This is a genomic window from Paenibacillus sp. VMFN-D1 (assembly GCF_003386155.1).
Classification (GTDB): domain Bacteria; phylum Bacillota; class Bacilli; order Paenibacillales; family Paenibacillaceae; genus Paenibacillus_AQ; species Paenibacillus_AQ favisporus.
In genome coordinates this window covers 914431-970979 of record NZ_QRDU01000002.1, presented here as the reverse complement: position 1 = coordinate 970979, position 56549 = coordinate 914431, and the positions used below count along the sequence as shown (strand labels likewise).

At 54.3% G+C, this 56549-nt stretch carries 58 protein-coding genes, 1 tRNA gene and 1 other RNA gene (2 of these 60 only partly in view); 24 read left to right on the top strand and 36 right to left on the bottom strand.

Going from position 1 to position 56549, the window contains the following annotated elements; all coding sequences use genetic code 11:
- Positions 1–653, top strand: the 3' portion of a protein-coding gene (locus C7820_RS20005) for a YqhG family protein (protein WP_116232479.1). The gene continues 289 nt to the left of window position 1, outside the view; the window shows 653 of its 942 coding nt (coding positions 290–942); its start codon lies beyond the left edge, outside the window; it ends in the stop codon at positions 651–653.
- A gap of 138 nt (positions 654–791) precedes the next feature.
- On the top strand, positions 792–1781 hold the full coding sequence (locus C7820_RS20000) for a hypothetical protein (protein ID WP_116232478.1): 990 nt from the start codon (positions 792–794) through the stop codon (positions 1779–1781).
- 99 nt (positions 1782–1880) lie between these two features.
- Here C7820_RS20000 and C7820_RS19995 read toward each other — a convergent pair whose 3' ends face one another.
- On the bottom strand, positions 1881–2099 hold the full coding sequence (locus tag C7820_RS19995) for a YqzE family protein (RefSeq protein WP_116232477.1): 219 nt from the start codon (positions 2097–2099) through the stop codon (positions 1881–1883).
- Positions 2100–2275: 176 nt separating this feature from the next.
- Between C7820_RS19995 and C7820_RS19990 the strand changes: the two genes are divergently transcribed.
- Positions 2276–2986, top strand: coding sequence for an N-acetylmuramoyl-L-alanine amidase (locus tag C7820_RS19990; protein WP_116232476.1), 711 nt, complete (start codon positions 2276–2278; stop codon positions 2984–2986).
- Here the strand turns inward: C7820_RS19990 and C7820_RS19985 are convergent.
- Both C7820_RS19985 and C7820_RS19980 read right to left on the bottom strand, forming a co-directional pair.
- Positions 2961–3869 carry a divergent polysaccharide deacetylase family protein gene (locus C7820_RS19985; RefSeq protein ID WP_258875306.1) on the bottom strand — a complete coding sequence of 303 codons (909 nt, stop codon included), beginning with the start codon at positions 3867–3869 and terminating at the stop codon, positions 2961–2963. The two genes, C7820_RS19990 and C7820_RS19985, sit on opposite strands and share 26 nt — an antisense overlap.
- 176 nt (positions 3870–4045) lie before the next feature.
- Positions 4046–4130, bottom strand: a tRNA-Leu gene (locus C7820_RS19980).
- A 203-nt stretch (positions 4131–4333) separates the two neighbouring features.
- Between C7820_RS19980 and C7820_RS19975 the strand changes: the two genes are divergently transcribed.
- On the top strand, positions 4334–4795 hold the full coding sequence (locus C7820_RS19975; protein ID WP_076170211.1) for a YhjD family protein: 462 nt from the start codon (positions 4334–4336) through the stop codon (positions 4793–4795).
- 58 nt (positions 4796–4853) lie between these two features.
- Here C7820_RS19975 and C7820_RS19970 read toward each other — a convergent pair whose 3' ends face one another.
- The 4 genes from C7820_RS19970 to C7820_RS19955 form a co-directional block, all read right to left on the bottom strand.
- Positions 4854–5069, bottom strand: a complete 216-nt coding sequence (locus C7820_RS19970; protein ID WP_116232475.1) for a hypothetical protein — start codon at positions 5067–5069, stop codon at positions 4854–4856.
- A gap of 372 nt (positions 5070–5441) precedes the next feature.
- Positions 5442–5771: a hypothetical protein gene (locus C7820_RS19965; protein WP_076170213.1), complete on the bottom strand. Its 330-nt coding sequence runs from the start codon at positions 5769–5771 to the stop codon at positions 5442–5444.
- A 118-nt stretch (positions 5772–5889) separates the two neighbouring features.
- Positions 5890–6462 carry a xanthine phosphoribosyltransferase gene (locus C7820_RS19960; RefSeq protein ID WP_076170214.1) on the bottom strand — a complete coding sequence of 191 codons (573 nt, stop codon included), beginning with the start codon at positions 6460–6462 and terminating at the stop codon, positions 5890–5892.
- A 91-nt stretch (positions 6463–6553) separates the two neighbouring features.
- Positions 6554–7144 carry a DedA family protein gene (locus C7820_RS19955; RefSeq protein WP_116232474.1) on the bottom strand — a complete coding sequence of 197 codons (591 nt, stop codon included), beginning with the start codon at positions 7142–7144 and terminating at the stop codon, positions 6554–6556.
- A 185-nt stretch (positions 7145–7329) separates the two neighbouring features.
- Between C7820_RS19955 and C7820_RS19950 the strand changes: the two genes are divergently transcribed.
- Positions 7330–8358 (top strand): YkvI family membrane protein, encoded by a 1029-nt coding sequence (locus C7820_RS19950; protein WP_116232473.1) that lies wholly within the window; start codon positions 7330–7332, stop codon positions 8356–8358.
- A 75-nt stretch (positions 8359–8433) separates the two neighbouring features.
- On the opposite strand, the gene C7820_RS19945 is transcribed toward C7820_RS19950, so the two are convergent.
- On the bottom strand, positions 8434–9561 hold the full coding sequence (locus tag C7820_RS19945) for a glycosyltransferase family 4 protein (RefSeq protein WP_116232472.1): 1128 nt from the start codon (positions 9559–9561) through the stop codon (positions 8434–8436).
- A 134-nt stretch (positions 9562–9695) separates the two neighbouring features.
- Between C7820_RS19945 and C7820_RS19940 the strand changes: the two genes are divergently transcribed.
- Positions 9696–10862: a GGDEF domain-containing protein gene (locus C7820_RS19940; RefSeq protein WP_116232471.1), complete on the top strand. Its 1167-nt coding sequence runs from the start codon at positions 9696–9698 to the stop codon at positions 10860–10862.
- Between the two features lie 43 nt (positions 10863–10905).
- A complete protein-coding gene (locus tag C7820_RS19935; protein WP_116232470.1) occupies positions 10906–12303 on the top strand; it encodes an RsmB/NOP family class I SAM-dependent RNA methyltransferase in 1398 nt (465 codons plus the stop codon).
- 86 nt (positions 12304–12389) lie between these two features.
- On the opposite strand, the gene C7820_RS19930 is transcribed toward C7820_RS19935, so the two are convergent.
- From C7820_RS19930 to C7820_RS19910, 5 genes are all read right to left on the bottom strand, one after another.
- Positions 12390–13190 carry a Cof-type HAD-IIB family hydrolase gene (locus tag C7820_RS19930; protein ID WP_105441560.1) on the bottom strand — a complete coding sequence of 267 codons (801 nt, stop codon included), beginning with the start codon at positions 13188–13190 and terminating at the stop codon, positions 12390–12392.
- Positions 13191–13274: 84 nt separating this feature from the next.
- Entirely contained in the window at positions 13275–14036 is a 762-nt protein-coding gene (locus tag C7820_RS19925) for a pseudouridine synthase (protein ID WP_116232469.1), read from the bottom strand.
- Positions 14033–15595, bottom strand: a complete 1563-nt coding sequence (locus C7820_RS19920) for an RsmB/NOP family class I SAM-dependent RNA methyltransferase (protein ID WP_116232468.1) — start codon at positions 15593–15595, stop codon at positions 14033–14035. Before C7820_RS19920 ends, C7820_RS19925 begins: the two co-directional genes overlap by 4 nt.
- 205 nt (positions 15596–15800) lie before the next feature.
- Complete coding sequence (gene yjbM, locus C7820_RS19915) at positions 15801–16649, bottom strand: GTP diphosphokinase (RefSeq protein ID WP_116232467.1); 849 nt, start codon at positions 16647–16649, stop codon at positions 15801–15803.
- A gap of 24 nt (positions 16650–16673) precedes the next feature.
- Positions 16674–17768 (bottom strand): quinone-dependent dihydroorotate dehydrogenase, encoded by a 1095-nt coding sequence (locus C7820_RS19910; protein WP_116232689.1) that lies wholly within the window; start codon positions 17766–17768, stop codon positions 16674–16676.
- Between the two features lie 188 nt (positions 17769–17956).
- Between C7820_RS19910 and C7820_RS33895 the strand changes: the two genes are divergently transcribed.
- Complete coding sequence (locus C7820_RS33895; protein WP_258167940.1) at positions 17957–18091, top strand: hypothetical protein; 135 nt, start codon at positions 17957–17959, stop codon at positions 18089–18091.
- 61 nt (positions 18092–18152) lie between these two features.
- On the opposite strand, the gene C7820_RS19905 is transcribed toward C7820_RS33895, so the two are convergent.
- From C7820_RS19905 to C7820_RS19895, 3 genes are all read right to left on the bottom strand, one after another.
- Positions 18153–19604, bottom strand: a complete 1452-nt coding sequence (locus C7820_RS19905) for a L,D-transpeptidase (protein ID WP_181909123.1) — start codon at positions 19602–19604, stop codon at positions 18153–18155.
- A gap of 127 nt (positions 19605–19731) precedes the next feature.
- A complete protein-coding gene (locus C7820_RS19900) occupies positions 19732–19974 on the bottom strand; it encodes a ferredoxin (protein WP_116232465.1) in 243 nt (80 codons plus the stop codon).
- 165 nt (positions 19975–20139) lie between these two features.
- Positions 20140–21462, bottom strand: coding sequence for a DNA polymerase IV (locus tag C7820_RS19895; protein ID WP_258875305.1), 1323 nt, complete (start codon positions 21460–21462; stop codon positions 20140–20142).
- 155 nt (positions 21463–21617) lie between these two features.
- Between C7820_RS19895 and cimA the strand changes: the two genes are divergently transcribed.
- A complete protein-coding gene (cimA, locus tag C7820_RS19890; protein ID WP_076170226.1) occupies positions 21618–23237 on the top strand; it encodes a citramalate synthase in 1620 nt (539 codons plus the stop codon).
- Between the two features lie 126 nt (positions 23238–23363).
- Here cimA and C7820_RS19885 read toward each other — a convergent pair whose 3' ends face one another.
- Positions 23364–23915, bottom strand: a complete 552-nt coding sequence (locus tag C7820_RS19885; RefSeq protein ID WP_076170227.1) for a TlpA family protein disulfide reductase — start codon at positions 23913–23915, stop codon at positions 23364–23366.
- Between the two features lie 239 nt (positions 23916–24154).
- On the opposite strand from C7820_RS19885, the gene C7820_RS19880 reads away from it, so the two are divergent.
- On the top strand, positions 24155–24610 hold the full coding sequence (locus C7820_RS19880; protein WP_181909122.1) for a Mov34/MPN/PAD-1 family protein: 456 nt from the start codon (positions 24155–24157) through the stop codon (positions 24608–24610).
- Here the strand turns inward: C7820_RS19880 and C7820_RS19875 are convergent.
- The 3 genes from C7820_RS19875 to C7820_RS19865 are packed head-to-tail and all read right to left on the bottom strand — an operon-like array spanning position 24596 to position 27908.
- Positions 24596–25336, bottom strand: coding sequence for an exonuclease domain-containing protein (locus tag C7820_RS19875; protein ID WP_076170229.1), 741 nt, complete (start codon positions 25334–25336; stop codon positions 24596–24598). The two genes, C7820_RS19880 and C7820_RS19875, sit on opposite strands and share 15 nt — an antisense overlap.
- On the bottom strand, positions 25333–26412 hold the full coding sequence (locus C7820_RS19870) for a DUF294 nucleotidyltransferase-like domain-containing protein (protein ID WP_116232462.1): 1080 nt from the start codon (positions 26410–26412) through the stop codon (positions 25333–25335). The genes C7820_RS19875 and C7820_RS19870 overlap by 4 nt, the downstream gene beginning before the upstream one ends.
- 50 nt (positions 26413–26462) lie before the next feature.
- On the bottom strand, positions 26463–27908 hold the full coding sequence (locus C7820_RS19865) for an ammonium transporter (RefSeq protein ID WP_076170231.1): 1446 nt from the start codon (positions 27906–27908) through the stop codon (positions 26463–26465).
- A gap of 263 nt (positions 27909–28171) precedes the next feature.
- On the opposite strand from C7820_RS19865, the gene C7820_RS19860 reads away from it, so the two are divergent.
- A complete protein-coding gene (locus tag C7820_RS19860; RefSeq protein ID WP_076170232.1) occupies positions 28172–28606 on the top strand; it encodes a MerR family transcriptional regulator in 435 nt (144 codons plus the stop codon).
- Positions 28607–28637: 31 nt separating this feature from the next.
- On the top strand, positions 28638–29324 hold the full coding sequence (locus C7820_RS19855; RefSeq protein WP_076170233.1) for a zinc metallopeptidase: 687 nt from the start codon (positions 28638–28640) through the stop codon (positions 29322–29324).
- Between the two features lie 51 nt (positions 29325–29375).
- On the opposite strand, the gene gltC is transcribed toward C7820_RS19855, so the two are convergent.
- Both gltC and C7820_RS19845 read right to left on the bottom strand, forming a co-directional pair.
- Positions 29376–30293, bottom strand: coding sequence for a glutamate biosynthesis transcriptional regulator GltC (gltC, locus tag C7820_RS19850; protein ID WP_076170234.1), 918 nt, complete (start codon positions 30291–30293; stop codon positions 29376–29378).
- 48 nt (positions 30294–30341) lie between these two features.
- On the bottom strand, positions 30342–30959 hold the full coding sequence (locus C7820_RS19845; protein ID WP_116232461.1) for a rhomboid family intramembrane serine protease: 618 nt from the start codon (positions 30957–30959) through the stop codon (positions 30342–30344).
- Between the two features lie 121 nt (positions 30960–31080).
- Between C7820_RS19845 and tpx the strand changes: the two genes are divergently transcribed.
- Entirely contained in the window at positions 31081–31599 is a 519-nt protein-coding gene (gene tpx, locus C7820_RS19840; protein WP_076170236.1) for a thiol peroxidase, read from the top strand.
- 71 nt (positions 31600–31670) lie between these two features.
- Here the strand turns inward: tpx and C7820_RS19835 are convergent, their stop codons facing one another.
- The 3 genes from C7820_RS19835 to C7820_RS19825 form a co-directional block, all read right to left on the bottom strand.
- Positions 31671–32063, bottom strand: a complete 393-nt coding sequence (locus tag C7820_RS19835; RefSeq protein WP_076170237.1) for a DUF1499 domain-containing protein — start codon at positions 32061–32063, stop codon at positions 31671–31673.
- 187 nt (positions 32064–32250) lie between these two features.
- Positions 32251–32442, bottom strand: a non-coding RNA gene (ssrS, locus tag C7820_RS19830) — 6S RNA.
- A 74-nt stretch (positions 32443–32516) separates the two neighbouring features.
- A complete protein-coding gene (locus C7820_RS19825; RefSeq protein WP_116232460.1) occupies positions 32517–33350 on the bottom strand; it encodes a YesL family protein in 834 nt (277 codons plus the stop codon).
- A gap of 176 nt (positions 33351–33526) precedes the next feature.
- Here C7820_RS19825 and C7820_RS33695 point away from each other — a divergent pair, with 176 nt between their 5' ends.
- Complete coding sequence (locus C7820_RS33695; RefSeq protein ID WP_208629305.1) at positions 33527–33646, top strand: YjcZ family sporulation protein; 120 nt, start codon at positions 33527–33529, stop codon at positions 33644–33646.
- Positions 33647–33704: 58 nt separating this feature from the next.
- On the opposite strand, the gene cshA is transcribed toward C7820_RS33695, so the two are convergent.
- Positions 33705–35273: a degradosome RNA helicase CshA gene (gene cshA, locus C7820_RS19820; protein ID WP_116232459.1), complete on the bottom strand. Its 1569-nt coding sequence runs from the start codon at positions 35271–35273 to the stop codon at positions 33705–33707.
- A 323-nt stretch (positions 35274–35596) separates the two neighbouring features.
- Between cshA and C7820_RS19815 the strand changes: the two genes are divergently transcribed.
- The 4 genes from C7820_RS19815 to C7820_RS19800 all read left to right on the top strand — a co-directional run bounded on the left by C7820_RS19815 (position 35597) and on the right by C7820_RS19800 (position 39856).
- Positions 35597–36421, top strand: a complete 825-nt coding sequence (locus C7820_RS19815; RefSeq protein ID WP_397334191.1) for a YitT family protein — start codon at positions 35597–35599, stop codon at positions 36419–36421.
- Positions 36422–36608: 187 nt separating this feature from the next.
- Entirely contained in the window at positions 36609–36803 is a 195-nt protein-coding gene (locus tag C7820_RS19810) for a hypothetical protein (RefSeq protein ID WP_076170738.1), read from the top strand.
- A gap of 345 nt (positions 36804–37148) precedes the next feature.
- On the top strand, positions 37149–38321 hold the full coding sequence (locus tag C7820_RS19805; protein WP_116232457.1) for a putative glycoside hydrolase: 1173 nt from the start codon (positions 37149–37151) through the stop codon (positions 38319–38321).
- A 176-nt stretch (positions 38322–38497) separates the two neighbouring features.
- The gene (locus C7820_RS19800; protein WP_116232456.1) at positions 38498–39856 is read left to right on the top strand and encodes an MATE family efflux transporter; all 1359 of its coding nucleotides are present in this window, start codon (positions 38498–38500) and stop codon (positions 39854–39856) included.
- A gap of 139 nt (positions 39857–39995) precedes the next feature.
- On the opposite strand, the gene pfkA is transcribed toward C7820_RS19800, so the two are convergent.
- Complete coding sequence (pfkA, locus tag C7820_RS19795; protein ID WP_076170243.1) at positions 39996–40964, bottom strand: 6-phosphofructokinase; 969 nt, start codon at positions 40962–40964, stop codon at positions 39996–39998.
- A gap of 17 nt (positions 40965–40981) precedes the next feature.
- A complete protein-coding gene (locus C7820_RS19790; protein ID WP_116232455.1) occupies positions 40982–42013 on the bottom strand; it encodes a tetraprenyl-beta-curcumene synthase family protein in 1032 nt (343 codons plus the stop codon).
- A 326-nt stretch (positions 42014–42339) separates the two neighbouring features.
- On the opposite strand from C7820_RS19790, the gene C7820_RS19785 reads away from it, so the two are divergent.
- Complete coding sequence (locus C7820_RS19785) at positions 42340–43533, top strand: MFS transporter (RefSeq protein ID WP_116232688.1); 1194 nt, start codon at positions 42340–42342, stop codon at positions 43531–43533.
- 169 nt (positions 43534–43702) lie between these two features.
- On the opposite strand, the gene C7820_RS19780 is transcribed toward C7820_RS19785, so the two are convergent.
- Positions 43703–43900 (bottom strand): cold shock domain-containing protein, encoded by a 198-nt coding sequence (locus C7820_RS19780; RefSeq protein WP_068694440.1) that lies wholly within the window; start codon positions 43898–43900, stop codon positions 43703–43705.
- 278 nt (positions 43901–44178) lie between these two features.
- Between C7820_RS19780 and C7820_RS19775 the strand changes: the two genes are divergently transcribed.
- From C7820_RS19775 to C7820_RS19755, 5 genes are all read left to right on the top strand, one after another.
- On the top strand, positions 44179–44412 hold the full coding sequence (locus C7820_RS19775) for a hypothetical protein (RefSeq protein WP_076170246.1): 234 nt from the start codon (positions 44179–44181) through the stop codon (positions 44410–44412).
- A gap of 6 nt (positions 44413–44418) precedes the next feature.
- Positions 44419–44613, top strand: coding sequence for a hypothetical protein (locus C7820_RS19770; RefSeq protein WP_116232454.1), 195 nt, complete (start codon positions 44419–44421; stop codon positions 44611–44613).
- Positions 44614–44813: 200 nt separating this feature from the next.
- Positions 44814–46604, top strand: a complete 1791-nt coding sequence (gene pepF, locus C7820_RS19765) for an oligoendopeptidase F (RefSeq protein ID WP_076170248.1) — start codon at positions 44814–44816, stop codon at positions 46602–46604.
- Between the two features lie 83 nt (positions 46605–46687).
- Positions 46688–47017, top strand: coding sequence for a LapA family protein (locus C7820_RS19760; protein ID WP_116232453.1), 330 nt, complete (start codon positions 46688–46690; stop codon positions 47015–47017).
- 37 nt (positions 47018–47054) lie between these two features.
- Positions 47055–48092, top strand: coding sequence for a M42 family metallopeptidase (locus C7820_RS19755; protein WP_116232452.1), 1038 nt, complete (start codon positions 47055–47057; stop codon positions 48090–48092).
- 179 nt (positions 48093–48271) lie between these two features.
- On the opposite strand, the gene C7820_RS19750 is transcribed toward C7820_RS19755, so the two are convergent.
- The 7 genes from C7820_RS19750 to C7820_RS19720 all read right to left on the bottom strand — a co-directional run.
- Complete coding sequence (locus C7820_RS19750; protein ID WP_116232451.1) at positions 48272–50302, bottom strand: M56 family metallopeptidase; 2031 nt, start codon at positions 50300–50302, stop codon at positions 48272–48274.
- A 2-nt stretch (positions 50303–50304) separates the two neighbouring features.
- Positions 50305–50694, bottom strand: coding sequence for a BlaI/MecI/CopY family transcriptional regulator (locus C7820_RS19745; RefSeq protein WP_116232450.1), 390 nt, complete (start codon positions 50692–50694; stop codon positions 50305–50307).
- Positions 50695–50889: 195 nt separating this feature from the next.
- Positions 50890–52833 carry an ABC-F family ATP-binding cassette domain-containing protein gene (locus C7820_RS19740; RefSeq protein ID WP_116232449.1) on the bottom strand — a complete coding sequence of 648 codons (1944 nt, stop codon included), beginning with the start codon at positions 52831–52833 and terminating at the stop codon, positions 50890–50892.
- A gap of 202 nt (positions 52834–53035) precedes the next feature.
- The gene (locus tag C7820_RS19735) at positions 53036–53845 is read right to left on the bottom strand and encodes a DUF92 domain-containing protein (protein ID WP_116232448.1); all 810 of its coding nucleotides are present in this window, start codon (positions 53843–53845) and stop codon (positions 53036–53038) included.
- 6 nt (positions 53846–53851) lie between these two features.
- Positions 53852–54475: a fumarylacetoacetate hydrolase family protein gene (locus C7820_RS19730; RefSeq protein WP_105441584.1), complete on the bottom strand. Its 624-nt coding sequence runs from the start codon at positions 54473–54475 to the stop codon at positions 53852–53854.
- An 82-nt stretch (positions 54476–54557) separates the two neighbouring features.
- Positions 54558–55286: a glycerophosphodiester phosphodiesterase gene (locus tag C7820_RS19725; RefSeq protein ID WP_116232447.1), complete on the bottom strand. Its 729-nt coding sequence runs from the start codon at positions 55284–55286 to the stop codon at positions 54558–54560.
- Between the two features lie 29 nt (positions 55287–55315).
- On the bottom strand, positions 55316–56549 hold the 3' portion of the coding sequence (locus C7820_RS19720; protein ID WP_116232446.1) for a CapA family protein. It continues 236 nt past the right edge of the window; the window shows 1234 of its 1470 coding nt (coding positions 237–1470); its start codon lies off the right edge, out of view; it ends in the stop codon at positions 55316–55318.

Here is a 56549-nt window from a genome sequence, read left to right as displayed (position 1 = left end):
GGTATTTCGGGGTGAATCCGGCAGGACCGCGGATCGGCCCGGGGCGGATTCCCCGTGAAGACGTCACATACGGCAGCAGCCGGCTGCAGCAAATTTGGTCCGTTGCCCGGCAGGAGGGCTCCTGTGTGTACCTGTTCGAGCAGCCGGGCCCTTTGCAGCGGGAGACGCTGTTCTCCGCCCCCTACGAGCCGTGGCTGGGCGTCTGCTTCAAGGTCGAGATGACCTGCGACGTGAAGAAAGAAGCGCTCCACTTCATCGGCATCTCGCTGGTGACGGGGCAGATCGACCAACAGTTTGCCCGGCGTTTGGATAAGCTTCAACTCGGGCCGCGGCTGCCCGAAAATATCCATATCCAGCCGGGAAGCCTCTCGCTCGCAGGCGCGGCCAATCTGCTGGAGAAGCATATGAAGGATCAACTGGCGGGCGAGGATTACAGCTGGGCGGAAGCCGCCAGGGAGCGCCTTAGGGATGAGCTTGCGGTGATCGACATGTATTACGAAGACCTGCTGAAGGAAACCGAGGAGGAGAAGCTTACGGCCATCCGGGAGCAATACGACAACCGGCGCAGCGAAATGACATGGCAGTATGAACCCAAGGTGAACCTGTCCGCCATAACCTGCGGTCTGTTTCACTTAAGATCCATCCGTTCATGAGCATTTGACCTCCCTCGCTAAAAGAAGGCAAAAAAAGACCCGTGCCCGCGCCCCAAAGCCCGACACCTTGCAACAGCCTTTTTACGGCTTGTCCGATACAATGATGTCAATAAAGCTCTGAAATCTAGGAGGGTGAATATGGTGAGGATGGTATCTCTCGCTTTAAAAGTGACGGCGTTGACCTGTGCCGTCAGCTGCGCCTGGCCGGCCTGGGGTTCTGCGGTCCCGCAATCGGCCGCAGCGGCCGGCATCGCTGCCGCCAAGGCGGCAAGCCCAGCGCGGACGGCCTTGCTTCGGATCGCATCGGGATCGGACATGCAGGCGGTGCCCGCGCCGCTGGAGAGCTTTGCCGGCGCCGTCGTCCGCGAGCTGTCTTCGCAGTCCGAGTTTCAGCAGTGGGACGGCGCCGCCATCGACTATTACCCGCTAGGGCCCGGCACCCACAGCTGGCTTGCGATCGTTTCAAAGGACAGCAAGCAGCTGGGATATTTAATATTCACCGCCAGGGAGGAAGGCGGATATATGCTCAGCGAGTACGGCAGCGGTCCAGCCATCCCTTACAGCAGCGATGCGCTCCATGACCGGCTGGCTGAGGATGGCCTTATTCCCGCTCACCCCGGCCTCCCCGCGAACGTTCAAATCCAAGCTCAATATTCGGCCATGCTGCCGGTTTGGAAAGTGACCCTGCCGGGCAAGCCGGCCATGTACATCAATGCGCTGACCTTGGAGCTTCTGCCGGCAAATGCCGTTTCCGCCAGCACCGCCTCCGTTTCTAAGACGGCAGTCGTTACCAATCAGAACGGTCTCCGGCTCGAGGCATCTTCTCCTGCTGCGAAGATAGATGGCAACGATCCTTATGACGACCTGCTCTGGATGACCTCCCCCCGGCTGAACATCCGCCGCGGAGACGATCTGCTGAAAGCAGTCGCATCCGGCGGCAGCCTGATCTTCACCGCTCCTGGCCGTAACGCGTCCTATGGGGCGCCGTTTGCGGTAAGCGGTATTCAGACATGGTCCCCGGCTGCAAGCGCTCCTGCGGTCAGCTACGCGGCCACAGGACGTGCCGGAACCCGGTACCTCCCTGTCTCCATGCTGATGGCTGCCGGAGAATTTCATGCCCGCCCCTAGATCCGCTGCATGATTAGCTGTTCTTCTGCCCTTATCGCGTTTCATTCCCAAAAAGAAGCGGACCTCGTGTGGATACGAGGTCCGCTTCTTCATTTCTGTTCAGTCATGAAGATTCCGCATCTTGATTTTTCGCCGCTTGGGATGGCGTTTGTCAGCCGCCCGGCCTCCCCATTGGGACAATCCGAACGGGATCATACCGAACCATTTGACCGTCCACGGCTCTTTATATTTTTGCTTCCTTCGTTCTTCCTTGGGTGTTTCCATGTAGTTGACGACGCGCTCGGTAATGTATTTTACAAGTTCATCTCCACTGGCCATTTCCATTCCTCCCACATTGCCAAATTACAGCTCTGCTATGCTCTTAGTTTGCACAGAGATACGGTAATCTAAACGGAGGAATGCGGACGGTGCATTTTTTACCGTTTATTGCACATTCTAACTTCGACATCAATTTTTCGTTCAAATCCCGTTTAACGAAAGGAGGGCCATCCTTTATGCCTATCAAAAGCTTGATCGCCGCCATCCTCTTCATCCCGGCAATTTTGTGCGCAGGCAGCTCGTCCGCTTGGGGCGCTGGCCCCGGTGACCAAAGTACGAACGCCTATCCGGAGCATCCGGCTTTTCCACATGAAGTGATTATCGTGGATGCAGGACATGGCGGTGTCGACGGAGGGACTTCATTTCAGAACATTCTGGAAAAGGACATTAACCTCGCCATCGCCCAGAAGCTGTTTATGCTGCTGCGCAGCCAGGGGTACGACGCGGTCTTGAACCGGACGGCTGACTACGCCCTCAGCGACGACAATCACTGGCTCCGCAGCTCTTCCCGCCATCAACGAGATCTTGCGCAGCGCAAGGAGCTAAGCCATCAGCTGCCGACCCTGATCGTCGTGAGTCTTCACGTCAATTGGGGCCGCAATCCTTCAAAGAACGGGGCGCTTGTGCTTCACCAGAACGAAGGGCGCAGCGTCCTGCTTGCGGACAGCATCCAGCAGCAGCTTAACCCGCTGTATCAGACGAAGGGAAGCGTCCGGTTGGGAAGCCCGTTTTACCTGCTGAACCAGATCAAAGATCCTGCGGTTATCGTAGAGACCGGATTTCTCAGCAATGCCGCAGACCGGGCGATGCTGTGCAACCGGCGCGGGCAGCTCAGGATCGCGCAGGCCATCGCGAACGGAATCAACTATTATTTGACGGCAATATAGGCGCCGGCTTCCAATCCCAGATATCCCGGACGAGATCGCTGATTCCTACAAAAGATACGGAATTCTGCATACCAGTGATGCTTTGGCGAATGGCCTCCGCCGTCTTTTTCCCCTGCACGCCGACATGCCCGATCGTTACACAGTTCTGATGTTCGCTCGCCCAGGTTTCAACGGCTTTCATTTGTTTGCTGACATGGCTGACGGTGTGCCGGTCGTCCAGAAATATGTTATTGGCCACCGGAGGCATTCCCATCTGAACGGCCAGCTTGCCGACAACGGAATGGTAGTTGGTCTTGCTGTCCACGAAGAACAACCCGCGCTCGCGGCAGACCTCCAGCACGATGGACATGATCCGTTCGTCTCCGGTAATCTTCGATCCCATATGATTGTTCATACCGACCGCATACGGCACGTTGTCGATGGCCTCCTCCACCCGTTGGCGAATCTCCTCATTGCTCATATTGGAGGTAATGGCGCCGGGACCCAGCCACTTGGGATTGCCCTGCTTGGGCTCCATCGGCATATGGACAATGACGTCATGCCCCTGTTTATGGGCCAGCTCCGCGTCGGTTTTACTGGTAGGAAGAAACGGCATGATGGCCACGGTCAGCTTAATCGGCAGGGACAGCATTTCTTCGGTCCCCCCTTGCCCGTTCCCAAAGTCGTCGATGATGATCGCAACCTTTTTATCCGGCTTCATGTCACTTTGCCGCTTGTCTGCCGCGGGCTGCTCCGCTTGCTCGTTAAAGACCCGTTCCGCCGCCAGTGATCGTTCCCCATCCGCGAGGGCGGTTTGACCAGAAAGCGCAACCGTAAGCGCCAGTCCCGCTGCCGCAATATTCCGCCAGCCGTGATGCAGCTTATTGAAAGATGATGTACTCAAGCAACTTCCTCCTTTACTCGGTATCTCCACGATGTGGTTTCATTGTTTGAGGAAGTTGGAGGAATTATGTATAGCAAAAATCCCCGCTACTCCCCTCTCAGGAAAGTTACGGGAAATAACAAATAAACACAAAAAGGCGTCCCCGCTGTTCAAAACGGGAACGCCTTATGTATGTATGCGGTCGAGAGGACTCGAACCTCCACGGGGGGTTAGCCCACACGGACCTGAACCGTGCGCGTCTGCCAATTCCGCCACGACCGCAAATCGGTCGGTCACTCTTTGAAAGATTCAATCTTTCGCGGCGACAAGATAGATCATACCATGCTGGACAGGTATAGTCAACACTTTTTCATAAAAAGTTTAATCTCCTCTTCATTCTGAACAATTTCCAGTTCCTATCTATTGAATAATCCAAGCATTTGCGGGTAAAATAAGAACATAAGTTCGTAAAGGTGGTGATATGTATGGCAGCACCCGGCATGACGTCGGAAGAGGCATCGCTGATTAAGAGTTATCTGCTCCTGATTTTTATTCATAAAGTTTTCGAACGGGACATTCGGATTATGGAGGAGAGCGGCGTATTCAAGACGCCCCAGTTGTATTCGGAATTGATTGTGAACGGCGACCGGCAGGCCGGCACGCTGCTCGCTGAAGTCAAGCGGGAAATGAGAAGACGCAAGATCCGGATCCTTCGAATCTTACAAGATGATACCGGGGTCAGGGCGGAATATTCCTGCAGAGGCTACACCGACGAAATGAATATCCTCTGGCCGGCTTTTCGTAACGAGATGCTCGTCCGGATGAGAGTTTATCTCGGGCTGGATCCTTTCTCTCCCGAAGACCGTTCTCTCCTTCCCGTCTCTTCTTTTACTCACCATATGGACCACCCCGCTGCTCCCTATTTTCAGGAGGGCTCCAAACCATAAGAGCCGCCTGGAGTCCCCCGATATGAACCAATGGGAACCGAACCAGACGGCTCTGCTATTATTCCAGAGGGCTTTGACGCGGAGCGCTCGCAGGCTGGAACAAGTAGTTCCGGTCCAGCTTGACCACTTTGCGGTTGCGGCGGCGGATCAGCACCTGGCTGCCGTCCCAAGCTACAACAATCCCGGTCACATCATTGCTTTCGATGCCGTCGCGAACCACCCGGACCTGCTCTCCGGATTGGCGGTACACATCCAATTCCTCATCGCTGATCATCTCCAATCCTCCTTTGCTTCTGAAGCAATCTCTTCATGTAATAAACATGGATAAGTATATGCTTTTCCCGCATATCTTACAATGGAATCGGTGTTTACCGACCTTTATTATACACAAGACTGAGCGGGTTCAATGGCATTTTTCGTTAAAGTCATCCCCCATGATTAAGAAAACCTCTATCGAAGTATCTTCAAAGAAGACAGACCGCGTTAAAAGGTAATTTTTCTTGCAATATCAGGAAGCAATGCTCTGGCGTTTACACTTTTCTGATATTATAAGAAAGGACCAGCAGCCAATCGGCCGCTGATCCTGAATGTGTTGGTATAAAGGTGTGTATATTAATCAACTGAACCTCTAGGCGACGCTCAGCAATTAACGTTGTGCGTGTTCTTTACTGTCGTTCTTCTCGTACCAATAATCGAGCACCGTCGACGACATCACTCGTTTTTCCAGATATTCAACTTGATGAGGGGTAAACAATTCCTTCCAGGAGAAGTCTAGCTCATCACACATGCCCACGATGGTCAGCAGTTCTGACCAGGCCACGTAACGTTTATACCAAAAAAACTGAGGATGCTCTATAATATAGGGATAGAGGTCATCGAATTCGGTATGCTTGCAATCAAGCGCTCTTTCAAAGTGATCCTTTGCTTTGGCCAATTTATCAATGAAATACTGTTCGGTTACCGGTTCTTTCCCCATTGTGCTGCCTCCCCTCATGATCATCTAATACATATTATAAGCCAAAAGACGGCCGGTTGAAAGAAATTGTTTCGATTTATCCGCGGAAAATGCGGCGAAACGGGCTTTCATCCCGGGCTTAATCGGCAAAAGTGATGACGCCGCCTTCGAGCGACTGGATACGGACGAGCGGTTCAATACTTATGCCCTGCTCCCGGATGGTCCGGGCCCCTGCCTGAAAGCACTTCTCTATGACGACACCAAGGCCGACCAATTCCGCGCCGGAGCGTTCGATAATTTTGATAAGCCCCCGCGCAGCATCTCCGTTTGCGATGATGTCATCGATAAAGAGCACTTTATCCTGTTCGCTGATATAATGACGCGACAGCATAATATCCGTCACGATCCCTTTGGTAAACGAAGGAACCCGTTCGCAAAGAGCGTCCGGATCGGCCAGCAGCGTCTTCTTGCGGCGGGCGAACACCAGCGGTACGCCAAGCTCGTAAGCCGTCGCAAAGGCCACCGCAATCCCGGACGATTCCACGGTAACGACCCGGGTCACACCGGCTTCGGCAAACCGGGATGCAAACTCTTTTCCCATCTCCATCGTCAACTGCGGATCCACCTGGTGATTAAGCAGACCGTCCAAGTTCAGCACCTGATCCGAAACGATGACGCCTTCTTGTAAAATTCGTTCTTTTAACTTATCCATTTCAATAGCCCCCTACGCCGTTCCTTTGACGTAAAAGTAACATAACTTGGGCCCCCACTTCAAGGGGAAACTCCATACATAACTTCAAATGTCAGCGTTTCTTCCACCTAAGCAAACCAATGGCCGCTCCGAGTGCAAGAAGGGCAGCAAGCAGCCCGATCCGGATCGTGGTGTGCGTCATCCTCCCGGCAATTTCGTTCCAATGATATCCAACGGCATGTCCGATCAGCATAAACGTGGTGCACCACAAGGCGGCACCTGCTCCCGCATACACCACATAAGCCCTGACAGGAAGTTTCGTCGTCCCCGCGATATACGAAGATAAATGCCGGAGTCCCGGCACGAAGTAGCCGACGATAATACTTAACGATCCATAACGCCTGAACCACTTCTCCGCCCCAGCCAGCCGCTCCGGAGTCATTCTTACCCATTTTCCATACCGGTGAAGCAGGGGTTCCCCGATCAGGCGTCCAAGAGAATAGCTGATCATCATCCCGGTCATGCTTCCCAGAAAAGTAACGGCCAGCGCGCCGGCAAAGCTGAACTCGCCCCTCGCGGCCATCCCCCCGAAAGCAACAATCAGCGTTTCGTCAGGCACCGGAATACCCAGAATGCCCAGCGCCAGCAAAAAGTACATGGCGGCATACCCGAAATGGGCAATGTAAAAGGTAATCCCTGCCATACCAAAGCCTCTCTTTCCTATCGGTGTATCTATTCGTCCATTCGAACGCAGCCGCTCACGGGAAACGCCTGATGGACTGCCTTCATGAGACATGGACAGGTTCCAGTCATGTCCTACCCCTAATCATCATAACCTGTAGTACAGGCAGGACACAAACCGGACTGCCTGGAGCAGGGAGGAGAACGATGAAGAACGGGATCAGGGTGCTTCAAATTGCTTTTACATATATCGGAACCATTGTGGGTGCAGGCTTTGCGACCGGACAGGAGATCCTGCAGTTTTTTACCCAATACGGCAAATGGGCGACGCTGACGATTCTGCTGTCCACCGCCCTGTTTATTTGGCTTGGGACCAAGATCATGATCATTTCACGGCGGATATCGGCCAGATCCTATGAGGATTTCAACAAGCATTTGTTCGGGGACCGGGCCGGGGGAGTGATCAGCATCGTGATGATGTTCGTGCTCGTCTGTGTAAACAGCGTCATGTTGGCGGGAGCCGGCTCCGTTTTCGTCGAGCATTTAAACCTTCATTATCAGACAGGCCTGATCATCACTCTGGTCGGATCCTATGTCTTGCTCACCCGGGGAATGAACGCCATCGTGCAGATGAACAGCATTGTCGTCCCCTTGATGCTGACGTTGTCTTTGGCCATTATTTTCAATACGATCCGCATGCCGGGGGCAGACAGCTTCCTGCGGATTACGACCGACCATCATTTTACGGCGGTATGGACCTCTCCGCTCCTGTATACAGCCTTCAATCTCGTCATGGCCCAAGCGGTGCTGGTCCCCCTTGGAAGCAAGACGGACAGCCATACGGTAGTTAAATGGGGAGGCATTCTGGGGGGCGTCGGCGTCGGGTTCATGCTGCTGGCCGCGCATGTTGCCATGTCCGCCCACATGCCGGGCATCCGGCAGTACGAAATCCCGATGGGCAGCATCGCCAGCAACCTGGGCACCGCGATCCAGCTGATTTATGTGATGCTGATCTTTTTAGAGATTTTCAGCACCTTCGTCGCCGATATTTACGGGGTCACCCTTCAGCTGCAGCAGCATATTCCTCTGCCGCCAAAGCTTCTGATCGTCTGCGTCATGTTCATCTGCTTTCTGCTGAGCCAGATCGGATTCAGCTCCCTGCTGTCTGTGCTGTACCCGATTATCGGCGCGCTGTGCCTAATATTGGTGCTGAAGCTGATGTTCATATCCAAATGACAGAGCCATGACATAGAAAAAAGGCGGGAGCTGAATTTCTCAGCACCTGCCTCTTTGAGTTGAACGGCCAGCACGCTACACTTTTTGATAAGATAAATAAATTTTCTTCAGTTCATTCACCGCATGCGTCAGGGAATATTGGCTCTTCGCCTTATCCCAGGCCGTCCGGGCGAGATCGTAGCGGTACATCGGGTCGGTGATGACCTTCTCAAGCGCTTCGCAGAGCGCGATCGGGTCCTCCGGCGGCACGAGCAGGCCGTTCACTCCGTCTTCGATCTGCTCCGGTATTCCGCCCACGTCGGTTCCTACCAGGGCCAGGCAGCTGAGCGCCGCTTCTGCAAAGACCGAACCAAAGGCTTCCGCTCTGGAAGGGAGCACGAAAATATCAAAAAACGGCATAAACTCTTCCGGATGCAGCGTGTATCCATAGAAAATGGTTTCGTTATAGATGCCAAGCTCTTTGGCAAGGCTCTCCAGCTCCGTGCGGAACGGTCCGTCTCCGATGATGTGCAGCACGTAGTCATGACCCTTTTTCTTAAGCTCGGCGCAGGCCTTCAGCAAAATATCCAGCCCTTTGGCGGGTACCAGGCGGCAGACCGTAATCAGCTGCGGCACCTCGTTCTCATGGGGAACCGGCTTGAACCGCTTTTCGTCAAAACCGTTCGGAATGACCCCAATCTTATCCGGATAGTCCACATAGTCCGATAAATAGCCGGCGAACGACCGGGAAACCGTCAGCATGCGCTGGCTCTTCTGCTCCAGCTCGCGGTACAGCGATACGAGAAAACGGTGCTCCGGCCCCCCGCTCTTAATGCGTCCGTTCAATATTAATTCCCGTTCATAACTGGAGTGAATGGTCTGAATTAACGGCGTATCGGGAAAAACCTGCTTGGCGGCCAGCCCGGCGATGGGATGGTGCGCGTGGATCAGGTCATACGGCTTCTGGATCCGCAGACGCGTCCACCACAAGTAATCCTTGTACGTCTGAATATATTTTTGAACGACAGGGGAGTCCTTGAACTCGGTCCAATCGAAGGTGTCAAACACGACCTCCTCATGCCCCTTGTTGCGGATCCGTTTAGGAAGCCAGAACAGCTCCATATCCCATCTTGATGATTGGAATCGCTCCTGCATATACGGAATCATGGAGGATACTCCGCCCGGCTGCTCGGGTGGGAAAAAGAGGGCCTGTAACAATCTCATAATGGGAAAACCACCCCTTTCTGTAGGTCTCTTAGCTTTTCGGCATCTTGTAAATTATGATATATTAGAACATATGTTTCAGTAAAGTAAAACCGCTGATCCAAAGAATATTCAAGAGAGCAGGAGAACGATCCATGCCCTACTCTTCATTCTTATCCCCCATTGTACCGGGGATTGCTGCCGCATCAGGTTTATATATCATACTCATCATGCTGCTGATTTGTCTCACGATGTACAGCAGGCAGCGCAAAAAAGCCTATCTCTACATGGTGGCCGCCTTTTTGTTCATTATGGCATACGAAGGGGTGAACATCCATTTCGCCTTCTCCGGATCGCCTAGGCAAGGGAGTTACCCGGAAGGAGCCGATTGGCTTCAGGCCTTCTCCTTCCTCCTCCTGAACTTCGCCGTGTACCAGCTGTACCACCGGATGAACCGAAGGCTGCGGGCGCTCCTGATCGTCATGGCGCTTCTGTATGTCGTTCCGCTCCTGTCACCCGGTTTTCTGGAAGGGACCGGAAGCTGGCAGGCGGGTTATATAGACCTGTGCCAATTGGGCACTGTAATGATAGGGCTATTCGGCATGGCGCCGCGGGTCGGCCAGCGCAAGAAATATACCGCCGGTTTGGCCGTCTATTTCGTCTACATTTTGGTCCATCTGCTGAACAACCTCATCCCCCTGGAAGAGACCTGGATTCCGGCGATCTGGATCTGGCTGCCGCTCTTGTTTTACACGCTCCTCTTTTTTATTTTGTTTACGCGAATCGTGGAGCAAATGCAGTCGATCTACCGCTCCTCCATTACCGACGGCTTGACCAATTTATACAACCGCCGCTTCTTTACGAGGCAGCTGAACCGTTACGTGGATCAAGGGCTGAAGGTCTCGCTGATTTTCTGCGACATCGACAACTTCAAGAAGCTGAACGATACCGAAGGCCATGCCAGAGCGGATCAGGTGCTGAAGCAGGTGGCCGCCATTATCGAGGAGGAAGTCGACGAAGCGGGCCTTGCCGGGCGGTACGGGGGCGAAGAGCTGGTTGCCCTCATCGTCGATAAAAGGGCCAAAGTCAGCCGGATCGCCGAGCAAATCCGAGCCCGGGTCGAAGCCGAAACGATCGTGACCCTAAGCGTCGGATACAGCGTCCTTCGTGCAGGCACGAACGCCGGTACGCTCATTTCGCAAGCGGATCAGGCCATGTACCGCTCGAAGACGACAGGCAAAAATAAAGTGACCGCATACCGGTCTTCAAATCCGCCGGCAGCCGTCGGGACCTCCCCTTCGGCGGAAAGCACGAATACATAGAAACCGCATCCATGATGATGTTGAATAAAGGAGTATGTAACGAATGGGTAAACAGGAACTCCCCGCAGCTTTTGTCAGACAGATGGAACCCCTGCTGGGAAGCGATACCGAAGCATTTCTTGACAGCTACGAGCGGCCGAGAACGCATGGGCTCAGGTTCAACGGCTTAAAGCTTGCGGGCGTGCCGCAGCTGAAGGAGGCCGCCATCCGGGAGTTTGGCTTGACCCCGGTTCCTTGGTGCAGCACCGGCTATTATTACGGGGAGAACGTCCGGCCCGGCAAGCATCCGTACCACACGGCCGGTTTATATTACATCCAGGAACCGTCGGCCATGTCGGCTGTGGAGCTGCTCGATCCGCAGCCCGGCGAGACGATCCTGGACCTGGCCGCGGCGCCGGGCGGCAAGAGCACCCATATCGCCTCGAAAATGAAGGGCGAAGGGCTGCTCGTCTCGAACGAAATCCACCCGGAACGGGCGAAAATTTTGGCCGAGAACATCGAGCGTATGGGCGTTACTAACGCTGTGGTTACAAGCGCGGCGCCGAACGAGCTCTCGCGCCGTTTCCCGCAGGCTTTTGACCGGATCATGCTGGACGCCCCATGCTCTGGCGAAGGCATGTTCCGCAAGGACTCCGGGGCGATCGCGGAATGGACGCCGCAGCTGGTCGAGCTTTGCGCCGCCCGGCAATGGGATATTTTGCAGGAGGCATATGCCATGCTGAAACCCGGCGGTAGTATGGCTTATTCAACCTGCACGTTTAACCGCAGCGAAAATGAAAACATGATGGAGCGCTTTACGGCTCATTATGCCGATATGGAAATTATCGCCATGAAGCGGTTATGGCCTCATCGCGAGGCGGGTGAAGGGCATTTTGTCGCCCTCCTCCAGAAACGGAGCGAACCCAGCAGCGGCGGGCACACGCTGGAGGCCTCGCCAAGCGAGCGGCAGCGGCAGCGAAGAAAAGGCCGCAGCGGTAACGGCAAGCCGGGAACCGGCCTCCAGGACGCACAGTCTGCGCTGAAGGCGTTCCAGGCCTGGGCGGATGAGGAGCTGCCGGACTTCGCGCTGCCGGCGGGTACGCCGATTCTGTTCGGCGAATCGCTGTACCTGCTTCCAGGCGGGGAGCTGCTGCAGGAACAGCAGCTCCAGGGCCTGAAAGTGCCGCGGGCGGGCCTCCATCTGGCCCACCTCAAGAAAAACCGGATCGAGCCGGCGCATGCGCTCGCCATAGCTCTCTCCCCGCAGCAGGCGGCCAAGCGCATCACGCTGGCCGCGGAGGACCCGCAGGTCTCCGCCTACCTGCGGGGCGAGACCATTCAGGTCGATGCCTCCCTGAAGGGCTGGGTGCTCGCGGCCGTGGACGGCCTGCCGCTCGGCTGGGGCAAGGCCAGCGGCGGGCAGCTCAAGAACCACCTGCCCAAAGGCCTGCGGCAGCACTAGCCGCCTCGCAACCGGCCCTCAACAGCAAAGAGCCTTCCTACGCCAGCGTGTACCAAGCTGAAGCCGTAGGAAGGCTCTTTTTTTCATTACGACAAACAGTATTTCAGCAGCGCCGCGTGCACGCCGTCCTCATTGTTCGAAGCCGTCACCTCATTAGCTGCGGCCTTAACTTCCAGCGGCGAGTTGTCCATCGCCACGCCAAGGCCGGCGTAGGTGAGCATCGTAATGTCGTTATAATAGTTGCCGATCGCCAGAATCTCCTCCTGCCGGTAACCGCGCCGCTCGGCGAGCTGCTTGAGGGCGTTCCCTTTGGACGCTTCCGGATGCATCAGGTCGACGAAGTATTCGCCGCTCCGCAGGATGTTAAATTCCGGTGTCCACGCCGCGATGTCCTGATGGACCCGGTCCATCGTGTCCGGCTGCCCAAACGCCGTGACCTTGACGATCGGATCACTCAGGTCATGCAGCGGCGGCAGAACCGACGGCAGCATCAGATAGTTTTCATACATGCTGCGCACTTCCACAGCCAGTCCCTCAACGTCGTCGACAAACATCTGAAACGCCGTATTGACGTCAAAATGCACGCCTTCCTTCCGGAAGTAATCCAGGTAAGGCACGATCGCCTTGGCATCCATCGCGTATTGGTGAACCACTTCCCGGGTATCCACCTTCACCGTCGCTGCCCCGTTATGGCTGATGACGTAGCCGGAGAGCCCCATCTGTTCCATAAACGGAATGGAATTTTGCGGTCCTCTCCCGGTGCACAGCACGATTTCAGCGCCTTGACGCGCGGCCTCCTGAATCGTCTTCTGCGTCTGTTCGGTTACTTCATGCTCATCATTAAGCAGTGTGCCGTCGACATCCAATGCAATCAGTTTGTATTTCATGCTCCATCCATCCTTTGCCGTAATATCTCTATCTGTATCTGTTTTAAAGCGAGCCGGTCTTTGATCTATTGTAGTATGCCTATGTTATCGGGATGTTTCATCCTTCCCGAGCTGCAGCAGCTCATCCTCCGTCAGCTCACGGTAAGTCCCGATGCGCAGGCCTTCGTCCAGCTTCAGTTCCCCCATCTGTACGCGCTTGAGGTAGGTAACCTTTTTTCCGACAGCTTGAAACATCCGCTTCACCTGGTGAAATTTCCCTTCATGGATCACAAGGGAGATATGGGAGACGACCTCGTCCCCCTGCTGCTCTTTGCGCAAAATGGTGAGCTCGCCGGGCAGCGTAACATAACCGTCGTCCAGCGTGACCCCGGAGGCGAACTGCTGTACATCAGCTTCGGTCACGTCGCCGGATACGACGGCTTCGTATGTTTTGGGAACATGCCGCTTGGGCGACAGCAGCTCATGCGCCAGCTTGCCGTCGTTCGTGAGCAGCAGCAGGCCTTCCGTGTCCTTATCCAGCCGCCCGACCGGAAACGGCTCGAATGCCAAATGCTCCGGTTCCAACAGATCCAGCACGGTCCGGTCCCGTGTATCCTCGGTCGCCGATACGACGCCCGGCGGCTTGTGCAGCATGAGATAGATAAATTCCTTATACTGCACCTGTTCCCCGTCAATCCGGATGTCATCCTTATACGGATCGACATGCATGCCACTGTCCTTGGCCCGGACTCCGTTGACGGTAACCCCCGCCTGTTTGATTTTCTTCTTGATATCGCTCCGGGAGCCATATCCCATATGCGTTAACACCTTGTCCAACCGCAGTGTCGTTCTGCCCTGCTTGCTCATCCGGATGTCCACCTCCAGCCTGCCGGATATTCGTTCTTCAGCATGCCCTCCTGCCACTTACCCCATCCGGCTGAATAGCCGTCGATGCAGACCAGGGCGTAGCCCTTGGGCGAAGCTTCGCCTCCGCATTCCACGCGATCCTGGGGAATGCTCAGCGTTTCGCCCTTCAAATAACGCACGGCTTCGCCGCTCCCGGAGTCGAGCCGGATGACCCGGATGAACTCACCGGGATGCAGCGCCGTCGCCAGCGGATGGGCCGGAACGAAGCGGCCGTTCTTGGCATCGCCCATGTACCAGCCCGGGCGGACGACCTTCAGCCCGTCGAGAAGGCTTGGCGGCAGCGGCGATTGATAGATATGGGAGCCGTAGACGACCGTATGGCCTCCCGGCACGAAGCCAAGGAGATGCTCACGGATGAAAGCTTCATACGCGGCCGTTGGTGCGGCTTCGCCCTGGTTCCCCGCACCTTTTTTCGACGGGTTTCCTTTCATGGGCTTGGCGTTTCGCGTCGGCCGGTCTTTGCCCTTAGGCCGGTCAGCGGACTCCGCCGGAGCCGTCCTGCTCAGCAGCGCGCCTCTGGCCCGTTCCGCTTCGGCGGCAGACTCGGGGTCCGCCTCATGCTGCAGGACAGCCAGGAAATGCCCTTCGCCTTCAATCCGGTGCGGCCACAGCCGGGCCGTTCCCCGAACCTGCTCCCAAACCCGATCCGGAATATGCCCGAATCCAGAGGCTTGTTCCTTCAGCCAATCCGTTTCCCCTGCGGCAAAAGAACCGGTCCCTCCGACCGGAAGCACGCGGAATTCAGGATGACCTGCCACGAATTCCGCTATCATCCCCTCGTTTTCTTCCGGAGAAAACGTACAGGTGGAATACACGATCCGTCCGCCGGGTCTGAGTATGGTGGCGGCTGCCCTAAGAATGCCGCGCTGCATGTCCGCATACTTCAGCGGCGAATCCCCGTCCCATTCCTTGATCATCGCTTCGTCTTTGCGGAACATCCCCTCGCCCGAGCAAGGGGCATCGATCAGAATTTTATCGAAAAAGGCCGGGAACTTCTCCGCGATCCGGTCGGGATGCTCATTCAGCACGACCGCGTTGCGGACGCCGTACAGCTCGATATTTTTGGCCAGCGCCTTGGTTCGGTCGGCATTCAAATCATTGGAGACCAGCATGCCTGTCCCCCGCAGCTTGGCCGCGATTTGCGTCGATTTGCCTCCAGGGGCGGCGCACAGGTCCAGTACGGCCTCTCCCGGCGTTACGTCCAGCAGCTCCACCGGAGCCATTGCGCTTGGCTCCTGGATATAATAAAGGCCCGCATGGTAATACGGATGCCTGCCGGGCCGTTCACCCGCTTCGGTATAGAAGCCTGTCCCACACCAGGGGATCGGCCGCAAATCCCACGGGGCGATGGACAGCAGGTCTTCTGTGGAAATTTTCAGCGTATTGACCCGGATGCCGCTGCGCGGCACACGGTCATACGAATCCATAAAATCGGTATACTCCTCTTTCAGCAAGGAACGCATCCGTTCCTGAAAGGCAGCCGGCAGCTTAAGTGCCATGTGCTTCATCATCCTGTCTTTAATGTAAAATCGTTGGCCGGACCCCATTGTATCAGCCCTCGTCCATACAAACAACCCGCTGCACATGATCGGCAGCGGGCTGAATCCGAATGTTATGCCTCATCGGAAGGATCGTTTTCTTTAGATCATGGCTGTAAGATTTCAGGGATACTGAAACATCCCATGATCGCAAGAAAAATTTCCGCTAATCTCGGTCTGTCTCCTGTGAGAATACGTCGATAGAATTTTTCTTATAGGCCGCGATCAGTTCCCGTACCTCGTCAAGGAGCTGTCTCATGCTCTCCATGTCATGGGGCTTGCCTGGCTCGGTCTGGGACCAGATTTGATTGAACCGTTCCTGGAACGCCATCGCCTCGTTCACCAAATGATAGTAGTAGAGCTGATGGATCATCGCCAGCACCGTAGAGGTCACGTTGGAATCGTCCTCAAACTGCTTCTGCGCCTCAAGGATATCCTCACGGATGCTCGACATTTCATTATCCAGCACGGATGCCGCTTCGGCCGCGGTCTGCAGCCGCTTGCGGATGTTCTCCGGAAGGCTCTCCCGGTACTTATAGCTGAGCGAATGCTCAATCGTCGCCCAGAAATTCATCGCCAGCGTGCGGATTTGGATCTCCGCCAGCACCGGTTTTTGACCAAGCGCCGTCTGAACCGGGTACTCCACGATCATATGAAAACTGCGGTAGCCGCTTTCTTTATAATTCGTAATATAATCCTTTTCATACAGCACCGTCAGATCCTTCCGCTTGCGGATATATTCGGCCACGCGGCGGATATCCTCGACGAACTGGCACATGATCCGGATGCCGGCGATATCCTCGATCCCTTGCTCCAATTGGTCCATTGGAACGTTAAGCCGCTTCGCCTTGTCCAGAATGCTCGATATTTTCTTGACGCGTCCGGTCACGAACTCGATCGGGGCATATTCCTCTCTCTTCTTCAGTTCCGCACGCATCGTCTTGAATTTGACTTTCAGTTCCTCAACGGTTTGTTCATACGGTAGTAGAAACAATCCCCAATCTCTGCCGTCCATTCACATGCCTCCTGTCTGTCTCCCTCAGTGATGGTCTGCCCCCACAGCCTCGGAGATATGGGCAAAGCCGTCACGACGCAAAAGCTCTCTCAGCCCGGCGTTGATTTTCCGGTTGATTTCGGGTCCTTCATATATAAGGGCAGTATAAATTTCCACCAGGCTTGCACCCGCCCTGATCTTCTCATAAGCATCTTCAGCCGTAAAAATGCCGCCGGAACCGATGATCGGCAGCTTGCCGCCCGTCTGGCGGTATACCCGGGATACGACCTCCGTGGAACGAATACGCAGCGGTTTGCCGCTAAGTCCACCGGTTTCCCTGGCGTTCGGATGGCTCAGCCCTTCCCGCCCGATCGTGGTGTTCGTGGCGATAATGCCGGAGATCCCGCTCGGAGCCAGCGCGTCGACCATTTCTTCCAGTTCGCCGTCGCTCACATCAGGCGCAATTTTCACCAGAATATGCTTGGACTCCCCGTGCTTGGCGGCTTGTGCCCGCATCTCTTCCATAATATGCCGGACCAATGTCGAAAGTTCGCTGCCGTACTGCAGATTGCGCAAATCCGGCGTGTTCGGCGAGCTGATGTTAACCACAAAAAAATCCCCGTACGGATACAGGGTACGCAGGCATTCCTGATAATCCTTATAGGCTTCCTCGTTCGGAGTTACTTTATTTTTGCCGATGTTCACGGCGACCGGGATCCGGCGGTTCTTGACGGCCGCCAGCCGCTTGGCCATGGCCTCCGCTCCCTCGTTGTTGAATCCCATCCGGTTCACAAGCGCCTCATCGGGCGGAAGGCGAAACAGGCGGGGCTGCTCGTTGCCCGGCTGTCCCTTCGGCGTCACCGTGCCAACCTCCATAAAACCAAAGCCGATGGAAGAAAAACCGTCGACCGCTGCCGCATTCTTGTCCAATCCTGCTGCAAGTCCAACCGGTGTCGGAAAATGTATGCCGAACAGATCCACTGCGAGGTCTGCCGTCTCGTTCACACCGTACATGCTTCGCAGTAGGCCCGTTCCTCCCGGAAACGCGCCCGCGGAATGAAGTCCGCCGATGACCAAATGGTGAGCTTTCTCCGGATCCAATTTGAAAAATATCGGTTTTGCCAAATTTCGGTATAGCACCAGCCAATCTTCCTCTCCATGCACATTGTTGTCTCTATCCTTCAGTTTATCCTTAATCGGTATAAAAATAAAGTTTTTTGCCTGATCGAACCGGCTGGCTCTAAGCCCTTCCCCTGCTGGTATTTTACATTGAAAGCCATTACAATGAGGGTAAGATTGAATCTGATTAGGAAAGAAGGTAGAACGTCATGGCAACCAAGCGCAAACCGCCGACGCTTCAGCAGAAGAAGGACGAAGTCAACCGGAGGGCGTTGCTTTGGGTCGGGATCGGCCTGCTTTTGCTCATTCTGCTCATTTCGGTTCTGATTATTTTCAACGTGTAAATTTTTAAATTCTATAATCTAGCGCATTTGTTTGGGACAAGCCTTTCTCCAAGGCTGCGGTTCACAGCCAGTGATACGTCTGATGGGGGTTCGTCTGATCCTGCTTCGGCTTCGTAAGGAATCTTTCCTTCGGCACGAGCGGCAGATCAGGCAGAACCCCCTTGCTTATGAGTACAGGAGTACCTAACGGTACGAGATCAAAAAGCTCCTCAATGTCCGCCCTGCTCATGCGGATGCAGCCCTTGGATTCGTCCTTGCCCACGCTGTCCGGTTCGTCCGTGCCGTGAATCGCGTAATTGGTATCCGACAGCTGCATGCCCCGGCTTCCAAATTCGCCGTCATCCCGGCCGTTCGGATTCATCACCTTGATCGAAATTTTGTATTTTCCCTCCGGCGTACGCTCTCCCCCCAGCCCAACCTTATAACTGCGGATGAGCTTATCCCCGCTGACTACGGCCAAACGGTGCGCCGCTTTATCGACGATGATTTCGAGCCGCTCCTGCAAAAAGGGCTTCTGCCCCCATGTCGAAGCAAACGGAGACGACGCCGGATTGGCGCCGGATACCGTTTCACCGATCCCGCCTTCTTGTCCCTTAGAGGAACTTCCGCCGGATTGCATCCATTCGTTCATCGGGGCAAACGCCTCCTGCATGCGCGGCGTCCGCCCCGAAACCCAATTTTCCGGAAACGGCCGCGTCAGATCGTTCACGGACTTCGGCAGGGCTCCGTTCTTCTCCCGGTAGGCAGCCATGGCGCTGTACAGCAAAGCCAGCTCTTCCTGCTCCAGGGTCCATTTCGCGGCAGCAGACTGCAATGCTTCCTGATCCTGCGGTTTGCATGCGCAATCTTTGGCATTATAGGACTGATAGGTCATCTTTCCTTTCCCGCCGGAAAGCATTGTATAAGAGACTGGCAGATCGCGCGACCACAGCAGCCATTTTCCCTGCCGTTTCATCGTCAGGACCGCCAAGCGGTTCCTGGTTTCCTGCGCGCTTGACATTTCAGCCGCTAGCAGGTGCGCCTTGCCGTCCCCATCGTCCTCGCCCAGTGCGGTAAACACCGTGCCCGATGCAGGCTGTCCGTCTTCTGCCGCAGCCCCCTCGCCTTTACCCGTATCCTTTTTCTCCGGCATATCATCTGCTCCTGCAGCCGCCTGCACTTCTTCCCCGGAGTTCGTAGATTCTTCTGCCAGGCTCTGCCGCTGCGGCGATTCCACCGATGGAATCAGCACCAGAATGAGAATCATCAAGGCAACCGCCGCCCGGCGGATCCGCCGCCGCTTCCGCTCCGAATCCTCGGCCTGCTTCAGCAGCTTCTGTTCGTATTCCAACCAAATATCCGAAGGCACCCGGCTCGTTTCAAAGGCTTCATAAATTCCGCCCGACTGGTTAAAGCAGTAGTTGGCTTTCCCCTGCTGCCCGCTTTTTTCATATTCCTTCCCCAGCAAATACCATCCCATTTTATTGTCCGGATGCATCTGAACGTATTTTTTGAGATAGAGCGAATTTTTCAACGGTAACCTCCATGCGCAAATGTTCTTTCTATTTATATCGGCACGCGGAAAACAAAAAAACATCCCCCTCGAGGCCTATTCGGCCGGGGGATGCTTTCAGACAAAGGCGTACGCATGAAGCGTTGCTTCAACCTTCTTTATGAAAAGGGCAGTCCGCGATCTTGATGGAATCGGTCGGACAGCCGTCAACGGCATCCTGCAGGTCATCGTACATCTCTTCAGGAATTTCGGTGTTGCCTGTGTTGTTGTCGCCGCCGTACACGACTCCGGCCAGCCCCTCGTCGTCATAATCGTAAATATCCGGAGCGGTTGCGCCGCAGGCGCCGCACGCGATGCAGGTATCTTTCTCAACCCAAGTATATTTGGCCATGGCTCTCCTCTACCTTTCTATTTATCTATATAAATGATCTATCCAAAAAAACGAAATGTTCTCCACCATAACAGCAAAACCATATTTATATGGTAACGCAAATTTCGCCGTCTCTTCAATGACAAAAATCACATAGTTTCGTTTCGTGACTTTCGCCCTAACCGCTTACGGAAGATCCTCGTCGCGCTTATCGGCAAAATCCATCTGCAGCGACGTTCCCCGCACCCGGTGGTTGCGCAGCAGCGCCGACGGATCGTCGCCGAGCATCCCCGCGGTAACGACGGCGTTCTCCCCGAACTTGTTCCGCAGCTCGTCCATGATCTTCGTCAGGTTCTCCTTTTTCGGCTGCTTCTCGTAGCTGAACAGATCGAGCTGGATCGCCGACTCCTCCTTCGGTACCAAGTGCTGCAGCGTCACCCCGAGCAGCCTGACCGGCTTGTCCCAGCTCCAATGCTCCGCATACAGCTTGCGCGCCGCCTCGTAGATGTCCTCGGCATTTTCGGTCGGGGCAGGCAGCACGCGGGCACGCGTGATCGTCTTCATGTCCGGCGTCCGGATCGTGATCTGCACCCCGCCTGCGACCAGTTCCTTCCTTCTTAAGCGCCGGGCCACCTGATCGCTCAAATTGAGCAGCACCCGGTTGACATCTTCCTTGGCGCTGATATCGTGAGGCAGCGTCGTCGTATGCCCGACCGATTTGCTCTGCTCCCGATCCTCCACCACCGGAGAATGGTCGATACCGTTCGCCGCCTGCTTCATCCAGGCTCCCACGACCCCGAACACGCGGATCAGCGCTTCTTCGTCCGTACGCGCCAGCTGGCCGATCGTATGGATGCCGATTTTGCGCAGCTTCTCCGCCGTTTTGCCGCCGATTCCGAACAGCTCTCCGCAGGGCTTGTTCCACAGCACGTTCGGCACATCGCGGATGCGAAGAACCGAGATACCGTTCGGTTTTTTCATATCGGAGCCCATCTTGGCCAGCAGCTTGTTCGGGGCGATCCCGATAGAGCACGGCAGCCCGAGCTCCTCATAGATCCGCCGCTGGATTTCCTCGGCGATGTGCTGGGGCGTTCCGAACTGCTTCGATCCGGTAATATCGAGATAGCATTCGTCAATCGAAGTCGCCTGCATCAGCGGCGTATAGGAATAGGCGATTTTCATAAACGCCTTGGAGTATTTGCGGTATAAGTCAAAATCAGGCTTGATGACGATCAGCTCCGGGCACAGCTTCAGCGCCCGTGTGACCAGCATGCCTGTCGAAATGCCCCGTTTCCGCGCAGCATAGGAACAGGTGACGATAATCCCCTTGCGCAGCTCCATGCTTCCTGCAACCGCGGTGGGCATGCCCCGGTATTTCTCCGGCTCCTCCGCCTCATGGACGGAGCAATAAAACGCGTTCATATCGACATGCAGAATGACCCTTCCATTCTGCGGGTAATAGGCATCAACGCTTGGCTTGTCCATCTTTCTCACCCTTACCAAATTCATAAATCCAGCATACCCCTCGCCAGAAACGAGGTCAAGAACCCTGGGAACCTACTTGCACGAGGAATTCTTTGTTACATTCCCGCGTAAAAATGATATAATAATGAATTATACAAATGACGTAGTGATCATTCCAAGACTTCCAAAGGAGGACTCCCATGTCTAAGTCCATTTCCATCTTCGATACGACCCTGCGGGACGGCACCCAAGGCGAAGGTGTCAGCTTGTCCGCCGACGATAAACTGAAGATTGCCAAGAAGCTCGATGAGCTTGGCGTACAATATATTGAAGGTGGCATTCCGGGAAGCAACAGCAAGGACATCGAGTTTTTTAAAAGGGTTCAGCAGCTGGGCCTGAGCGCCAAAATTACCGCTTTCGGCAGCACGCGCCGTAAAGACAGCAAAGCTGAGCAGGACGGAAACTTAAAGCGCATTCTGGAATCCGGTGTACAGGCCGCCACGCTCGTCGGCAAATCCTGGGACTTCCATGTCCATACAGCGCTGCAAACCACGCTGGATGAGAACCTGGCCATGATTTACGACTCGATCGCCTTCTTGAAACAGCAGGGGCTTGAAGTCATTTTTGACGCCGAGCACTTCTTCGACGGCTATAAGAACAATGCAGACTATGCCGTTTCCGTGCTGAAGAAAGCCAAGGAAGCCGGTGCCGATTGGCTGGTGATGTGCGATACGAACGGTGGAACCCTCCCGCATGAAATTCACGGGATCGTCACCAGCCTGACATCGCTTATCCCTCAGGCCCAGTTCGGCATCCATACGCATAATGACTGCGAGCTCGCCGTGGCCAACACGCTCAGCGCGGTGGAAGCCGGCGCCCGCCAGGTTCAGGGAACGATCAACGGCTACGGCGAACGCTGCGGCAACGCGAATCTCTGCTCCATCATTCCAAACCTGGAGCTCAAGCTCGGTTACGAGTGCATCGGCGAAGATCGCCTGAAGCAGCTGACCAACACCGCCCGCTTCGTCAGCGAAATCGCCAACGTCAACATGCCGGTGAACCAGCCGTATGTCGGCAACGCGGCATTCGCCCACAAAGGCGGAATCCACGTCTCCGCCATCCTTCGCGATTCCCGCACGTACGAGCATATCGTGCCGGAGCTCGTCGGCAACAAGCAGCGCGTGCTGGTGTCAGAGCTGGCCGGCCAGAGCAATATCGTGTCCAAGGCGCAGGATATGGGCCTGGACTTCGACTCCACGAGCGAGCATTCGCGCAAAGTGATCGAGAAGATCAAGGATCTCGAGCACCAGGGCTATCAGTTCGAAGCGGCCGACGCTTCCCTGGAGCTGCTCCTGCGCGAAGCCGGCGGCGAAATGAAGGAGCTGTTCACCTTTGAATCCTTCAAAATGCTGGTAGAGAAAACCGCCGGCAGAGCCGTCGTTTCCGAGGCGTTCGTCAAGCTGAACGTCGCCGGCAATAACGTCTATACTGCGGCCGAGGGCAACGGTCCGGTCAATGCGCTTGACAATGCGCTGCGGAAGGCGCTTGTGCAGTACTTCCCGGCAATCAAGGAAATGCACCTGTCCGACTATAAGGTCCGCGTGCTCGATGAGAAGGATGCGACCGCGGCCAAGGTTCGCGTCCTGATCGAATCCCGCAACATCAACCAGTCCTGGAACACCGTCGGTGTGTCCGAGAACGTCATCGAGGCGAGCTGGGAGGCGCTGGTCGACAGTATGCGCTACGCCCTGCTGGGACAGATCCTTCAGACATCGGAACCTGAAGCGGCTTCACCTTCGCAAGGACTGGTCAATCACTAAATCATTCATATCAGCTTAACTGAAGCAGACCGTCCGGGAGCTATCCTGGTCGGTCTTTTATGTTCTAAATCAACACAAAAAAAGAAGACCCCCGTTCTACGCGGAGGGTCTTCCATTCACCCTAAACTAGGACTCGATCAGATGCTTGATCTTCTTCTCCAGATCCTTGGACGGCAGAATGCCCAAGATCACATCCTGCACGACGCCGTTTTTGTCGATCAGCACGTTTGTCGGGAACACGGCTCCTTTGTACTGGTCGTAGATCGTTCCTTTCAGGTCCAGCATGACCGGAAAGTTTACGTCGTATTTCTCGACGAAGCTTTTTGCGTTTTTCTTGTTGTCGTATTTGGTGACATTGATGCCGTAAATATTCAGGTCATCCTTGTATTTTTCCGCCAAGGCATGCAGCTCGGGCGCTTCCTGCTGGCACGGGTCGCACCAGGAAGCCCAGAAATTCACCAGAATCGCCTTGTCCTGCGCCCCGCCGACACGGTATTCTTTTCCGTCGAGCCCCGTGGCCGTGAAAGCCGGTGCCAGATATCCCGCTTGCGGCTTCGTTTCGGTCGGCATCGGCTTCTCCTGCTGAAAGGCAGCCTGGATTTTGTCGCCTGCACTTTGGTAAACTACAACACCCGCCAGCACCAAAAAGGCGAGCAGAATGTACAAATTACGTTTCATTGATGTCGTCCCTTTTTTTTATAAAGTGGTATCCCTTATATTTTACCCTCTTTTCACGGGAACTTACAAATGAACTGCAAAATTTTTCCCACCGCCCTATTTGGCTTGTCCCACAGTGCGATCTGATGAACACGTCCCTTGCGATTGTACAGGCATCCCGCTACACTTGACATGATATGAATGCACAAAAAAAGAGCCCCTGCCAAATGCAGAGGCCAAAGTGAGAGGGGAGAATACGGTTGACAGAGCTTCAAATACACGACGAAGAAATATGGCTGGATGCTGCTTGCGCCCACGGATTGGCGGAGCAGCTATTTCTTCATCGGCCTTATGAAGCCTGCGGTGTACTGCGGGGTAATGCTGCAGCGGGCGGCATGCGAATCGAGACGTTGATCCCGATCCGCAACGTAGCGCCTGACCCGCTGCACCGCTTCGCTCTGGATCCCCAGGCGTGGGTCCAGCAGTGTCTGAACCCTTCAGGACTGCTCGGAATCTTTCACACGCATCCACACACCGTTCCCGCTCCGTCCGAGGAGGATTTGCGTCAGCTCCCGCTTTTCGGAGATATGCTCCGTATCTACTTGATCAGCTCCCCCGACCAATCGGGATCTTCCATCCTGACCAAGGCTTACTTCATTGAACGATCAACGGCAGGCGATTTTCATCTCCGCCCGGCCCGGTTACGCATGGCTTAAATAGGCGTACAGGTCGCCCAGCGTCTCTACCTGTCTCCTGCGCGAAATGTCCCGCAGATACATAACCCACAGCTTTGCGGTCATCTTGGCATCCTCCAAAGCGTGATGCCTACCCTCGATCGGAATATTTTTCGCCATCAGCAGGTCGTCCAGCGCAAAGCTCGCGCGCTGCGGCTCCAGCCAGCGGGCAATCATCATCGTATCGATCACCCGGTGGCTGAGGTTCACCTTCGAAGTTTTCCACAGTGCCGCATTCAAAAAGGATTTGTCATGGGCGCTCGCATGGGCGACCAGCACCCTTCCCCCAACAAAATTCATAAAACCGTGCAGACCGTCCATCAGCGGCGGCGCTTCGTTGATCATCGCCTGCGTAATCCCCGTCAATCCGGTAATGTGGGACGGCACCGGGCGTTTGCATTGAACGAGGCTGTAGAACGACTCATCCTCTTTGATTTCGCCGCCTTTGACGCGAAGCGCCCCGATCGACAAAATTTCATCGCCCTGCTGAACGTTAAATCCCGTCGTCTCCAGATCAAACACGACGGTTTCCAGCTCGCTGAGCGGAGTATGCAGAACCTCCGGCCGCCGTTGTTCTCTCATCAGCGAGCGGATAAACGCCATCTGCTGTGCGGAGGATCCTCCCATCACTGAAGCAATCGCCGAGGGCATGCCCCCCTGCCGAAGCAGGCTCCAGAACCCGCTGTTCCCCCGCTCCGGCGTCTTCATGGTCTTCTCCTCTCCGCGAAACGAAGCTGACGCTGCAGCGCCCGGTGAGTCCGTCTGACGACGGTCAGGCTTTCGCGAAGCTCATACATCAGCGGCCTTTTCTTGAGCTCCTTCTGCGGAATGTAGCCGCTGCTCATGAAGATGCCCCTTTCTTCGCGGTGGGGGGCGGTCGACCTCAGCATCAAGGCGGTCAGAAAGGCGCGCTGCACATTCTCCAGCAGCATGTTGCCCCCGTCCAGCACCATCAGCCTCTCCAGCCGCTTCAGCGTGGATGATTCCTTGACTCCCTGCTGGAGCGCCATATATCGGACGCTGTTAACGATCGGGATGTACACCCCGTATTTCACGTCAAAATCTCCGGCATGTTCTCCAAACCGTTCGGTAACGACCTGGCCGAGCAGATTTAACGTTGCTTTATGTCTGACCGTATTCCGCAGAATCGCGATCGCCAGCTCCGGCGTTTCATCGAGACATTTTCCGAAAAAAGCCTTCCACGACTCAGAAAGTGTGCGATCACCAGAAATATAGCGCATATCTGTAGCGATAATCAGGTAGCGAACCGGTTCCCAGCTGAAGTCATTGCGCCAGCGGGAGAGCTGCGTTTTCCATCCCTCCAGCGTTTTGCGCCACAACGGCTCGGAGCACATGACTTTCCCCTTGCATTTTTCATAGCCCAAATATTCAAACAGGTCCGACAGCCGTTGGCCGAAGATTTGAAAGTAAGCTTCCTTATATGCGTCCGGCTCGTCGCTGATAATAAGGCCGTTATCCTGATCGCTCCACAGCGTCGACTCCCTACGGCCTGCACTGCCGAATACGACGAAGGCGTAGGAGACGGGAGGCTGGCCGTAACCGGCCTCCTCCAGTTCCCGCTCGCAGATATCGACGGCTCTGGCCGCGATCAAATCATGCATTTCATTGACGAGTGCAGACCAGGCCCCGATCGGCATGTCAGCGAACATTTCCTGAAGCTGTTCCTGGCAGTCCAACCGCCGGCTCCGAAGCTCTTCACGCGAGTTCGCATAAGCGATCGTACCGAGGTCCAGATCACATGATTCCGACTTCAGCGGTTCCATACGGTTCACCCCCTCCATGGTGAATTATATTCATTCATATTTCTTTAGACTTAGGTAAAGGACTCGTTGGTTCCCGCAGACGGCTTAGGAGCCGATGCGGAAGACGCCGATGGTCTGATCTCGGAATCAACGAGCAGCCTCATTTGCTCCGGATAGCCGTAAGTGCCGTGTTCGCTGATGTCCAGACCCATCATTTCTTCCTCTTCGGTAACGCGAATTCCCATCGTTGCTTTCATAATAGCGATGACGATAAAGGAAATCACGAGAACGAATACGAACGCCCCGAGGACACCCAGCACTTGAACGCCCAGCTGCGAGAATCCGCCGCCATAGAACAGTCCGGGTTTTCCGACGCCAGTAATCTCAACAAGCTTCGGCGTTGCAAACAACCCTGTGGAAACGGCACCCCAAATCCCGGCAATACCGTGTACGGAAAAAGCGTAAATCGGATCGTCAAGTCCCGCTCTCTCAAACCATTGAGCCGTGAAGAAGGTAATGATACCGGCAACCGCACCGATCACGATCGCTGCCCACGCATCTACGAATGCACAAGAACCTGTGATAGCAACGAGAGCGGCCAAAACGCCGTTCAGCATGCTAGGGATGTCGGCTTTGCCGAATATTGCCCAGGAAATCAGCAGGGCGGCAACAGCACCTGCGGCTACAGCCAGGTTGGTGGTCAAGGCCACATATCCGAAAAATCCGTCCATCAGCGGTGTCAGCGCACTGCCGGGGTTAAAACCGAACCAGCCGATCCACAGAATAAACACGCCAAGTACCGATAACACCTGATTGTGACCCGGAATGCTGTTAGGCTTGCCGTCCTTGTTGTATTTGCCAAGGCGCGGCTTCAGCATGTAAGTGATGACCAGGGCTGCGGTCGCACCTGTCAGATGCACGACGGTCGATCCGGCGTAGTCCTGCATACCCAATTGGCCCAACCAGCCTCCGCCCCATACCCAGTGGGCAACAACCGGATAAATCACGATCATAAAAATGGTTCCAAATACGATATATACACTTAATTTAGCGCGTTCCGCCATACCGCCGCAGGCAATGGCCAGCGATACGGCCGCAAAGGACAGCTGGAACAAAAACTTAACCGTCAGCGACGCATCCGATGCGGATAAGGAATCAAAGGACGCTGCCATGGAATCGCCGGTCAGGAAAAATCCCGTCGTTCCGAATAAACTGTTCCCATTGCCGAACCCAAGGCCAAAACCGACTGCCCAGAAAACGACGATGGCAATTCCGAGTGTCAGTACGGTCTTCCCTGCGATATGACCCGCGTTTTTCATCCGTACCGTACCGGCTTCCAAAAGCGCGAAACCCGCCTGCATAAAAAATACGAGCATAGCAGCCATAAATACGAAGAAGGTGTTCAACCCAGCCTGTAGTTGAACGTTTGTCGCCCCGTCATCGGCTGCAAAAACCGTTACGGGAAACGTCAATAATGTAAGCATTAATAACATGATTCCTAACCATTTCCTTTTCATGTACCCCATTCCCCCAATGTCATTATTTCTAACACAAAGTGAAATTCTTAATGACATTATAAGCCGATGGTCCTGAAATTGACAAGATATTTTTTGAAAATACTGAAAAAATGTTTCTGATGTAATATTAACTTACAATGTCAGCTTTACAGGAAAAGCATGACGTTTGACTGTACGGTTCGGATTCATGTATCATAATTTAAGTAATATAATATGGAAACGAGCATTCGTTAATTTCCTGCGAGGTGATATAGGATGGGGATATGATACTGTATCGGATCGGTGAATTAGCTAAGGCTGGTGGTGTCAGCGAGCGTACAATTGATTATTACACCAAGCTGGGATTGATTTTTCCAGAGAAGCGCACGCTTAAGAATTACCGTTTGTACAGCCATGAAACCTTGGTCCGGCTTAAACGTATTAATGAATTGAAACAAGAGAAATATAGTTTGGATGAGATTAAAGAGATGCTTGAGAAGTGGGATTCGGTTCCGGAAGAGAAGCAGGTGTCCGACAAGCTGTCTCACCTCGAGCTTCATATGCAGCAGCTGCAGCGCGAAGTGAAGGAGCTCGAACCGCTGATTAAGCAAATGAAGCCAAGTCATGCGCGGCTGGTGCTGCTGAATCTCCTCCCGCAAGGTGCGGCGTGCATCGAGGCTATTCGCCTCTTCCTTGAACAGCACGGCCCAACCCTCTAGTTTCCCGCAAAATAAAGCAGGAGGTATGGAAATGTATTTCGACGGAATGTATATACTTATCATTATTGCATTTCTGTTTTCACTCTGGGCACAATTTCGAGTTCAGGGTACCTTCAAGAAGTGGTCCACGGTTCAGGCGAACAGCGGCATGACCGGTTATGACGCGGCCCGGCATATGCTGGATACCCACGGGCTGCACGACGTGCCGATCGAACCGGTACGCGGAGCCCTCTCCGACCACTACGACCCGATTAACCGCGTCGTCCGCCTGTCGGAACCGGTGTATTACGAGAGCTCCATCTCGGCGATTTCCGTTGCTTGTCACGAAATCGGCCACGCCATTCAGCACAAGGAGCACTACCCGATGCTGGTACTGCGTCATCGGATTTTCCCGATCGTCAACTTTGCATCCGGACTTGCTCCGATCCTTCTGATTGCCGGTTTCCTATTCCAATGGCTTGGACTGATCGGACTCGGCATTATCTTCTTCTCCGTTGCGGTTGCTTTCCAGCTGATCACGCTGCCGGTCGAATTTAACGCAAGTAACCGGGCCCGCGAGATTATGGTTTCGGAAGGATACATCACGAACGAAGAAGAACGCGGCGTGGCCAAGGTGCTGAATTCCGCAGCCCTGACCTATGTTGCAGCAGCGCTGGTTTCCCTGCTCGAACTGCTCCGGTACATTTTGATCTTTACGAACAGCAACAACCGTGACTAATACAAACAGGTATGTAGATATCCGAGTTCAATATAAAAATACCCCGTGTCGTTAACCGACCGGGGTATTTTTATTGTTCTGGTGTAAGCCGAAATATTTAAGCAGAAAGGTGCGGAAAGACTGGGCCACCAGAGGAAGCTTATCGTCCGAACGATGAATCAGCCCGATCGTACGGGTGACTTTCGGCTCCGAAATTTTAACGCGTGCCGGCTGCAGCGGATTGGTCTGGAACAAGGCCAGCTCCGGCAGGATGCTGACACCCATGCCAGCCGCCACCAGTCCGCGGATCGTGTCGGTCTCCTCACCTTCGAAGGCGATCTTCGGCGTAAAGCCCGCCTCGAGGCAAGCATGCCAGACAATCGGCCGTAAAGAATAGCCTTTGCTGAAGAGAACGAACTTCTCATCCTTCAGTTCGACGAGCTTGATGCTCTCCTTTTCGGCCAACGGATGGTTCGGCGGCAGAATCGCATACAGCTCTTCGGTCAGGATCACTTCGCCTTCCACATGTTCATGCTTTTCCGGGAAAGGTGAAATGAAGGCCAAATCGACTTCCGCCGAGATCACATCACGGATCAAGGACGGGAACATCCCCTGCTTGAAACGGAATTTTACGTTCGGATACCGGCGTTTAAATTCGGCCACCACGGAAGGGATCAAATGAATCCCCAGGCTGTGCGGAAATCCGATACGAATTTCTCCCTGCTCCGGATCCAGAAATTCATGAACCTCCATAACCGCCTTATCCAAATCCTTCAGGATGCCCTCCACCCGTTTGCAGAACAGCTGCCCTACGGGGGTTAACTGCAGGTTTCTTCCTTTCTGCATGAATAAGTGGACTCCGAGTTCCTCCTCCAGCTGATGAATCTGCCGGCTCACCGCTGACTGGGCGACATGCAGCTCCTCTGCAGCCTGCGTGACATGCTCCTTCTGTGCTACCTTCAAAAAGTATTGCAACTGTCTTAATTCCACTACTTTCGCTCCATTCTGCTTATACGATACCTGTTCATCCGAGCTTGGCTAGCGGCGCCTTCTCAGCACCCTGGCCATCAGTCCATAAATAAAGAAACCGCCGATCAATCCGCCCATATGGGCCACCCAGTTAATGTTGGATTGCGAAATCCAGGTTACAATGACACCCACGATCAAAATGCCGTACACGGTTTTCCGGGAGGCGTCGTCCATCCACTGCCGCTGAAGCAAGGCGATATACAGATAGGCGCCGTAAATGCCGTAAATCGCTCCTGAAGCGCCTATGGAGATGAGGATCTCTCCGGTACGGTTGTAATGAGCCACTGTCATCAAATTGCCCAGAATACCGCTTAACAAGTACAGCAGCGCGTATCGCCATGGACCAAGCAGCCTCTCCAGAGGCGGGGCAAACACGAGCAGCGCGAAGCTGTTAAACAGCAAATGGGAAAAACCCGCATGCAAAAACATGGAGCTGACATATCTCCACCACTCATTATATTGATCGATGTTCGTCAGTGCTCCAAACCGGATTAGCGTTTCATTGTTGGTGGAGCCCCCGTTAAAGGCCATAATGAGAAACATCACCAGGTTGATGACAAAGAGCAGCGTCGTGATCGGGTAGTACTTCAAATAACTTTTCAGATTCTCATAACGTACAAATAACATGTTATCCTTCCTTCTATAACCGAGTAAACCGCAGACGAAATTGGACAATGCCTTTTTAAAAAGATTATAATGGACTTTGTCACGAATCACCAATTTTTGATAACCAGGAAGGAGATTTCATATGGCACAAGAACGTACCAATGCAGCTACATTCAAAGGCAATCCGATTACCCTCATTGGCCCGGAACTTCATGTGGGCGACGCCGCTCCGGATTTCAAGGTCAGCAAAAATCTGCTTGAAGAGGCTACTCTTAAGGATTATGCCGGCAAAATCAAATTAATTAGTGTCGTTCCTTCTCTTGATACGGGAGTATGTGACGCCCAAACGCGCCGTTTCAACGAAGAAGCCGCCGGCCTTGGCGACGACGTGATCGTGCTGACCATCAGCGCCGACCTTCCATTCGCCCAGGAACGCTGGTGTGCCGCTGCCGGAATCGACCGTGTCGTGACCCTTTCCGACCATAAGGAGATGTCGTTCGGCGATGCATACGGTGTTCATATCAAGGAATTCCGTCTGGACATGCGTTCCATTTTCGTCGTGGACAAAAACGACAAGATTACATATGTCGAGTACCTGAAGGAAATGGCCGAGCATCCGAACTACGAAAATGCCGTAGCAGCCGTTAAAGAACTGCTGTAATTCGGCTTAAGCCGCCATGTTTCCATAAAAAGCGGGAGAAAGAGCTGATCTTTCTCCCGCTTTTTCCTTACTCATTGTGTTATTTTGTATTTAGCCAGTTTCTTATCCAATATGCCGAACAAGTTTAAAATAATCCGGTAATTATACCCCAGATCCCCCAGCGAGCCCCGGGAGGCGGAATACATATCAACAGCGGTGCGGACTGGACCAACCGATAGCACCGAAATGGTAATATCCACGGTACGGCCAAGCGAGGTTCTCTTCTCCAGCGTGATTTCCCCGACGGAAGACACCTCGTGCAGCACTTTGTAGCCAGGAATTTTTTTAAGTGTCGAGGAGATTTCCTCCCATGCCTTGTCTTTCGATAAATTGTAATAGCGCGTTTTCATTTTAGGATCCTTCGCGCGGTCGCTTGTTCCTTCTTGACTGCGAATGACCCCCACTAGAACTCTCTTTAGCGACAAGACCTTTCCTCCTTTATAGTAAACATCATCAATACTTAACAGTTTATCATTGTTACGGTCAGAACAAAAGAGTAAGTACGGAATGATGCCGGAGATTCAACAAAAAAACACCCCAACCCGGAAATAGAACCGGCTGGGATGTTCTCTATTCTGCACCATAATGGTCGCAATGGGTTCGTCGACAAAATAAAAACCCGCCTATGCCGTCCGGTTAAATTGTCTTCTGAACCTGCTCTAGCAGGTGGGTGATCGCATAAGCGGTTTTGAAGTCCCCATGTCATATAGACAGGGCGTTTCAGCTGCGCTTCATATAGATCTCCCTCAGACATTATCATTGGTTCAAAACAACGATTAACCGTGGCGAACATCGCAGGATGTAGTCTTATTATAGACCGAAATCGTCAGCATGTAAACGAAATGGTAAAAATTTAGAAGAAAATATCGCTTGCTGGCTTAGTTTCTTTTACCCGGCCCATCGCCATTTGAAACGCTTTCCTCGTACCATTCATCTTTCTTATCCGGATCGCCCTGCAAACTTACGGAATCATCTGCGTCGGCGGCTTCCTGCTGCGCCTCTTCTTCCTTCTGTTTGAGCCGCTCCGCTTGCTCCTGCATCTTCATGTAGGTGCCGTAGAAGTTGAAAAACGCCCACAATGCGATGACGCTTCCCCCAAAGAAGAAGATCAGCGCTGGATACTTGGACCCGATAAACAGGACGACCGCACTCCCGAGCACGGTAGCAAGCACCCGGAAAGGCCGGATGATCGTAATCAGAACCGCGTTCTTCAAAATCTGCCCGATGGACATATGGTAATGAACGATCATCGAAAAAAAGTTGAACATCGACAGGAACAGAACGATCAGCAGGATCAGCATCACGATCCCGATCAGCTGCATATTGCGGAACTGGGTCATATAGACCGTATAATCCACCATCATAATAACCAGCAGCAGCACGTAGAAAATACCGCCGACCATACTTTGTTTGTAGTTTTCCTTATACGCTCTGAAATAGGTGCTGAAAATTTTAATATCGGTATCGCCCATCACCCATTTGCGCACCACTGCAAACAGCGCCGCTGTTGCAGGGAACAATGTAAACGGTGCCACGATTCCCATGGCCCAGTTCATCTGCAGCGACTCGTTAGCCCCCGTTACCAGCAGCTTCGTCACCAGAAAAAAGAAGAATGGGATCGAACACAGCATCCACAAGATATTGCTGTAAGCTATCCGGGTAATCCACTCTGTAATTTTGTAAATTCCACCCATTGCACCTTTGAATTCCAAGTAAAAGTCTCCTCCTCCACTAACATGCCTGTACCTTAATAATACCGCATTAGGGACATACATTGCCAGAGCCTAATTTCCGGCATCTGGGTGTTGGTCTATACATGCGGGCGAAAACCGTCATAAGATACACCGTAATCCAAAAGAGTTCAACTTTTTGAAGGAGGTTATGTTCAATGTCTCACGCTGTAGGCGGAGTTGGTTATGGTTACGGTCATGGCCTTTGGGGTTCCACAGGCGCCATTCTGGTGCTGTTCATCCTGCTCGTTATCATCACTCGCGCATTTATCTGGTAATTGATGATATGAAAAAAGAGGCGAAGTGCACGCGGCACTTCGCCTCTTTGTTATGTTCTTACTTCTCGAAAGAGTCTTCGCGTTTCGTAGTACGGCGTCCCTCGCTGCTGCTGGTCCGCGGTTTGCGGTCGCCGCGGTACGAATCACCGCGTCCGCTGTAGCTCTTGCTGTAACCGCCGCGTCCGTCGCCGCCGCGGTCACGGTTGTACCCTCCGCCGCTCCGGTTGCCGCTGCTGCCGCCGCGGTAGCCGCCGGACGGTTTGCGTCCGCTGCGCAGGTCCGGTTTGCCGCTGTGACGACGCTTGACGCGGATCGGGTCTTCCGGCGTCAGCTGGATATCCGAATCCTTCTTCTCGCCTGTCAGCATCTTCAATGCCGCAGACAGCAGCTGCACGGAGTCGTACTGCTCCAGCAGTTGGATGGCTAGTCCTTTGTATTCGTTCAATTCACCCTTCTCCACGGTTTCAAGCAATCTTTCCGCCGTCACGCGCTGTTTGCCTTCGATGGCTTCAGCCAGCGTAGGAAGAGGCTTACGCGGAATCCGGTGACGGGTTACGCGTTCGATCAGGTGCAGGTGATCCATTTCGCGCGGAGTAACGAAGGTCCACGCGGTACCTTCTTTGCCGGCACGGCCGGTACGTCCGATCCGGTGCACGTAGCTTTCCGGATCCTGCGGAAGGTCAAAGTTCACGACATGGGTAACGCCGGATACGTCCAGGCCGCGGGCCGCAACGTCTGTAGCTACCAGGACGTCGATGCTTCCGTCACGGAATTTGCGCATTACGGTGTCGCGCTGGTTCTGGGACAGGTCCCCGTGCAGGCCGTCCGCGGAATATCCGCGCTTCTGCAGGGCTTCGGCCAACTCGTCGACACGGCGCTTCGTGCGTCCGAAAACGATGGCAAGCTCCGGAGATTCCATATCGATCAAGCGGCTGAGCGCTTCAAACTTCTGGCGTTCCGGCACTTCGATATAAGCCTGGTCGATCAGAGGTGCGCTGACTTGTTTCGGAATAACGGAAACATGCTCCGGATTTTTCAAAAATTGCTGAGCCAGCTTCTGAATGTTCGGCGGCATCGTCGCGGAGAACAGCATCGTTTGGCGTTCTTCCGGTACCAGCTTCAGGATCGTTTGGATGTCTTCCATGAAGCCCATATCCAGCATTTCGTCAGCTTCGTCCAAAATGACGGTTTCGACGTCGTCCAGGCGGATCGTTTTGCGGTTAATGTGGTCAAGCAAACGGCCTGGCGTACCGATAATAATTTGAGGCTTCTTCTTCAGCGCACGGATCTGGCGTCCGATGTCTTGACCGCCGTAAATCGGCAGCGAGCCAATTCCTTTGAAACGGGTCAATTTTCCGATTTCCTCTGCGACCTGAATCGCAAGCTCCCGGGTAGGTGTCATAATGAGGGCGACGATTTTATCCGTATCTTTGGAAATTTTATTAATCAGCGGAATACCAAAGGCAGCGGTTTTGCCTGTACCCGTCTGTGCTTGGCCAATCATGTCCCGTCCGCTCATTGCGATCGGAATGGATTGTGCCTGAATCGGTGTCGCTTCCTCAAATCCAAGCTCCGTAATGGCCTGCAATACCTTTGGTTCGAGGCCTAATTCTGCGAAATTTTTCAAATTTTTCATACTCCTTCTATAAAGTGGACATACCACAATCTTGTCTGTATTCTTAAGTAGCGGTAAACATTATATAGGGTAGCCAAACTTCGATCAAATGTTTCATGGCTTCGATTCTCTATAGCGTTTATCCGGGCAAACAAAACAGCCTACAGAATTTAGTAAACGGTAATTATTCTCCTGAAACAATGCAAAATAATACTATTGTACAACCGTACTCAAGAACATCTAATACATTATATCACAAACCAAATTACAAACACCAGTCAAGCTGAAACAACTTTCACTCGTCTTGCAGAAAATTACATAATGAGGTGATGAGCTTGGAGCTCAAAAATATTTGGAAGTATGTGGTTGTAGTCCTTGGTGCGGCTTTTATTGCCTGCGGATTCAATTTATTTCTCGTTCCGCTTCATTTGCTGAGCGGGGGCGTGTCGGGCCTGTCCATGCTCGTGAATTATTTTACACCGATCAGTCTCAGCGTTCTTTATTTCGTGTTTAACATACCGATGCTTGTCGCCGGCTGGTTCCAGCTCGGCAAACGCTTCATTGTTCTGAGCATTCTTTCGGTCGTCGCCACGACGTGGCTGATCGCGGTAGTCCCCGAAACGTCCCTCGTGTCCGATACGCTGCTCGCTGCGGTATTCGGCGGCGTCCTTGTCGGGATCGGGGCAGGCATCTCTTTTCGGGCCGGCGGCTCCTCCGGCGGGTTCGATATTATCGGGTCCATCGTTACGCGTTACCGCGACTTCCCGATCGGAAACATACTGGTGGCCATGAACGGGGTCGTCATTCTCGCAGCCGGTTACTTACAGGACAATTGGAACCTGGCGCTCGCCTCCATCGTTTCCATCTTCGTCACGGGCAAGGTCGTGGACATGATCCACGTCAGCCATTTCAAGGTCACCGTGTACATCATCACGAACGAGACGGATGCCCTTCTTCAGCAGCTGCTGGAGCGGCCGCGCGGCGTAACCAAGATCAAGACGCAGGGCGCTTTTTCCAATGTAGAAAAGGATATGCTGATGACCGTTACCACACGGTACGAATTGGCCGAGCTGAAGCGCATCATCAAGCAGACCGACCCCAAAGCGTTCGTCAACATTGTCGAGACCGTCGGGGTCATGGGTTCCTTCCGCAGAAGCTGATTTTTGTATGCGCTGTGTAAAAAAAACACCAAATGTGGTATATTAATAGTGCGCGCTTCCTACAATAGTTCCATGAGATTAGGATAGACCCGAATTTCCCAAAGCACCAAAACGCTTTTCCGATTCGCCTTGCGTTGGATCATCTGACTGTGAAGATTCGAAGGAGGAAAGGGTGATTTTTGTGGAAATGGAAATGGAAACGGTAAAGTTGTCCCAAATCGTCATGAAATGGTTCCCGGATATGATGCCATTCTTGAAGCAAAATGAACTGAATTCCCTCATTGTGCTGCGGGACGGACTTAGCATTCTGGAACAAGAAGATGCCATGGAGATCATCCAGTACAGCATCTGTGAACATCAGAGCTCCGCGCTGCTTCATTGATTTATAGCAAGTAGCAAGTGCTTGAATAACATGCCATTCGCGAATGGCCGCTTTCAGCGGCAGCGCGGGTGGCATTTTTATTATCCTGAAGCGGCCACCGGGCACGGGAACTGCAATTTTGTCAAAATGTTGGAAGTCGCTTTTCCCGCAAGTATTTAAGCATCCCGGTGGCAACCCTACGGAAGAGGGAGACCGTTTGATTCCAAGTTTATTCGTTTAAGAAAAGGAAAGGCGACCAGATTTCAGCCGCACAGCCTTCGCCAAATGATTACAAAGCTGTTGCACCAAACAGGAGGTCGTTCCGATATAATTGACATGTAAAGCCATTCAAGGGGAGAGAGGATTATGAATATTATTTGGGCGCTGCTGCTGTTGCTCGGCAGCAGTGCCGGTCATCCGCAGCAGGACAGCAATCATCCGTTAAGCCAATTGTTTCAGGCAACCGTTCATTCCGCAATGATCGCATCCCAACAAGACGTTCCGGTCAGCGCAGACCACCCGCCCGTCAAGGTAGATCCGCAGGTCACCGCCCCCAAAGTCAAAGGGATTTACGTTACCGCATACAGCGCCGGCGGCTCACGCATGAATCAGCTGCTGGATCTCATCGACAAAACCGATTTGAACGCCATGGTGGTCGACATCAAAGACGATGCAGGATACATAACCTATAAGACGGACAATGCCACGTTGAAGCAGATGGGCAAACCGCAGCCGTTCATTCACGACATCAACCAGCTAATGCAGCGCCTGAACAAGCATAAGGTGTACCCTATCGCCCGGGTGGTCGTATTCAAAGATACGGTCCTTGCCAAGAAGCGGCCGGATCTGTCGTTCAAAAATCCGGACGGAACCCTCTGGGAGAACGGCAAAGGCGACAGCTTCGTCAACCCGTACAGCAAGGAAGTATGGGATTACAACATCGCGATTGCCAAGGAAGCGGCCAAGCTTGGCTTTAAAGAAATTCAGTTCGATTATGTACGTTTCCCGGAAGGATTCGAGAAGCGGGCCGATACGCTGAAATACGTCAAGAACGGTAAATCCCGCGTGGATACGGTCGCAGAGTTCGTCCAGTATGCCCGCAAGCAGCTGGCCCCTCTCGGCATTCGCGTGTCGGTGGACATATTCGGCTATGCGGCGTCCGTTCCGGCGGCCGAAGGGATCGGTCAGGATTTCGGCAAAATCTCCGAAAACGTGGACGTCATCAGTCCGATGGTGTATCCGAGCCATTACACGACGGGCTGGTTCGGTGCCCAGGATCCGGACAAGGAGCCTTACAAGACGATCAAGGGCTCTATGGCCGATACGCACAAAAAGCTGGATCCGCTCAAAGACCGCAAGCCGATCATCCGCCCGTGGATTCAGGATTTTACGGCAAGCTGGCTCGGCAGCGGCCATTACGAGAAGTACGGCAAGCAGCAGGTACAGGATCAGATTCGCGCCTTAAAAGACGCCGGCGTAGACGAATACTTGTTGTGGAACGCTTCAAACCGTTATTCCCAAGGCGTGGCCTACAAATAAGAGGTACCGTCTAGATCAAACGGCATGATTATATACGCACTTCCTTATCCCGGCGGCTTTCGCCGGGTTTTATTTATTTGGAAATGCCCCTGTTCAAACCGGTGTGCCATGGTTTACAATAATAGTCTTGTCACCTTTATGTCAGAATTCAAGATATCTGTGAGGCTCATTTTATTATGAAAACAACAATGTCGCTCAAGCAAAAAACGATGCAGTTTCTCGTCATCCTGCTGCCGATTCTGGTCACGCAAATCGCACTGTCCGCGATTACGTTTTTCGATACCAACATGTCCGGCCGGGCCAGCTCGACCGATCTCGCCGGTGTAGCGATCGGCACAAGCCTGTGGATCCCGCTGCAGACCGGCCTGAGCGGTATCCTTATGGGCATGACCCCGATCGTGTCGCATCTGGTCGGCGGCGGAAGCCGCAATAAAGTAGCGTATCACGTCGTGCAGGGCCTGTATCTCGCCGTATTGCTGGCCCTTGTGATCCTTGGAATCGGCTCGCTGCTGCTTCCCGTTATTTTGGACGGGATGAACCTGGAAGGGAATGTACGGGACATCGCTTTCCGCTTTTTGAGCTATCTGTCCATAGGCATCGTCCCGATGTTCGGTTATACCGTGCTGCGAAGCTATATCGATGCCCTGGGACAGACCCGGATTTCCATGCTGATCACGCTGATCTCGCTGCCGATTAACGTCGGCTGCAATTACCTGCTGATCTTCGGCAACTGGGGCTTTCCCCGCTTGGGAGGCGCAGGCGCGGGAATCTCATCCGCCATCACTTATTGGTGCGTGTTCCTGATCGCGATCCTGTTCATCCACCGGCTCCATCCGTTCACCGATTACGGCATTTTCCGGAAGCTGTACGGTGTATCGCTTTCTGTGTGGAAGGAGCTGCTGAAGATCGGGGTGCCGATCGGCTTCTCCATCTTTTTTGAAACCGGAGTATTCTCCGGCGTTACCCTGCTGATGAGCCGCTTCGACACGGTGACGATCGCGGCCCATCAGGCGGCGATGAATTTTGCGTCCACGCTCTATATGATTCCGCTCAGCATCAGTATGGCGCTCACCATTCTGGTCGGCTACGAAAACGGGGCGGGCCGGCTGCGGGACGCCAGACAATACAGCAGGCTCGGGATTTCCACCGCGGTGGGCCTTTCACTGGTTACCGCCGTCGTTTTGCTCGTAGCCGGACGTTATGTGGCCGGATTTTACTCAGAGGAGAGCCATGTGATCGAACTGATTCAGCATTTTCTGATCTATGCGATTTTCTTCCAAATCTCCGATGCCGTAGCCACCCCCGTTCAGGGCGTACTGCGCGGATATAAAGACGTCAATCCGGCATTCATCATTACGTTTATTTCGTATTGGGTCATCGGACTGCCCGTGGGCTACCTTCTGGCCGAGTTCACCCCGCTTCAGGCCTACGGCTATTGGGTCGGCCTAATTACGGGACTCGCGGTCGGCGCGGCACTTCTGCTCGGACGGCTCGTTAAGGTCCAGCGGCGGTTCGCTGCCCTAAGCCGAGCGTAACCGCCCAGGTTCCCCCGAGCAGTTACTTAGACTTGGCTGCGCAAGCGAACCCGGCATACCACTCCCCCACTTTCGCTCACTACAAAAAGGCGCTGCAGGGTTAACCCCCCGCAGCGCCTTGTCTGTGTTACCGTTATGTTTATTGCGAAAGCCGTGAAGCGAGCTCATACAGCTCCCGGTTAAATTCCTTCTTCGTGTTGACGACCTTATCGATGTCTGTCAACACGAGCTCGCCTTTGATGATCCCGCAGGCCTTGTCGGATTCACCCGCGATCAGCATACGCACCGCAAAATCGCCCAGTCGGCTCGCCAGATTCCGGTCCGCCGGAGTCGGCGTTCCGCCCCGCTGGATATGTCCAAGCACCGTTACCCGCGGTTCCAGAGTAGGGCAGCGGTCGGTCAGGGCTTTGGCAACCTCTTCCCCGCTTCCCACACCTTCAGCCACGAGCACGATACTGTGCCGTTTGCCATGAGCAAAGTTCTGCTTCATCCGCTCCGTAATTTCATCCATGTCATGCGGCATTTCCGGCACGAGGATCGTCTCCGCACCCGAAGCGAGGCCCGCATGCAAAGCGATATCTCCGCAGTGTCTTCCCATGACTTCCACAATGGAGGACCGCTCGTGCGAGGACATGGTGTCGCGCAGCTTGTTCACCGCATCAACGACGATGCTGACGGCGGTATCGAATCCAATGGTGTAATCTGTAAACGCGATATCGTTATCGATCGTTCCGGGCAGCGCCATCGTATTGATGCCGAGTTTGCTGAGTTTATTGGCACCCTGGTATGAGCCATCGCCGCCGATGACGACAAGGCCGTCGATTCCGTGCTTGCGGAGGATTTCCGCACCCTTCTGCTGGCCTTCCGGCGTCATAAATTCCTTACAGCGTGCCGATTGGAGAATGGTGCCACCGCGCTGGATAATATCGCCCACGCTGCGCAGATCCATCGAAAAGATGTCGTCGTTCAGCAGACCGTGATACCCGCGCTGAATGCCGTAAACCTCAAGTCCGTGATACAAGCCGCTGCGTACGACGGCGCGTACGGCTGCGTTCATCCCTTGCGAATCTCCGCCACTGGTTAATATTGCGATTTTTTTGACTGCCATGTTATTTCCTCCTCTTATCACTCGTACAAATGCTTGCGGATCCACCGGCTGTTGAAGAAGAAGAATAAGCGGGTAAGCGGGCTTCCCTTCATCAAACGTTTGGATACGGAGCGAACTTCCTGCTGCTCGCTGACTTTGGGATCGGATAAATAGATTGCCAGCAGCCCCTCAATGATCATCCGATGGAACGGGGGCACCGGGATGGCTGCAACATCCTTCCGGGCCGATTCCACAATAAAGGCAATCCGGTCCAGCATGACTTCGGGGCTCTCATAGTAATTGCAAAAATTGAGGTCTCCGCCAAGCCGATCCTCTTCCTGATCAATCAGGTAATCCAGCATAATATGCAGACAGCAAACATGTGGAAAATATGACGCATGAATGGAGGCGGCGGCAGAGCTGCTCAAATGGCGGTCGCTTGCGGCCAGAAAGAGCATGAACACGCCCAAGGTCGAACCGGTTGCCGCGGCGAACTCGTTCCATTGAAGCTGGGGAGTCCGTTCACGATGAAGCTCCCACCACGCAAGCAGCGCCGGTTCTCTTAACTCCGGTTTGATGTGCTTGTAAACCTGCAGGTCGGTATACAGGCCCGCTAAATCCCGGATAAAGGGCATCGCGGCAGCGTAGCCGGGCAGCTGGCGTATGCAGCTTTGGCAGGTTGTCACCAACCCATGCAAATAACCTCCGTCATTTTGCTCCTGACGAAGTGCATAGTAATTGACAGGTTCAGCCGCCGGGTCGATCGCATCCAGCATCGATTGATGAAGCAGGCGGAAATCTTCGGCTTCCATGGATGTGCTGCGGTCACACAGGTTATCCAGATAGTCGCTGATCGTCTGATAGGCCACGATGAGCTTGGTAAGTATAAGCCGCTCCGGCAGCGGAACGGCGGCGTAGACGCCTCCGCCCTCACAGTGAAATTGCTTCGTCTCTATACTCGCCAAGGCTTGCTTTCTCAGCTCGGGATCAGGGATGTTCCCTGCCTTCCTCCGCCATCCGTCCAGTTCTTTTCGCACTTCCGGCAATATATGCTTGTACACCCGGCTCATTAAACTGACAGGATTCCGGGGAACTTGATATCGAGTTTGCCTATTTTCATTCAAGACGGTGCCTCCACATTGTTGTCTACTTGTATCGATCCTAATGTCCTTTATTATAATATGGTCCTGGAATTTGCACAAATAAACCGTGCATGAATCCTCCCTTTTTTTACAACAATATGTGTCCAATTAAAGGAGTGTGCCGGGATCTCCTCGAAAAGGTAAGCTGAAAGATTCCACTGCAGCAGCATATGCTCATCTATAGTATAGCGGGCGGTATCCTCCTGCAGGGTGACTTTTTGCACAAAAATCACAAAAACATCGGGGTATTGATCATGAAACTAGAACAATCGACACCAGACGTCAATTGGCAAAGGGCATTCACCTTTACCATCTATGGGACCAGCGTTCTGGTCGCCTCCTACTTCCAGCTTTACTTCAGCCACCTGGGCTTCAGCAGCTCGCAGGTCGGCTATCTGTACGCCGTCGGGCCCTTCATCTCCATCTTCTCCAACATGTTTTGGAGCATGGCCAGCGACCGCTACCGGACGACCAAAAAGATGATGCTCCTGCTGTTTGCCGGACAGCTGGGCATGGGCCTACTCCTGTCGGCCACTTCTTCCTTTTATGCGGTATTCGCATTGATTACGGTCTTCTACTTTTTCTACTATCCGGTATTTCCGCTGTCGGATACGATGTCGATCCAAACCGCCCAGAGGCACGGGAAAAACTTTATCGTCATCCGGGTCTTCGGTTCGATCGGCTATGCCTTCTTCGCCCTGTCCATCGGCTATGTTCTTGGCAACGTCGGTATTTCCCGAACGCTGCTTCTGGCCATCATCATTGCTGGAGCCTGCCTCCTGCTCGCCACAAGGCTCAGGGACGGCGTCAAAACGAACGGTCAGAAGATGGAATGGAGGGGCTTGTGGAACGTGCTTCGGCAAAAAGAAGTGTTGTGGTTTTTCGCAGGCGTATTCTGTCTCGCTCTCCCCTACCGGATGAACGAAGCGTTCCTGACCTTGACGCTCAAAAGCATGGGCGCTAGCGAGGGGCTGATCGGCTGGTCCCTGCTCGCGGCAGCCCTCAGCGAAATTCCGGTCTTCTTCCTGCTCAGCCGCTTCGGAGAGCGTTTCAAGGAGCTGCCGCTCCTCGCCCTGGCCGCGTTGATGTTCGCTCTGCGCTTCTTCTTGATGTCGATTGCCGATCACCCCGGAACGGTCATCGCGGTCCAGACTTTACACAGCGTAACCTTCGGCATCTACTATGTGACAGCAATCCGGTACATCACCCGGATCATTCCGGATGAATTCCGGGCGACGGGACTTGCGCTGTTTACGATCGTATGGTCGAGCGCAGCCGGGCTCGTCAGCGGAACGTTCGGTGGCGTGCTGTATGAGCAAACCGGGCGCACAACCTTCTATTTCATCGCCGCAGGGCTGGCTTTGGTCGCCTGCGCCGGTTTTTTGGCGAGACACCTGCTCGGAAATACCAAGGTTCCGGGCGTTTCAATGGACAGCCGCAAGATGTAAACCTTCAAAAAAAAAGCCCATTTTCTAACCGCGGAGAACGGAAGAAAACGGGCTCTTCTTATTTCAGAAAAATATATGGTAACAAAAAGGCACAGTCCCCGCATGAGAACTGTGCGTAATAAGCAATTGTTAACCAAAACTTATAAGAAATCCGTTACCGGAGTCAATCTTATAATTTGATTACGTTAGCAGCTTGAGGGCCACGGTTGCCTTCAGTAATTTCGAATTCAACTTCTTGACCTTCGTCCAAAGTTTTGAAGCCGTCTCCTTGGATTGCGGAGAAATGTACGAATACGTCCTCGCCGCCTTCAACTTGGATAAAGCCATAGCCTTTTTCTGCGTTAAACCATTTAACTGTACCTTTCAAATGAACAACCTCCTAAAAATACCGCCATCTGTGGCGAATAAATACATTATACTTCATGAACTTTGACAATGCAATCGCTCTTTTTCGTCCGAAGCTTCTTTTTAAGGAATGGCATTTGTAAATCTCATCCAGGCTGAACCATTCCGTTATCGCAAGAAAAACTAGCGCTAATTGCGGCCTGTCTTTAATGAATTATGCGTGGATGACGTTTTTCTTATTTGCTTTTACACAAGCCTCTGCGGTATCATTTTACCAAAAGACCAAACGGAGAATGCGACATGATCAAAAAACATGAAATATACAAAAAAGACAAATGGAACATGATGACTGTCGAGGTCCAGGGCCGCTACATCGTCCTGCGGGAAATTTCCGATCAATGGGGCGAAGAGACCCACACCTTTATGAGCCGTCCGGCCATGATGCAGTGGGTGAACAACCGCTTTCCGAAGGAAGATTACCAGGGCAACGAGGATGAATGGCGTCAAATCATGAATGCGTTTAAAGAGGTATAATTCAGGATGGAATACGGCAGCGTCCTGGTCTTTGTTATTTTGGCCTTCTGTTTAGGCGCAGTCTTGATCATGAAGAAGGATACGATCCCGCCGAAGCTGAAGCGCGGTATGGCCATCATCGCCCTCACCATGATCCTGGTTGCCTTTTTCCTTATTGTATACAATTTGCTTACCATGGGTTCCAGCCCTAATGGAGGATAAATAATCTTTTTCGGGTAAGGTCATACTAAGGGGTATATTTCTTCAAGACAGACCGTCAGAGGAGGCCCCCTTTCGTGAAATACTCGAAGACCCTGAAGCTTGCCGTCGCCATCAGCATGCTCTCGGTCCTATTTGTTCCTCCTGCGGCTTCTTCACACGGAGCCCGATTCATATTAACCCAACAGTCAAGGAGGATTCCGATGGAACAATTACCGAAACGTTCAGAAGTACCCGCCGAGCACAAATGGAAGATTGAGGACCTGTTCGCCAGCCAGCAGGCTTGGGACGAAACGTATGCCGAGCTTCAGCAGGAAGTGAAAAAGGCCGCCGATTTCCAAGGCAAGCTGGATAATGCGGCAGCGGTGAAGGACTGCTTCGCCCTGGAGGATGAAATCTCGCTGAAGACGGAACGTTTATACGTGTACGCTCACCTGCATCACGACGAAGATACAGCCAACCCTACATACCAGGCCCTTTCGGCCAAAGCCAAAAAAATGAGCGTACAGGTGGGCGAAGCCCTCTCCTTCATCACGCCGGAAATTTTGTCGCTGCCGGACAGCAAGCTGGACGAATTTATTGCCGATCCACAGCTTGCCGAATACAAATTTACGCTGACCGAAATGAAGCGCGAGAAAGCGCATGTTCTGTCCAAAGCGGAAGAAGCGCTGCTGGCCCAGGTCGGCAACCTGTCCCAGGCACCGCAGACGATCTACGGCATGCTGAACAACGCCGATCTGAAATTTCCGAAGATCAAGGACGAGAACGGCAAAGAAGTTGAGCTGACCCACGGCAGCTACATTCAGTTCCTGGAGAACCCGAACCGCGAAGTCCGCGAGCGGGCGTTCAAAGCGGTGTACGAAACGTACGCCAAGCAAAAGAACACGATCGCGTCCACACTGAGCGCCAACGTCAACAAGAACATGTTCTACGCCAATGTGCGCAAGTACCCTTCCGTGCTGGAAATGTCCCTCTACGGCGACAATATTCCGAAGGACGTGTATACGAACCTGATCGACACCATCCATGAAAGCCTGCCTCTGCTGCACCGCTACATGAACCTGCGAAAGAAGCTGCTGGGCGTGGATGAGCTGCATATGTACGATCTGTTTGCCCCTCTCGTCGACGAGTACAAAATGGACATTACGTATGAAGAGGCGAAAAAGACCGTATCCGAAGGCTTGAAGCCGCTCGGCAAGGACTATCTGGCTTCCCTGCAGGAAGGCTTTGACAACGGATGGATCGACGTTTATGAAAATGAGAACAAGCGCACTGGCGCTTACAGCTGGGGCGCCTACGGCACGCACCCTTATGTGCTGCTGAACCACAAGGAAAACCTGAACAGCATGTTCACCTTGGCGCACGAGATGGGTCATGCGCTGCATTCCTATTATTCGGACAACGCGCTGAAATATCGCGACGCGCAGTATACGATCTTCCTGGCGGAAGTGGCCTCCACCACTAACGAAGCGCTGCTGATGGATTACCTGCTCAAGAAATCGACCGATCCGAAGGAAAAAATGTACCTGCTGACTTATTATGCAGACCAGTTCCGGACAACGGTATTCCGTCAAACGATGTTCGCTGAGTTCGAGAAACTTGTCCACGAACGTGCGGAGCAGGGTGAAGCATTGACGCCTCAGGCGCTGTCGGAGATCTATTACGACCTGAACGTGAAGTACCACGGCAAGGACATGGTCGTCGACAAGGATATCGAGATGGAATGGGCTCGCATTCCTCATTTCTACACCAGCTTCTATGTGTACAAATACGCTACGGGCTTCTCCGCGGCGACCAGCTTCTCGAAGCAGATTCTGGAAGAAGGCCAGCCGGCCGTCGACCGTTACCTCGGCTTCCTGAAGAGCGGAGGCAGCGACTTCTCGATCAACATTCTGAAGAAGGCCGGGGTCGACATGTCTTCGCCACAGCCGGTCCGCGAAGCGATGAGCGTTTTCGAGAGCGTCATCGAGCAAATGGAACAGCTGACAAAATAAGTTGAACGGCCAGGCTTATGAAAATCCCTTGCCCGCGGGGGCGGGGGATTTTTCTACTGTCTGCAGGAGAGGGTGTTTTCAAAGTGAAAATGCAGTGGTCACTCATATTCGGGCTTCTGTTTGCGCTGCTCACCGCGATTTTTGCCGTGATCAACGTCGATCCCGTAAAGGTCAACTTTATGTTTGCCGAGGTGAACATTCCGCTGATTCTGCTCATTCTCGGATGTACGCTGATTGGCGGGATCATCGTCGGATCCTACGGAATTTTCAGGCAGTACAAACTTCAGAAAACAGTCAAACATCTGTCGGCCCAACTGGCTCAGGTCCAGGCCGAAACGGGGTATTACTTCCCGGATCCTGCCGCTAACAAGGCGGGCTCTGACGAAGATGCCGGCGGCTTGAAGCCGTCGTAAATGAGGAATGCAATTCTAACGGAGGAGAACCGTGAACATGTCGATACAACCCAATGAACAATACGTTTTAACCTTTTTGAAAAAGCTGCTCGACACGCCGAGCCCTACAGGATTTACAGGTCACATTATGAAGTTCATCGAAGAGGAAGCCGCAAGCCTGGACATTCCGCTGACCCGGAATCATAAAGGCGGGGCGATTCTGGAGGTACAGGGCGAGGATCCTTCCCGCACGGTCGCACTGAGCGCCCACGTAGATACCCTCGGGGCGATGGTCAGAGCGGTCAAGCCTTCAGGCACGCTGCGGCTGACGTCCGTCGGCGGCTTCATGATGCACAGCATCGAGAACGAATACTGCGTCATCCATACGCGCAGCGGCAAAACCTATACCGGCACGATCCTCAGCACCCATCCGTCGGTGCATGTCTACAGCGACGCACGCGATTTCAAACGCCAGGAGGACCACATGGAAGTCCGCATCGACGAGCTGGTGGAATCCAAGGAAGACGTGCTGAAGCTGGGCATCGGGGTCGGCGACTTCGTCTCCTTCGATGCGAGAGCGACGATTACGGACAGCGGTTATATCAAGTCCCGTCATATTGATGACAAAGCCAGCGTTGCGGCGCTGTTCGGCCTGCTGGAGTCGATGAAACGGGAAAATTGGAAACCGTCCACCAATGTCAAGCTGCTGATCTCCAACTATGAAGAAGTTGGACATGGCACCGCCTATATTCCTTCGGACATCGATGAGATGATCGCCGTGGACATGGGCTGCATCGGCGACGACCTCAGCTGCAAGGAGACCGACGTCTCGATCTGTGCGAAGGATTCTTCCGGTCCGTACGACTATGAGATGACAAGCCGGCTGATCGAGCTGGCCAAAGCCGAAGGCATTCCTTACGCCGTGGACGTGTATCCACACTACGGCTCGGACGCTTCCGCCGCCCTGTCCGGCGGGAATAACATTCGTGCCGCGCTGATCGGGCCGGGCGTTCACGCTTCCCACGCGATGGAGCGCACCCATAAGCAGGCGGTGCTGAATACGGTCAAGCTGCTTGCGGCTTATATCCGCGGGTAACGCGCCTGCTATTTTCATCAGCCATATGCCGGGCTCTCGCCCGTCAAAGCCAAACCGGCTGTCCATTCGGACAGCCGGTTTGTTCTGTATGGTGCTGAATCACAATATCAGCAGCGTTTATACATTGATTTCGTTCACTAATGCGAAATCTCGATCCGCACGCCAGGCTCACGCGTGTATCAACGTCCTCCGCCGGAAGGTATTGCTGCCTGCACGGGGCCGGATTCCGCGACCGGGTTATTGCCTGATGCTGCCTGCTCGGAGGGCGCCGAAGCGTTTCCTGCTCTCTCAGCCGGGACAGCATCAGCTTGAACACTGGCCCGCGCTTGCGTGAAGATTGGTGCCGTCTCACGAGGGGCCTGCGCCCCGGCCCGTACTGAAGCGGCGTTCTCGCTTGCTCCGGATTGCGCAGTCGCATCGCCGCCCATGGTGGAGCGGGCTGCTTTCGGCGAATAGACCGAAATGTGATCCAGGCGCTTGGTGGCATGCGGCCCGACGAATTTCAGCTCGTAATCGCCCTCTTTATAGGTAAGTACATCATCCGATCCGCTTGTCTTGACGGAGCTTGGTTTGCCTAAGGTTTTCTCGATTTCCTGGAAGCTGATTTTGCTTAGATCGGTGCTCTTATCCGTACCCGATCCGAAATAACGGATGTCGTACACCACTTCGCCCTGCCCGATGCCAAAAGCATAGCTGCCCCGGCCCGCTCCCGGCGAGTAAGAATCATAGGCGTAACGGTCGGTCGGCTGCCATGGCCGGTCCGGCTCACCCCAGGCGGCATGCACGTCCTCAATCGTTGTTTTGCCGGATACAAAGTCAGCGCCCTTTACTCTGCCTTTCTTGGCTAAAGTGGCGATATCCTTGATTTGCTGCTGGTGTCCGCTTGTTGCACTGCCGGTCCCGGATGTGGCGCCTGGTCCGCCACCCGCAGAACCGGTGTTGTCACCTGTAGTGGAGCCTGTGCCTGCGCCATTGCCTGCATTGTCAGATCCGGAATCGGAGTGGCCGCCGGACTCGTTCTGTCCATCCCCATTTTGGGTCTGCCCATTCGATCCATTACCGTCATCCGAGGGGGTCGTGCCCGAATCTGTATTGGTGCTTCCGGCCGGCGGAGACGCCTGATCCTGTGTGGATTTTCCGTCGGTCAAGGCACATCCGCCTAAGGCGAGCACAAGCACCAGACCGATCACCGTCCAGCGGATAGAAGCCGGTTTAAACGTTTTAATCATGAGTATCCTCCTTCTCAGCTGCCTGCGTGAAGCAGATAGTCTTGCGGTTCCCGGAACATAGGCATCCGTCCGGTATTGTTCCAAAAGCGTCAGAATCGTATGCCCATACTGGGCGATTTGGTTCGGATCCATCCGTCTCAATGCCAGCGCATCGGCGGACAGCTCCTGATCCTCCCGCATCCGGTAGAACCCATACCACAACAGCGGATTATACCAATGAAAGGCGAGGAGGATCTGCGCAACCCAGTTCAGCAAAATATCCCATCTTTTCGCATGCGCCAATTCGTGCAAAAAAATATGCTTTTGCTGCGCCTCTTCAAGCTCCGCAATGCCCGGCGGCATGATCATCCGCGGACGCAGCACCCCAAACAGCGTGGGCGAGGAAACGGCGGGTGATATCTTCAGCCCGATGCTTCGCCTCACGCCCATGCTGGCTTTAACCTCTTCAAGCATTTGAACCATTCCCGGGTCTGCCGCTTGGGCATGTCTGCCGAGCAGCCGTGCGTAACGGATATTCGCGATGGCAAGCCGGATCAGCAGGAGCGACGCCCCGGTCAGCCAGACCGCCATCAGGATCGAACGGACGGATAACCCGCTATCCTTTTGCTCTAGAGCTGGAGTTCCGGATTCATGGCCCCCCGTAAGTTCTCCAGGGAATAAATCGGCCTCGTCCCCCACCTTCACCGGTGGCAGTGCTTGGCCGGAAGAAGGGGGTTCCGGCGCCTGCTGCCCAAACAAGGCGTTTCCCTGCCCTGCCATGGAGAAAAGGTTCCCCATGCTGAATGAACTTTCAGGCCCGCCCGGGATGATCAATCGGAGAATTAACAGCAGCCACAAGGCGTAATGCCACTCGGTTTTCAGCCATCTGCCGAACACCCGCTTCATCAATAAAATCAGGACCACCATCATACCGGCCAGCAGCGTCGTATGGATCATCCAGTCAAACAAATCGTTCAGCAGGGGGTACAGGTTTCCCGGCATGCTTATCCCCTCCCTTCCGATCTGCCCGTCTCATCCAGCAGTTTGCGCAGCTCGGCGATCTCCTCCTGCGACAGCTTCTCCTCTTTGAGAAAATTCACGAGCAGCGGCTTGAAGGATCCGCTGTAAATGCGCTGTAAAAAGTTCTTCGTCTCCGCCCGCTGGCATTCTTCCTCCGAGACTAGCGGGAAGTACCGGTATGGGCGGCTGTCCGGATCGAATGAAGCGGCCTCCTTCGCGACGAGACGGTTCAGCAGCGTTCTGACCGTCTTCGGGCTCCAGTCCATGCGGCCGGCCAGAACGTCAATGACCTCACCAGCCGTCAGCGGGGAGCCGGCCCACAGCACCTTCATGACCTCCCATTCGGCCTCGGAAATGACGGGAAGTGGTTTCACGGTTTACTCTCCTTTCTAGTGATCACATTTGTAGTCATCGTATGCATCCAATATTACACATGTAATCCAGGATGTCAATCCGTTCTTTGCCCTGAAAATGCCGCTTGCTGAAAATACGCAGAAAAAGGGCGCTCCCATCAACTTTTATGGGAACGCCCTAATATACTAACCTTCAGCTCCTTGAGCCGCTTCAATCTAAGCCTTGCTCTGTTCAATTTTCTCCGCCAGCTCGTTCAGATACGTCCAGCGGTCCATCAAATGCTCCAGCTCCTGCTCGGCTTCCTGCTGTGCCTGCAGCAGCTCCTGCAGTCTCGCCGAATCGCTGAACGCGGCTTCCATCTCCTTCTGTATGCCCTCCAGCTTCTGCTCGCAGGCTTCAATCAGCCCGTCGATCTGCTCAAATTCGCGCTGCTCTTTATAGCTGAATTTCAGCTTTTCCCGCGTCGCTTCTTTCGCCTGAGCCGAAGGCTGGGCCGCCTCCTGAGAGGCGCCTGCTTTCTTCGGACCGTCTGTAGGGGAGCCACCTGCGGCAGACGGCACATTCTTGCTCATCCATTCCGCATATTCCGTGTAAGCCCCCACATGGACGCGAATTGCCCCTTCGCCTTCGAAAGCCATAATCTTCTCTACGGTGCGGTCAAGAAAGAAGCGGTCATGGGAAACCACGAAGACTACGCCCGGAAAATCGTCCAAGTAATCTTCCAGCACGGACAGCGTTTGAATGTCGAGATCGTTCGTCGGCTCGTCGAGCAGAAGGACGTTCGGGGCTGACATCAGCACCCGGAGCAAATACAGGCGGCGCTTCTCTCCACCGGACAGCTTGGAGATCGGCGTCCACTGCATAGCCGGCGGGAACAAAAAGCGTTCGAGCATCTGGGAAGCGGTGATCTGGCTGCCGTCATCGGTCCGGATCACTTCCGCTCCTTCCTTGATGTACTCGATCACCCGCATATTGCCGTCCATTTCCTGATGCTCCTGGGTAAAGTATCCCAGCTTGACCGTCGGTCCGACCACGATTTCGCCCTCATCGGGCTGGAGCCGCCCGGCAATCAGGTTCAGCAGCGTCGATTTGCCGCTTCCGTTCGGGCCGACGATGCCGACGCGGTCGCCGGGAACGGCAATATAGCTCAGATCGCGGATCAGCGTCCGGTCACCGGCCTTTTTGGCCAAATGCTCGATCTCGAGGATTTTCCGGCCGAGCCGGGTCGATAGCGCGGCCATGTCCACATTCCCGGCACGCTGCGGCCCCTTCTGATCCTTCAGCGCCTCAAAGCGTTCGATGCGCGCTTTCTGCTTCGTCGATCTCGCTTTGGCCCCGCGCCGGATCCAGGCCAGCTCCGTCCGCAGCAGGTTCTGGCGCTTCTGTTCGGAAGCCGCCTCCCGCTCTTCACGCTGGGCCTTCAGCTCCAGAAAGGCCGAGTAATTGGCCTCATAGCGGTACAGCCTGCCCTGGTCCAGCTCCAGCATGACATTCGCAACACGGTCCAGGAAGTACCGGTCGTGCGTAATCATCAGCAGCGCACCGCGGCGCTTCTGGAGGTACTGCTCCAGCCAGGCGACCGAGTCGTTGTCGATATGGTTGGTCGGCTCGTCCAGAATGAGCAGCTCGCACGGCTGGATCAAGGCGGACGCCAGCGCGACACGCTTCCGCTGGCCGCCGGAAAGCGTCCCCATCAGGGCATCGAAGCTTGAAATGCCCAGCTTGGACAGGATGGTCTTGGCTTCGCTCTCCAGCTGCCACGCCTGGAGGGCATCCATTTCCTGATTCAGCTTAAGAAGCTTCTGCTGCAGCGATTCGTCCGAAGGATTCAGCTCGACCCGTTCCATCGTCTCCGTATAGTCACGGACGATCTTCATCTGTGGATCCTGGCCCTGGAACACCTGCTGAAGCACCGTCATGCCCGGGTCAAAATCAGGATTTTGCGCCAGATAGCGAACCCGGACGCTGTTACCGATGGAAATCTGGCCTTCGTCTGGAGGCTCAAGTCCGGCGATGACCCGCAAAAAGGTGGATTTGCCGGTGCCGTTGACACCGATGATCCCGATTTTATCCTGATCCGCCATCCCGAAGGACGCGTCCTCAAACAATACCTTCTCTCCGTAGCTTTTGGAGATATGTTCAACTGTCATTATGTTCATAGCTATTTCCCCTACTCATCCAGCGATTTTCTGCTTCCTTTATATTAACACAAAAACCGCCCAAAGGCTGGGCGGCATGTATGCTGTGCTTCTGTCAGATGTTGAGAGCGGGTTGTCCAGGGCGAACTGCGCTTTCCCAAGACGCGGGGTAAAAGGGGAGCGGGGCTGCCTTAAGCGCTTTAAGCCCTTAAACTCCCGAAAATCATGGGAAAAGCAGCAGCGCGGCCGCGAGGGCTGCTCCCCCTCCGATGAAGGAGGAGACGATATTGACGGCGTCGTTGTTCATGAACCGCCATCCGCCCATACGGCGGGTCGGGCTTCCGCAGTGCGTCATGACCTCGACCTCTTTGCCGCACACCGGGCACTGGTACATAATCTGCACGGATGCGCCGAGGATGGAATCGGCGAAAGCCCCGGCCAATCCGCCGACTATACCCAGCACCAAGTCCAATGCCAGCGAATGGGTAACCGGCCCGGACAGCCGTTCAAACAGCCAGGCGAAGAGGCCGATCAGCGCCCCTCCTCCCGCGGCGGCGGTGCTGCCGAGCAGCGACACCCCTCCCGACGTACCGGGAGGGAGCACGCGCCCGTTCAGGACCGAACGGGGCGGCTTGCGGCTGAGGCTGCCGAGCTCCGTAGCCCAGGTATCGGCCGTTACTGCCGCCATGACGCCGATGAAGGCAAACACCCAGCCCTCATGCGGCCAGAAGGCATTCATCACGCACAGCAGCATGCCGGCGCCCCCGTTGGCCAGCACTTGTCCGGCGTCCCGGTTGCCCGTTTTAGCGTATGATTTTTCCAGCTCAGCCTTCCGGCTTGCCTTCACCTTCGACAGCGCCGAGGAGCTGATAAAAAAGACGAGCAGGGTGCCGAACCACAGCAGATTCCCCGCTCCGAAATAAATCGTCCCCATAACGAAGGCGCAGATCGCTCCCGATATGGTGAGCGACCGCTTCCAGTACGCAGCCCCGGCAACAATGAGCGCGCACAGCGCCCCGATGATCCACATCATGACGGTTTAGCCGATGCGGCAGCTTCCAAGCTGCTCTTCGCCCCAGCCTAGAGCGAACGTATCGCCTTCGGATGCCGGGCCGACGCCAGCCGGCGTACCGGTAAAAATCACGTCGCCTTCGCCCAGTCCGTAACGCGCGCCGATATAATCCACGATTTCCTGGAGGGAGAAAATCATATCCCGCGCATTGCCGCGCTGCACTTCCTCATTATTTTTCAAGACGGTAAAATCCTTCTCCGTCACGCTGCCGGTTCCCGGAAAAGGAATGAAGCCCGTAATGGGAGCGGAATTTTTAAACCCTTTGGCCGCTGTCCACGGGTGGCCCTTCTTCTTAATGACCGACTGCACGTCCCTCAGCGTAAAATCGATGCCAAGCGCCATTTGGTCCACCAGATCATCCACCACGGCTCCAGGCTCATAATCACGCGCGATGCGGATGACGATTTCGCCTTCGTAATGAACCTCCCCCTGATCCTTCGGGAGAGCGAGAACGGCATCTTCAAGCGGAACGACCGCATGGGACGGCTTCATAAAGATCATCGGCTCGGTCGGAACCTCGTTGCCGAGCTCGGCGGCATGCAGTTTGTAATTTCGGCCAACACAGTATACGTTGCGAATCATCTCGATCATCCTTTGCTAAGATGGATTGGGTGTTGCATCGAGCAAGGCGACAATGGTTGCCGAGTTCGAACATTGCCGTTTCCGGCAGGGTTCAGCCGGGAAAGGTTTTCCGCCAAACGTCCGGCCGGTTGGTACAGATCAATATTTCGGGCGACATTGCTGCGATCCTTTTCATGCCTCTGGCGTCATCGATCGTCCAGGCCATGACCGTAATGCCTTCGGAGATCAGCAGCGACGCGAGGCCCGTATCGAGATTAGGGTGACCGATCGACAGGAACGAGCACTGCAGCGCTTTGAGGCGCGATGGCAGATCCTTGGGCCTGCCGTCGAGGATCAAGCCCGTCTTGAACGCCGGGTTGATCTCCTTGACCCGCTGCAGTGCACCGGTATCAAACGAAGTGATCACCACGTCCTGCTCCATATGATAGCGCGATACGCGTTCGAGCACCGCCTGCTCCAGTCCCGGATAGATATTGCCGGATGTTTTCAGCTCGATGTTCAAACGGACCCTGCCGCAGCTTAGGCGCAGCACTTCGTCCAGCGAGGGAATGCGTTCTCCTTGAAAATCGCGCCCTTTCCAGCTTCCCGCGTCCAGCCGCTGCAGCTGCTGCCACGTATGGGCCTTGACCTTGCCGCTGCCGCTGGTCGTCCGGTCCAGGCTGAAATCGTGAATGACGACGGGAATGCCGTCGGCGGTCAGCTGCGTGTCGATTTCCATCCACTGGACGTAAGGCTCCGCCATCGCCATCCGAAAAGCCGCCATCGTGTTTTCCGGCGCCTTGCCGGAAAATCCCCGATGGGCCACACACAGGTTGTTCATTCCCTCTCCCTCGCTCTCCTCAGTTATGGTCAACGTGCCGAGCCGGACGTTACGGTTCCGTCGCCGGATACCCGAACGCCCCCAATGGACAGCTGCTGCACTTCCTGAAGCAGCTTCTTCCCTTCTTCGGCGTTCATCGGAACCGGCAGTCCCAGCTCCGTCTTATACGGGATCAGCTTCATGCCACATCCGCCCTTCGGACTGCACGACGCCTCAAATACCGCGGTTTTCCAGGTCGCCGGAACAGTCGATTTCGTGAAAATAAAGTTGCCCGTACTGTAAGCAATCCATTTGCCCTTGTACTGCTCCAGCCCCTGCAGCACATGCGGATGCGCTCCGATAATCAAATCGGCTCCCGCATCAATAAAGGCGTGGGCCAGCGCCTTCTGGTTGGCATCCGGCGTGCTCTGCCGCTCGATGCCCCAGTGCGCCATGACGATGACCAGATCAGCGTTGCTGCGGGCTTCGGCAATGGATTTCAGCACCTCGGGAGCCTGCCCGTAAGCACTGGCCACACCCGGTTTATTGGTACCTGCGGCCCAGCTTGATTCCGGGTATACGCGGCTGGCACCGACCAGCGCCACCTTCATACCTTTGATAGAGAAGTATTCCGGCGCGTAGGCACGGGCTGCGTTCTTCCCTGCACCGACATACTTAATGCCGCTGGCACCCAGGTGAGTGATCGTATCCAGCAGCCCTTCCTCCCCCTGGTCGAGGATGTGGTTGTTGGCGAGCGTAACGGCGTCCATGCCTGCGGCTCGCAGCGCATCAAGCGCTTTAGGGGATGATTTAAATACAAACGTTTTGTTTTTGGCCCCGACGCCGCGGGTGGTGACCGGTGTCTCCAGATTTCCCAGCGTCAGGTCGTCCTTCTTGAACAGATCCCCCAAATATGTAAAGGGGTATGAATAGCCCTTGCTTTCAAGCAGCGTTTCCACTTTGCCCGAAAAAATCATGTCGCCCACAAAATGAATGCGAATCGTTTGGCCGGATGGCGCATCCGACGTCCCCCCGGACGCTGTTTTCTCCGGGATTTGATCCTGCTGCGGCTTGGCTTTGCCGGAATCGGGATCCTTTCCCGTCTCCTGCTTTCCTTCTTGCGCGGCCTGCTCCTTCCCGCTTCCAGCAGGCTGGTCCTGCTGCACGCCGGCAGCCTCCTGATCCGGCGGAGTTCCCGCTTGATCCATCGGAGGCGGGTCCCCAGCTTCCTCAGCCGCTTGTTCCGAAGATGTCTCCTGGCCGGAATCTCCCGCCACTTCTCCG

Coding starts and splice junctions, on each gene's coding strand:
- C7820_RS20000 (WP_116232478.1), top strand. CDS start 792: ATGGTGAGGATGGTATCTCTCGCTTTAAAAGTGACGGCGTTGACCTGT.
- C7820_RS19995 (WP_116232477.1), bottom strand. CDS start 2,099: ATGGCCAGTGGAGATGAACTTGTAAAATACATTACCGAGCGCGTCGTC.
- C7820_RS19990 (WP_116232476.1), top strand. CDS start 2,276: ATGCCTATCAAAAGCTTGATCGCCGCCATCCTCTTCATCCCGGCAATT.
- C7820_RS19975 (WP_076170211.1), top strand. CDS start 4,334: ATGGCAGCACCCGGCATGACGTCGGAAGAGGCATCGCTGATTAAGAGT.
- C7820_RS19970 (WP_116232475.1), bottom strand. CDS start 5,069: ATGATCAGCGATGAGGAATTGGATGTGTACCGCCAATCCGGAGAGCAG.
- C7820_RS19965 (WP_076170213.1), bottom strand. CDS start 5,771: ATGGGGAAAGAACCGGTAACCGAACAGTATTTCATTGATAAATTGGCC.
- C7820_RS19960 (WP_076170214.1), bottom strand. CDS start 6,462: ATGGATAAGTTAAAAGAACGAATTTTACAAGAAGGCGTCATCGTTTCG.
- C7820_RS19955 (WP_116232474.1), bottom strand. CDS start 7,144: ATGGCAGGGATTACCTTTTACATTGCCCATTTCGGGTATGCCGCCATG.
- C7820_RS19950 (WP_116232473.1), top strand. CDS start 7,330: ATGAAGAACGGGATCAGGGTGCTTCAAATTGCTTTTACATATATCGGA.
- C7820_RS19945 (WP_116232472.1), bottom strand. CDS start 9,561: ATGAGATTGTTACAGGCCCTCTTTTTCCCACCCGAGCAGCCGGGCGGA.
- C7820_RS19940 (WP_116232471.1), top strand. CDS start 9,696: ATGCCCTACTCTTCATTCTTATCCCCCATTGTACCGGGGATTGCTGCC.
- C7820_RS19935 (WP_116232470.1), top strand. CDS start 10,906: ATGGGTAAACAGGAACTCCCCGCAGCTTTTGTCAGACAGATGGAACCC.
- C7820_RS19930 (WP_105441560.1), bottom strand. CDS start 13,190: ATGAAATACAAACTGATTGCATTGGATGTCGACGGCACACTGCTTAAT.
- C7820_RS19925 (WP_116232469.1), bottom strand. CDS start 14,036: ATGAGCAAGCAGGGCAGAACGACACTGCGGTTGGACAAGGTGTTAACG.
- C7820_RS19920 (WP_116232468.1), bottom strand. CDS start 15,595: ATGGCACTTAAGCTGCCGGCTGCCTTTCAGGAACGGATGCGTTCCTTG.
- yjbM (WP_116232467.1), bottom strand. CDS start 16,649: ATGGACGGCAGAGATTGGGGATTGTTTCTACTACCGTATGAACAAACC.
- C7820_RS33895 (WP_258167940.1), top strand. CDS start 17,957: ATGGCAACCAAGCGCAAACCGCCGACGCTTCAGCAGAAGAAGGACGAA.
- C7820_RS19900 (WP_116232465.1), bottom strand. CDS start 19,974: ATGGCCAAATATACTTGGGTTGAGAAAGATACCTGCATCGCGTGCGGC.
- C7820_RS19895 (WP_258875305.1), bottom strand. CDS start 21,462: ATGAATTTGGTAAGGGTGAGAAAGATGGACAAGCCAAGCGTTGATGCC.
- cimA (WP_076170226.1), top strand. CDS start 21,618: ATGTCTAAGTCCATTTCCATCTTCGATACGACCCTGCGGGACGGCACC.
- C7820_RS19885 (WP_076170227.1), bottom strand. CDS start 23,915: ATGAAACGTAATTTGTACATTCTGCTCGCCTTTTTGGTGCTGGCGGGT.
- C7820_RS19875 (WP_076170229.1), bottom strand. CDS start 25,336: ATGAAGACGCCGGAGCGGGGGAACAGCGGGTTCTGGAGCCTGCTTCGG.
- C7820_RS19870 (WP_116232462.1), bottom strand. CDS start 26,412: ATGGAACCGCTGAAGTCGGAATCATGTGATCTGGACCTCGGTACGATC.
- C7820_RS19865 (WP_076170231.1), bottom strand. CDS start 27,908: ATGAAAAGGAAATGGTTAGGAATCATGTTATTAATGCTTACATTATTG.
- C7820_RS19860 (WP_076170232.1), top strand. CDS start 28,172: ATGATACTGTATCGGATCGGTGAATTAGCTAAGGCTGGTGGTGTCAGC.
- C7820_RS19855 (WP_076170233.1), top strand. CDS start 28,638: ATGTATTTCGACGGAATGTATATACTTATCATTATTGCATTTCTGTTT.
- C7820_RS19845 (WP_116232461.1), bottom strand. CDS start 30,959: ATGTTATTTGTACGTTATGAGAATCTGAAAAGTTATTTGAAGTACTAC.
- tpx (WP_076170236.1), top strand. CDS start 31,081: ATGGCACAAGAACGTACCAATGCAGCTACATTCAAAGGCAATCCGATT.
- C7820_RS33695 (WP_208629305.1), top strand. CDS start 33,527: ATGTCTCACGCTGTAGGCGGAGTTGGTTATGGTTACGGTCATGGCCTT.
- C7820_RS19810 (WP_076170738.1), top strand. CDS start 36,609: ATGGAAATGGAAACGGTAAAGTTGTCCCAAATCGTCATGAAATGGTTC.
- C7820_RS19805 (WP_116232457.1), top strand. CDS start 37,149: ATGAATATTATTTGGGCGCTGCTGCTGTTGCTCGGCAGCAGTGCCGGT.
- C7820_RS19800 (WP_116232456.1), top strand. CDS start 38,498: ATGAAAACAACAATGTCGCTCAAGCAAAAAACGATGCAGTTTCTCGTC.
- pfkA (WP_076170243.1), bottom strand. CDS start 40,964: ATGGCAGTCAAAAAAATCGCAATATTAACCAGTGGCGGAGATTCGCAA.
- C7820_RS19790 (WP_116232455.1), bottom strand. CDS start 42,013: ATGAGCCGGGTGTACAAGCATATATTGCCGGAAGTGCGAAAAGAACTG.
- C7820_RS19785 (WP_116232688.1), top strand. CDS start 42,340: ATGAAACTAGAACAATCGACACCAGACGTCAATTGGCAAAGGGCATTC.
- C7820_RS19775 (WP_076170246.1), top strand. CDS start 44,179: ATGATCAAAAAACATGAAATATACAAAAAAGACAAATGGAACATGATG.
- C7820_RS19770 (WP_116232454.1), top strand. CDS start 44,419: ATGGAATACGGCAGCGTCCTGGTCTTTGTTATTTTGGCCTTCTGTTTA.
- pepF (WP_076170248.1), top strand. CDS start 44,814: ATGGAACAATTACCGAAACGTTCAGAAGTACCCGCCGAGCACAAATGG.
- C7820_RS19755 (WP_116232452.1), top strand. CDS start 47,055: ATGTCGATACAACCCAATGAACAATACGTTTTAACCTTTTTGAAAAAG.
- C7820_RS19750 (WP_116232451.1), bottom strand. CDS start 50,302: ATGCCGGGAAACCTGTACCCCCTGCTGAACGATTTGTTTGACTGGATG.
- C7820_RS19740 (WP_116232449.1), bottom strand. CDS start 52,833: ATGAACATAATGACAGTTGAACATATCTCCAAAAGCTACGGAGAGAAG.
- C7820_RS19735 (WP_116232448.1), bottom strand. CDS start 53,845: ATGATGTGGATCATCGGGGCGCTGTGCGCGCTCATTGTTGCCGGGGCT.
- C7820_RS19730 (WP_105441584.1), bottom strand. CDS start 54,475: ATGATCGAGATGATTCGCAACGTATACTGTGTTGGCCGAAATTACAAA.
- C7820_RS19725 (WP_116232447.1), bottom strand. CDS start 55,286: ATGAACAACCTGTGTGTGGCCCATCGGGGATTTTCCGGCAAGGCGCCG.